We start from the raw sequence: 57,671 nt of genomic DNA, 5'->3' as shown, positions 1-57,671 counted from the left end.
GAGTTGACGACGCAGCCGTGCCCGGAGTCGTGCAGCAGGAACACCTTGCGGCCGTGGCTGACCCGGTCCAGTTCGGCGGCGGTCAGATGGCGGCCGAGGGCGCGCTGGTCGTAGCCGGCGATGCTCAGCCAGGAGCCGGGCGCCCCCTCGCGGGTGGCCGCCGCGTCCACGACGGCGAGCACGTCGTCGATCCGCGTGCGGCCCGCGATGCTCAGGGTGTTCTCTTTGAACCCGGTCCAGGCCAGGTGCACGTGGGCGTCGACGAACCCGGGCAGCACGGTGGCGCCCTCCATGTCGATGACCTCGCGCGCGGGCAGTGCGGTCACGGCCTCGTCGAGGCCGACGATCCGGCCCCGCCAGATGCCCAGGTCGTGGGCGACGGGGTGGTCCGGATCCATGGTGCGGAAGCGGGCGTTCGTCAGTCTGGTGCAGAGCATCGACGGTGTCCCTCCGCGGGGCGGACGCGTAGCGCGTAACGCGTACTGGGGGTGGGGGCAGTCAGCCTTCCACGGAGGTCACGAGGGACCGGGGGCGCAGGTCGGTCCAGTTGGTCTCGATGTACTCCAGGCAGGCGTCCCGCGTGTTCTCCTCGAAGGCGACGGTCCAGCCGCCGGGGACCTCGACGAAGGACGGCCAGAGCGAGTGCTGCCCCTCGTCGTTGACCAGGACCAGGAAGCGGCCTTCGGGGTCGTCGAAGGGGTTGGTGCTCATGTGTCGGTGCCTCCTTGGGCGGTACGGACGTGTGTTGGCGGTGGTCAGGGGTCTTGGGCGGTGCCGAAGAATTAGGTTAGGCTCCCCTAAATTAATGCGAGCTTAGCCTTTCTTCCTTCCCTCTCACAAGGAGACGTTCATGCGCCTGGCGGCCGACACGGGCAATGCCTTCGCCGAGTTCGGACTGCCCGGCGAACCCGGCACCGACGCGTTCTGGGCGGCTGCCCGTACGCCCCTTTCGGTGCCCGTCGGGGACGATGACGGTGACGGGGACGGTGGCTGGAGGACTCTGTTCCTGTGGCGCGGGTCGCCCGCCACCATCGAGTTCGAGAGCTGGTCGGAGCCGGTGCCTCTGCGCCGGTGGGGCGACACGGACTGCTGGTACGCCGAGGTCCGCATGCCCGCGCGGCTGCGGGTGACCTATCGGTTCCTCGTAGGTGACGAGACGGGCGGCGAAGCGGGCGGCGAGGCGTATGCCGACCCCTTCAACCCGGAGGGCGCGGGCGGGGACCGGTCCATCGCCGCGACCCCGGACGCCCCCGCCCAGCCCCACTGGCCCGCCGTCGGCGCCGACGACATCCTGCCGCTTCCCAGTACCCGGATCCGGTGGGCGAGCCGGCTGCTCGGCGGGCGGCGTACCGTGCGGGTGCACGCGGCCGGTGGGGGCGGGCCGTTGGTCCTGCTGCTCGACGGGGACGACTGGCTGTACCTGCATCCCGCCATGACCGCGTTCGACTCGGCGGTCGCCGCGGGCGACATGCCTCCCGTGACGCTCGTCTTCCTGCCGGCCAAGGACCGGGAGGCCGAGTTCGGGTGCAGGCCCGAGCTGTGGGAGGCCGTCCGGGACGAGCTTCTGCCGCTGGTGGCGGAGTGCGGTGTTCCCGCCGACCCGGAGCGGATGGTGGTCGTCGGGCAGAGTCTCGGCGGGCTGAGTGCGGTGTACGCGGCGCTGGAGTTTCCCGAGTTGGTGTCCCGGGTCGCCTGTCAGTCGGGGTCGTTCTGGTGGTCGCCGGGGGTTGTGGGGGCGGCGGATCCGCTGGGTGGGCCGGTGGGGGGCGCGATTGCTGAGCGGGTGGCGGAGCGGCTCGAGCGGGCGGGGGGCGTCGGTCATCCGGACCATGTCGACGGTGCGGGGCTCGCTGGCCTCGCCGAAGGTGCGGGGATCGCCGGGCGGGCGGGTCTCGCCGGGCGGGCTGGCGTTTCCGGGCGTGCTGGCCTTTCCGGGCGTGCTGGCCTTTCCGGGCTGCGGGTTGCCTTTGACGTCGGGGAGCACGAGACGCGGATGCTGCCCCACTGTGAGCTGACCGAGATGCTCGTTCGGCAGGCCGGGGCGTCTGTGCGGGTTTCGCGGTCCGCCTCCGGGCATGATCGGGCGGGGTGGCGGCAGGCGTTGCTTCGGGATGTTGCGTGGGTGCTTGGGTGAGGTTTGCGGGGTGGGGGGCTGGGGGGGTTGGTTGGCTGCGGGTGGTGGGGGCTGATCGCGCAGTTCCCCGCGCCCCTGGCAAACTCCCGCCTCGCCTACCCGCCCGGGCGCCCTCAACACGCGGCTGTCGCTCGCCTGCGGGCCCGTGGGGGCTGGTCGCGCAGTTCCCCGCGCCCCTGAAAAGCGCCCGCCTCGCCCACCCGGTCAGGCGCCCCCAACACGCGGTTGTCGCTCGCCTGCGGGCCGGTGGGGGTTGCTCGCGCAGTTCCCCGCGCCCCTGAAAAACGCCCGCCTCGCCCACACGCCCAGGCGCCCCTCAACACACGGCTGTCGCTCGCCTGCGGGCCGGTGAGGGCTGATCGCGCAGTTCCCCGCGCCCCTAAAAGAACGCCCGCCTCGCCCACCCGCTCTGGCGCCCTCAACACGCGGCTGTCGCTCGCCTGCGGGCCGGTGGGGGCCGGTCGCGCAGTTCCCCGCGCCCCTAAAAGGACACCCGCGCCTCGCCCACCCGGCCGACCCGAGCGCGCGCCCCGACACCCACCGGGCTCGCCTGCCCATCCCCGGGAAGCTTGCCCCTACCGCGCCACCGCCGCGCAATACGTCTCGTCCGTGGCGAGGAGGTTTCGGTGGGTGTCTTCCGCGGTGATCGTGCCGTCGGTGGACAGGACCAGGACTCGGTCGGCGGTGTCCAGGAGGGCTGGGCTGCTGGTGAGGACGATGGTGGTGCGGCCTCGGCGGAGTTTTGCCACGTTGCGGGCGATGAGTTGTTCGGTGACCGCGTCTACGGCTGTCGTCGGGTTGTGCAGGACGAGGACGTCCGTGTCGGCGGCCAGCGCGCGGGCCAGGGAGAGGCGTTGGCGCTGGCCTCCGGAGAGGTTGGCGCCGCGGTCGCGGACCGGGTAGTCGAGGCCTTCGCGGTGCAGGGCGACGACGTCGGTGAGCATGGACGCCTCGACCGCCTCGGGGACCGAGACACTCGTGCCGGACGGGTCGATGTTCGTGCGCAGGGTGCCGGCGAAGATCTCCCCGTCGTACGGGTTGACCAGCATGTGTTCGCGGACCGCCTCGACCGACAGGTCGGCGAGCTCCTGGCCGCTGACCCGGACCACACCCTCGTACGCGTCCGGCGGCACGTTCATGGCCAGGATCGACGCCAGGTCGGCGACCGCGCGCGGCTGGTAGCCGGCGATCGCCACGAACTCTCCGGCCGCCACCGTGAACTTCAGGTCACGGAGGGAGCCGTAGCGGACGCAGTCGATCTCCAGGCCGCCGCCCGCGGCCGGGCGCTCCGGTCCCGGGGCCGACACCGGCGGCGCGGAGAGGACCAGGGACATCCGCTCGGCCGAAGCCCGCGCGATCATCACGTACTTGGGCATCTCCGAGAACATCTTGAGGGGTTCCATGATGAACTGGGCCAGGCCCACGGCCATGACGAGTTCGCCGATGGTGATGCGGCCCTCGAAGGCCAGCCAGCCCGCCGTCAGGGTCACCGCGGCCGCGAGGACCGCGTTGAGGGCCTGGGCGGTGCCCGCGTACACGCCGTTCACCTTGGCGACGGTGACCGCCTGGTGCTTCGCCTCCGTGCTGACCGTCCGGTAGGAGCGGAACGCCGCGTGGTTGCCGCCGAAGCCGTGCAGCGGGCGCAGACCGCTGATCAGGTCGGCGACCTTCGCGCCCGCCCGTGCCACCCGGGACTGCTGTTCACGCGTGCTGGAGCCGATCCGCTTGGACATCACGCTGAGGATGGAGAGGATCGCGACGGTTCCGACGATCACGAGCAGGCCGAGCCGGTAGTCGGCCATGCCCAGCGCGACCGCCGCGACGAGCACCGCGACCAGCGAGCTGATGAGCAGCGGCACCACCTCGATGATGTCGGCGGTCTGGTCGGCGTCCTCGGTGGCGATGGTGAGGATTTCGCCGGACTTGAGGTCGACGTCCCTGGCCACCGGCTGGAGGCCGCAGGCCGCGACCTTCACCCGCCAGCGGTGCGCCTCCGTCGTGTTGGCCTTCTGCAGGATGCGCATGCCGAACCGCCACGACAGCGACACCGTCGTGATGATGACGGCCAGCGCGCCGATGGACAGGGCGAGCGCGCCGAGCGTGCGGTCGTCCCGCATCGTGTGCTCGACGATCATGCCGAGCGCGATGGGGAAGGCCGTCTCGCCCGCCTGGTACAGGCCCATGAGGACCGTGCCCCAGACCATGGCGCCGATGTTGCGGCGCAGGGCGGTCCGCAGGATGGCGGCCCCAGGGTGGGGCCGTGGCCGCTTCGTGTCAGGAGTTGTCGGGGTCACGGTTCTCATCGAGGTGGCGGGCTATCGCTTCCGGGGTTCGCAGGGTGAACAGGTCTCGGATCGTGATGACGGGACCGTATTCGCGGCGGAGCAGGCCGATCAGCCGCACCGCCAGCATGGAGTGTCCGCCGAGGGACACGAAATCGCTCACCGCGCTCACCTCGTCGTCGTCGAGGTCCAGGGCTTCGGCGAAGAACTCGCAGACCACGGTCTCGGTCTCGGTCTCCGGGCCGCGCTCCCCCGCCGTGGTCAGCGAGCCGAGGGGCTTGGCCTCGGGCAGCGCCTTGGTGTCAGCCTTCCCGTTCACGGTGAGGGGGATGCTGTCGACTTCGGCGTAGTGCGTCGGGCGCAGGAAGTCCGGCAGGCCCGTGCCGACCTCGGCGGCGACGGCGGCCAGGTCGGAGCCGTCGAGCACGAGGTAGGCGGCGAGGCGGTAGGACCCGTCGACCTGCGGGTCGGGCTGGGCGACCGCGGCGGCGAACGTCACCGCGGGGTGCGCGGCGAACGCGGCCTCGACCTCGCCCAGTTCCACCCGGTGGCCCCGGATCTTGACCTGCTGGTCGGTGCGGCCCAGATAGGTGAGGTTCCCGTCGGGGCGGCGGGTCACCAGGTCACCGGTGCGGTACATGCGCTCGCCCGGCGCGCCGAACGGGCAGGCGACGAAGCGGTGCGCGGTCTGCGCGGTCTGGCCGAGGTAGCCGCGGGCGATGCCGATGCCCGACACGTACAGCTCGCCGGGGACGCCGTCCGGCAGCGGCCGCAGCCACGGGTCGAGGACGTACACGTCGGTGTTGTCGATGGCGACGCCCACCACCGGGTCCTGGCACTCGAAGGTGCCGACGCCGAGGGTGTTGATCGTGTACTCGGTGGGGCCGTACAGGTTGTAGCCGACGGTCCCCTCGGTCTCCGCCAGCTTCCGCCACAGGGTCGGGGTGACGGCCTCGCCGCCGAGGAGGACCAGCGCCGGGCGCCGTGCCGGGTCGTCGAGCAGGCCCTCGGCCACCAGCTGCTGGGCGTACGTCGGCGTCACGTTGATGACGTCGATCGTGTGCTCCAGGCAGTACTCGACGAGGCCGGGCGCGTCGCGGCGCAGCTCCTCGTCGCAGATGTGCACCTCGTGGCCGTCGGCGAGCCACAGCAGCTCCTCCCACGACATGTCGAAGGCGAACGACACGGTGTGCGCGATCCGGAAGGTGCGGTGCCCGTGCTCCGCGAGGACCGGTTCGAAGATCCGGCGCTGGTGGTTGACGAGCATGTTGGTGAGTCCGGCGTACTCGGTCACCACGCCCTTGGGCTTGCCGGTCGAGCCGGAGGTGTAGATCGTGTACGCGGGGTGGCGCAGCCGGTCCGGGTCGTCCGGCGCGAACGTCACGAACGGCTCGGCCGCGGGCAGCGGCCGGTCCAGCTCGATCAGTTCACCGGCTCCGGCCACGGCTCCGGTGAGCCGGGGCGACACCGCGCTCACCGTGAGGATCACGTCCGGGCGGGCGTCCGCGACGATGGCGGCGATCCGCTCGTCCGGGTGGTCCAGTTCGAGGGGCACGTACGCGGCGCCGACGCGCAGCACCGCGAACAGCGCCACGATCGAGTCGAGGGAGCGCGGGATCGCGAGCCCCACGGTCGTCTCGGGGCCGAGTCCCCGCCCGGCGAGCACACCCGCCACCGCGCGGCTGCGGTCCCGGAGTTCGGCGAACGTCATCGTCGCGCCGTGGGCGACGAGGGCGGTCCGCCCGGGGTCGCGGTCGGCGGCCCGGTCGAAGCGGTCGACGACCGTGTCCGTGCCGACGTCGGTGCGTTCGGCGGGCACGGGTGCCTCGCCGAGGCCGGGCAGCGCGCCGACAGGACCGGTCGAGCGGGCCAGGTCCTCCAGTACGCGCACGTAGTCCGCGAGGAGGCGGCGGGCGGCGTCGCTGTCGCCGTGGCGGTGCTCCAGCTTGACCGTGAGCCGGTCGCCGGGGGTGACGACCCAGGTGAACGGGTAGTGGGTGGAGTCGTCGGCCTTGACGGACGTGATGCCGTGCCGGGAGTTCATCTCGGCGAAGGCGTCCATGTCCAGGAAGTTCTGGAGCACGAACAGGTTGTCGAAGAGGGTGTCGTGCCCGCTGGCCCGCTGGATCTCGCCGAGCCCGAGGTGCTCGTGCTCCATCGCCTCGACGCGGGCCGCCTGTACGGCCGCCAGGTACGCGCCGACGGTGTCGTCCGGCCGGGCCTTCGTCCACTGCGGCACGGTGTTGAGGAGTACGCCGACGATGTCGGACAGGCCCTCGCCGTCACGGCCGGAGACGGTCACGCCGAACACCGCGTCGCTCCGGCCCGTGTGCGCGCCCAGCAGCAGGCCGAACGCGCCGGTCAGCACCGAGTTCAGCGTGACGCCGTGCGCCTTGGCCGCGTCCCGCAGCAGCTCCGACTGTTCGGCGGAGAGCGTGTGGACGAGCGCGGGCGGCAGCTCGGCCGACAGGGCCGGTGCCGGACCGGCGAGCAGGGTCGGGCCGGGGAGCCCGGCCAGGTGCTCGGCCCAGAAGCGTTCCGATACGGCGGGGTCCTTGGCGGCGAGCTCCCGGGCGTGGTCCTCGAAGCTCGGCGTGGCGGGGGCGGAGTCGAGCGGCTCGCCCGCGACCACGGCTTCGTAGGCGTCGAACAGGTCCCGCAGCACGATCTCGCGGGACCAGCCGTCCCACAGCAGCAGGTGGTAGCTGAGCAGCAGGCCGTCGCGGCCGTCCGGCAGGCGGACCACGGTGAGGCGGATCAGCGGCGGTTCGGCCGGGTCGAATCCGGCGTCCCGGTCGCGGGTGCGGAAGGCCTCGACCTCCGCGTCGTCCGCGAGCTCGACCGTGCGGACGTCGACCCTGCGGCCGGCCTTGAGGACCTGGACCGGGTTGCCGTCGTCGTCGGTGGTGAAGCCGGCGCCGACGACCGGGTGCCGCGCGATCACGTGCGCCATCGCCTCGGCCAGCGCGTCGCTGTCCAGGCGCCGGTCGAAGGTGAACCAGCTCTGCGCGACGTAGTGCCCGGCCGCACCCGCCATCTGGGCCTGGAAGAACAGGCCCCGCTGGAGGGGGGTGACGGGCGCGGTGCGCTCGGCGGTCGCGGCGGCGTCCGCGACCTGCTCCAGGGCGCGTCGCCAGTGCTCGGTGATCGCGTCGGGGATGCCGTCGGCGAGGGTGAAGGCCGCGTGCAGGCTGCCGGTGGCGTCGTCGATCCAGGCGTTGACCTCGACGGCGTACGGGCTGCCCGGGTCGCCGCCGGTGATGTGCACGGCCTGGGACTCGCTGCCCCGGCCGAGGTAGTTGAAGAGGACCTGCGGGCGGCCGGTCAGCAGCGGGGCCGTCTGCGGGTTCAGGTACTTCAGCTGGCCGTACGCGACGTGACCGCGCTCGTCCGGCTGGCGCTCGGCGACCTCGCGCGCGGCGGCGACGGGGTCGGTGTGCGCGGTGAGGCGCACGGGCGCGATGGAGGTGAACCAGCCGACGGTACGGCTGTAGTCGTGCTGTTCGAGGGCCGGGACCCGGCCGTGCCGCTCCAGCTCGACCGCGAGGTCGGTGGGCGTCGCCTGGACGTGGGTCAGCGCGGTGCGCAGCGCGCCGCACAGCAGCTCGGTGAGGCCGACGCCGAGCGCTGCGGGAGCGGTGCGGGTCACGCGGTCGCTGGTGCCGGGGGCGAGGACGGCGGTGGTCTCGCGCGGGTTCCGGACCGCCGACAGGAGTCCCGGTGCCTGGAGCGTGTCGACCCAGTGCCCGAGCTCGTCGATCGCGTCGGCGGAGCCGAGCGTCAGCGCCTCGGCGTACTCGGCGTAGGACGTGGTCGGCGGCGCCAGTTCCGCACCGCTCATGGCGGTGGCGAGGTCGTCGAGGAGGATCAGCCAGGACACCGCGTCGACGGCGAGGTGGTGCACGGCGACGACCAGGGTGCGGCTCGCCTCCAGCCAGGAGAACGCGATGACTTCCCCGGCCTCGGGGTCGAGCCGGTCGGCGGCCTCGTTCGCCGCGGTCGTCGCGGCGGCCGTCACGTCGGTCGTCGCGTCGGTCGCGTCGCCGCGTACGACGGTGACCTCACGTGCGGGCTCGGTGCGCAGGGCCCACACGCCGTGCTCGACGCGCAGCCGCAGCCGGAGGGCCGGGTGCGCGGCCACGACGGCGTTCGCGGCGCGCTCGGCGTCGGCGAACCCGGCGCCCTCGGGCGCGACCAGCGTCCTGGCCTGGGCGAACCGGTCGAGCGAGCCGCCCAGTTCACGCTGGCGCAGGATGATCGGGGTCGGTGTCAGCGGACCGTCCTCGCGGCGAGCGGGGGCGGAGGCGAGGGCGGGCGCCGCGGCCTCCGCCGCGCTCGACCCCAGGTGCTCGGCGAGCGCACGCGGCGTCCTGAACAGGAACACGTCCCGCGGTGCGATCCGCAGGCCGAGCGCCCTGGCCCGGTTGATCACGGTGATGGCGACGATGCTGTCGCCGCCGGCGGCGAAGAAGTCGGTGTCGGCGTCCGCGGTGGTGCCGCCGGGCAGCGCCTCCGAGAAGATGCCCACCAACTGGCCGAGCACAGGCGCCTTTTCGCCCGCGGGCGTGTCGTGGCCGGTCGCGCGGTTCCCCGTGCCCCTGAGAGACTCCGCTGCCCGCTCGGCCAGCGCCTTGCGGTCCAGCTTGCCGTTGACCGTCAGCGGCAGCGCGTCGAGCGGGAGGACCCGGCCCGGCACCATGTGCACGGGCAGCTTGGCGCCGAGCAGTGTCACGAGGTCGCCGGGCACGCTGCCCACGACGTGCGCGATCAGGTGGTCGCCGCTGTCCGCGACGGTGACGGCCACGTCGACCACGCCGTCGAGTTCCCGTACCGCGGACTCGACCTCGCCGAGCTCGATGCGGAAGCCCTTGAGCTGCACCTGGTCGTCGGCGCGGCCCGCGAACTCCAGCTCGCCGTCGAGCGTACGGCGGGCCAGGTCGCCCGTGTGGTACATGCGGGAGCCGTCGTCCGCGAACGGGTTCGCCACGAACCGGCCCGCGGTCAGGCCCGGCCTGCCCAGGTAGCCGAGGGAGACCTGGTCCCCGGCGACGTAGATGGCGCCGACCCGGCCCGGCGGCACCGGCCGCAGCCGGTCGTCGAGCAGGTAGGTGATCAGGCCCGGGATCGGGCCGCCGATGGGGCTGACGTCCTCGCCGCGGGCGAAGTCGTCGTCGGTCAGCACCCGGTGGGTGACGTGGACCGTGGTCTCCGTGATGCCGTACATGTTGACGAGCTCGGGCGACGCGGTGCCGTGCCGCTCGACCCAGCCGCGCAGCCGTCCGAGGTCGAGGGCCTCGCCGCCGAAGATGATCCGGCGCAGCGCGGGCACCGGCTCGCCGGCGTGCCGGTCGGCCTCGATGAACTGGTAGAACGCCGACGGCGTCTGGTTGAGCACGGTCACGCCGCGCTCGCGGACGAGGCGGTGGAAGTCGACCGGGGAGCGGGTCAGCCCGTACTCGGGCACCAGCAGCTCACCGCCGTGCGTGAGCGCGCCCCACAGCTCCCAGACCGCGAAGTCGAAGGAGAAGGAGTGGAACTGGACCCACACGTCGTGCGGTCCGAAGCCCATGTCGGGCTGCGTGTTCGCGAGCAGGGTCACGACGCTGGAGTGCGGGACGACGACGCCCTTGGGGCGGCCGGTCGAGCCGGAGGTGTAGATGACGTACGCGGGGTCGTGCCAGGTCGCCTCGGGGGCGGGACCGTCGGCGGTGTCGAGCGGCGGCTCGTCGCCCTGGACGATCACCCGGGCCGGTACGCCCGCCCGGTCGAGGAGTTCGGTGAAGCGGTCCCGCTGCTCGCGCTCGACGAGTACGACCTGCGGTGCGGCGTCGGCGAGGATGTACTCCAGGCGCTCGTCCGGGTATGCCAGGTCCAGCGGTACGTAGGCGCCGCCGGCGGTGACGATCGCGACCAGCGCGACGACCTGCTCGACGGAGCGCGGCACGGCGACGGCGACGCGCTTGCCCGGGGCGACCCCGGCCGCGCGCAGCGCCGACGCCAACTCGTCCTTCGCTTCCGCCAGTTCGCCGTACGTCAGGGACCGCGTCGTGCCGTCGAGAGCGCACTGGGTGACGGCGGTGGCCGCCGGGTCGCGCTGCGCGGCGGCGTCGAACAGGCCGGCCAGGGTGGTGCGTTCGACGCGCGCGGGGCGGCGGGCGTCCGCGGGTGCCAGGTCGGCGACCGGGGCATCGGGCCGCGTGAGCAGTCCGGTGAGGGTGGTGGTGAACGTGCGCAGGAGCTCCTGGGCGGTGGTCTCGCCGAGGAGTTCACCGTCGTAGATCAGGTTGAAGCGCGGGCGGCCGTCGAGCGCGCGCTCCACGACGAGCGTCAACGGGTAGTGCGGGGCGCCCTCGTTGACGATGTCGCCGATGACGAGTTCGGCGTCGGGGGTGCGCAGGCTGTCCACGTCGGTCGCGACGTCGAAGACCACGAGGGTGTCGAAGAGCGAGCCGACGCCCGCCTGGCGGCCGATCCGCGCGAGCGAGACGTGCTGCTGCGGCAGGACGGCGCTCTGGTGCTCCCGCACCGAGGCGAGGAGTTCGCGGGCCGTGGTCGTGGCGGACCAGCGGGCGCGCACCGGGATCGTGTTGATGAACAGACCGACCATGTCGCCGATGCCCGGCACGTCCGCGTCGCGTCCGGACACGGTGGAGCCGAAGACGACGTCGTCGCCGTGCGGGTCGCCGCCGTGCAGGATCCCGCCGAGCGTCACCGCCCAGGCGCTGTGCACGGCCACGCTCAGGGGCACGCCGGCCGTCCGGACGGCCGCGTCGATGTCGGCCTCCGCCTCGGCGGCGGTGTCGGCGAACCGGTCGGACGGGGTGTGCCCCTCGGCGACGAGCGAGGGCCCGGGCAGCTCGGCGAGCTCCTCGCGCCACACCCGGTCGCTCTCGTCGTCGTCGCGTCCGGCGAGCCAGCTCACGTAGTCGGAGAAGCCGCCGATCGGGTACACGGTCCCCGGCGCGTGGTACTCGGCGAGCAGCGCGCGCAGCATCGGCGGGACCGACCAGCCGTCGGCGATGATGTGGTGCACGGTCTGCACCAGGACGTTCCGGCCGCCGCCGGCGCGGACGAGCGTGTACCGCATCAGCGGTCCGGTGGCCAGGTCGAACCCGGCGCGGCGGTCCCGCTCGGCGAGTTCGCGTATCTCGGCGTCGGTGATGCCGGGGCGGTCCACGGTGGTGAACGGCGCCTGGACGCCGCTCTCCAGGACGGAGACGACGCGGCCGTCGGCGAGGGCGGTGAAGCGCGCGGCCAGGTTCGGGTAGAGGGTCAGCAGCCGGGTCGCGGCGGCCGCGAGGCGGTCGGCGTCCACTTCGCCGCCCGAAGCGCCCTCCGGCGTCTCCGGCGTTTCCAGCGTGAGGAGTTGCTGCTCGACGTACGCGCCCGCCGAGTCGTCGTCGAAGACCGAGTGGAAGTACAGGCCTTCCTGCAGCGGCGTCAGCGGCAGGATGTCCCGCAGCTCCGGGCTGTCCAGGGCGTCCACGTCGGCCTGGGTGAGCGGCACCAGGGGGAAGTCGCTGGGCGTGTGACCGCCCTCGTCGAGCGCGGCGAGGCCGGCCAGGGCGACCCGGAAGTACCCGCCGAGCGTCGCGATGTCCTCGTCGGTGAACATGCCGTCGGGCCAGGAGACGGTGGTGACCAGCTCGTATTCGCCGCCGGTGGCGGACGGTTCGGCGATCGCGTTGAACTCCAGGGCGCGCGGCAGACGCATGTCCGGGTCGCGCTTCTCGCCCAACTGGCCGGTGGCGCCCGCCAGTTGCCAGTCGCCCGGGGCGCCCGCGTCGAAGCGGCCCAGGTAGTTGAAGAGCACCTGCGGCGCGGGCGCGTCGAGCTCGGTGTCGCCGAGGTAGCGCAGGGCGCCGTACGAAATGCCGTTGCCCGGCACCCTCGCGAGGTCCTCCTTGACCGCCTTGAGGGCGGCGGCGAGGTACTCGGGGGCGGTGAGGTCGGGCGCGGTGCCGGGGTCCACGGTCACCGGGAAGAGGGTGGTGAACCAGCCGACGGTGCGGGAGAGTTCGGGCTCGAAGCCGGCGGTGTCCGCCACGAAGCGTCCCTCGCGGCCGTGGCCCTCCAGCTCGATGTGCGCGAACGTCTGGTCCTGCCCGAGGTCGCGGCGCCAGCGGGCGAGGGCGACGGCGAGCCCGGTCAGGAGCACGTCGTTGACGCCCGCGTGGAACTTCGCGGGGATCTCGCCGAGGAGCGCGGCGGTGACCTCGGGGCCGACGGAGACGGTCTGGAGCCGCTCGCGCGCGACGGTGTCGGCGGCGGTCAGCGCGCGGCGGCCCACGGGCTGGTCCGGGCCCGGCAGAGGACGCCGGAAGTACGCCAGGTCGGCCTCGAAGCCCGCTTGTTCGAGGAGCTGCGTCCAGCGGCGGAACGAGGTGCCCACCGGGGGCAGTTCGACGCTCGCGCCCGCGGTGAACTGGCGCCACGCCGTGGCCAGGTCCTCCATCAGGACCCGCCAGGAAACGCCGTCGACGACGACGTGGTGGACGACCACGACCAGCTGGCGCGCCGCGGGGCGCCAGACGGCGCGCAGCATCACGCCGCCGTCCGGGTCGAGCGCGTCGGTGGCGAGCGCGACGCAGTCGTCGAGCGGCAGGTCGCTCTCCTGCCACGCCGGCTGCCGGCCCGCTCCCGCCGCGTCCGCGGCCGGGATGTCGAAGCTCCAGCGGTCGCCGCGCACCAGCTTGGCGCGCAGCATGTCGTGCCGTGCGAGGACGGCGCCGAGTATCTCGTCGAGCGCTTCGGCGGTGAGCTCCGCCGGGGTGTTCAGGACGACGGACTGCACGAAGCCGTCGATCGCGTCCGTGGTCTCGCCGAGCCACTGCACGATGGGCGATCCCACGACGGGACCGGTGGCGACGTCGCCCTGGTCCACCGTGGAGACGTCCTCGCGGCTCGCGACCGCGGCGAGCGCGCCGATGACGCTGTTGGTGAAGATCTGCCGCGCCGTGACGTAGAGACCGGCGTCGCGCAACGCGCTGAGCAGCGAGATCGTCAGGATGCTGTCGCCGCCGAGCTGGAAGAAGTCCTGGTCGACACCAACCTCGTCGAGCTGCAGCACCGCCGCGACCGCCGCGCAGACCACGCGTTCGTTCTCGGTGCTCGGCGGGGTGAGGGCGCCCTTAGGAGCGGTGGGCTCCGGCAGTGCGTTCCGGTCGAGCTTGCCGTTGGCGGTGAGCGGGAACTCGTCGAGGACGACGATGTGGGTGGGCACCATGTACTCGACCATGTGGTCGGCGGCCCACGCCTTGACGTCGTCGGCCCGCAGCTCCTCGTGGCCGGCCGACGGGATGACGTAGCCCACGAGGTAGGTGCCGCCCGCCGAGTTCTTCTTGGCGACGACGCAGGTGTGGCGGACGCGGGGGTGCTCGGCGAGGCCGACCTCGACGTCCTCGATCTCCAGGCGCATGCCGCGGATCTTGATCTGGTTGTCGGCCCGGCCGAGGAAGTCGAGGGAGCCGTCGGGGGCGAACCGCGCGAGGTCACCGGTGCGGTAGAGCCGGGACCCGTCCGAGGCGAAGGGGTTGGCGACGAACCGGGAGGCCGTCAGGCCGGGCGCGTTGACATAGCCGCGCCCCAGGAGGAAACCGCCGACGTAGAGCTCGCCGCCGACGCCGAACGGGACGGGGCGCAGTTCGTCGTCGAGGACGTACAGCTGGGTGTTCGGGTTGGCCTTGCCGATCGAGGTCGACAGGCGTTCGGCCTCGCCGCGGTAGATGACGTGCGAGACGCCGATCGTCGTCTCGGCCGGGCCGTAGCCGTGGTACAGGGGGATGTCGAGCCGGGTGCGGAACCGCTCGTACAGCTCGGGTGTCAGCACCTCGCCGCCGCACCAGACGTGGCGCAGGCTGTCGAGGCGGCCGGAGTCGCCCGCCATCTCCAGGAGTACGTCCAGCATGGACGACACCAGGTACGTGAAGGTGACGCGCTGCTCGGCGATGACGCCGAGCAGATGGTGCGGGTCGCGTTCGCCGCCGGGCCGCAGGACCACCACGCGGCCGCCGGAGACCAGCGGCAGGAAGATCTCGTTGATGGAGATGTCGAAGGACAGCGGGGCCTTGAACAGCGACGCGTCGTCGGGACCGAAGCCGAGGATCTCGTCGACCTGCCAGAGCAGGCGCTCGCTGATCGCCTCGTGACGGATCATCGCGCCCTTGGGGCGGCCGGTCGAACCGGAGGTGAAGATCACGTACGCGAGCGCGTCGCCCGGGACGGCGATCCCGGTCGCCTCGGTGGGGCAGGAGTCGTACTGCCAGTCGCCGAGGTCGACGGCGACGGCTTCGGGCTCGCTGGGGTCGTGCTCGCCCGTGGCGTTGAGCTGCACCACGGCGCGGGCGTCCTCGATGACGACGGACCGGCGCGCGGCGGGCCACTGCGGGTCGAGCGGCACGAAGGCGCAGCCCGCCTGGAGCACGGCGAGCAGCCCGACCACCATGTCGGCGGAGCGGCTGAGCGAGATGCCGACGACCTGTTCGGCGGTGAGGCCGCGCCCGATGAGGTGGTGGGCCAACTGGGCGGAGCGCTCGGCGGCCTGACGGTAGGTCAGGGTGTGGTGCTCGTCGACGATGGCGACGGCGTCCGGCCTGAGCCGCGCCTGCTCGCGGAACATCTCGACGATGGTGGGGCGGACGCGGTCGGCGTGGGTGTCGTTCCACTCGGCGAGGGCCTCGAGCCTGGCCGCCGGGCCGGACGGGCCGATGGTGCCGAGGGGCCGGTCGGGGAAGTCGGCGAGGTCGTCGAGCGCGAGCTGCGCGTCGGCAGGGTCGACGCCGTCGGGGACCGGTATGAGCCGGCCGTCCGCGCCGGCGTCCCGGCTGCCGGGCCCGGCACCGCCGCTCTCGACCCAGCCGAGGACGTCGGCGAAGAGGGTGGCGGGGGTGAGTTCGATGCCTTCGGGGCTCCGGCCCGTCGCCCAGTACGAGAGACCGATGGCGCACGCCTCGGCGACGGTCCGGTCGGAGTAGTCGCCGGTGCGCCGACGCACGTCGGCCAGGCGGGCGGGGGAAAGCAGCACGAGGCCGGCGCTCGGTTCCATCATCGAAGACTCAGCGTCCCTTCCAGGTAATCGCAGTAAGGCTAACCTAAATTAGGCTTGCCTAACTACCCTCTCGCCAGGCGCGCCACAGTCGCGCGTACCGGCCGCCGAGAGCCACCAACTCGTCGTGGGTGCCCAGCTCCACCACGCGTCCCGCGTCGAGCACGGCGATCCGGTCGGCGGCCATCGCCTGCGTCAGCCGGTGCGCCACGAACAGCGTGGTCCGGCCCGCGCACGCGGCGAGGACGGCACGCTCCAGCTCGGCGGCGCCCTCACTGCCCGCCTCCGCCGTCGACTCGTCGAGCACCACCACCGGCGTACGGCTCAGCACAAGGCGGGCCAGGGCGATCTGGGCGATCTTGGTGACGTCCAGGCGCTCACCGCCCTCGCCGACCATGGTGTCCAGGCCTTCGGGAAGGTGCTCCACCCACCCGTCGGCGCCCACCGTCCGCAGGGCGTCCATCAGTTCGGCGTCGGTCGCCTGCGGCGCGGCGAGCCGCAGGTCCTCGGCGAGCGGGCCGGAGAACACGTGCGTCTCCTGCGTCAGGATGCTCACCAACGCCCGCGCCCCGGCTTCGTCAAGACCGCCCAGGTCATGCTCGCCTACGCGCACCGAACCCGCGTCCGGGGTCCCGATGCCCGCGATCAGCGCGGCCAGCGTCGACTTGCCCGCGCCCGTCGCCCCCACCAGGGCGAGCGAACCGCCCGCCGGAATCGACAGGTCGACATCCCGCAGAACCGGTTCGTCCGTGCCGGGGTAACGGAACGTCAGCCCCTCCACGGTCACCTGGTGCGGCACGGCCTTCGCCACCTCGACGGACGCGTCGCCGACCAGCCGCTCGTCGCCGGACTCGTCGAGGACACCGACGAGACGGGTCAGGCTCGCGCCCGACTTCTGCGCCTCGTCGAAGGTGAACATGATGGCGCCCAGCGGGGTGAAGAGCCGGTGGAACATCAGCGGAGCCGCCGACACCTCGCCGAGGCTGGCCGCGTCGGCCTCCAACAGGGCGTATCCCACCACGAGGATGAGGACGAGCCCGATGAACTCGGCGCGGTTCTCCCGGCCCACGAACCGGCCGAAGAACCGGAACACGTCGATACCGAGATTGCGCACCCGCCACGACTCCTGGGTGACCTTCTCCCGGACGGAGTCCTCCAGGCGGTACGCCCGGACCGTGTCGATCCCGTTCAGACCGCTGATCAGCGCCTGCGCGCGGTCGGCCTGCGCCACCCGCTGCTTGCGGTAGAGCGGGGCGGACCGGGGGAGGTACCAGCGCAGGGCCAGCGCGTACGCGGGCAGCGCGCCGGCGCCCGCGAGGCCGAGCCGCCAGTCGAGGCCGAACATGCCGACCGTGGCGATGAAGACCAGCACGCCCGCCGAGAACACGGTGGGGATGGCGGTCCTGATCCCCTTGGACAGCACGGCCACGTCGTCGCCGACCCGGGAGAGCACGTCCCCCCGGCCGACCTGCTCGATCCGCGCGCTCGGCATCCCGAGCACCGCGCGGACGGCGCCCTCCCGCAGCCGCGCGAGGAGGTCCGCGCCGAGCCGCCCGATCAGATAGGTCGAGGCCGCGGTGGCCGCCGCGCCGAGCAGCGCGGCGACCCCCATCAGCACCCCGATCGTCACCAGGACGGACCGCGAATCGCCCTGGACCACCCCGTCGACCACCCGGCCGAGCAGCAGCACCGGGAGGATCTGGAGCGCCGCCCCGGCCACCGTCGTGGCGACGGTGGCCGTGGTCAGCCAGGGCACTTCGCGGCAGTGCGTCGAGACCCACCTGGTGGCCTCACGTCCGGTCGCGGTGCGCAGGGTTGCCGGGGCGACGCCGATGTCGGGGGTGGATGTCTCGGTGGTGCTCACACGTTGGCCAAGTCGGGACGGGGACGGCGGGACGGGTTGGACGTCATTGCTATTCGACCGACTTGACGAGCTCGTCGATCGCGTACGGGAGGGACAGCGCGGTGCCCTGCGACATCGCGGCGCCCACTGCCGGGCCCTCGCTGTCCAGCAGGTAGGACACGTTGCCCTTCTTCACGGCGTCCAGGTTGGCGAAGAGCTTGAACTTCTTCAACGACTCCGTGTCCGCCTTGTCGTTGATGACGACGATGCGGTCCACGTCGACCAGGTCCGTGCGCTCGGGAGAGAGCTCGGTGGAGAACTTGCCGCCCGCGATCTTGTCGATCTTGGTCTGGTACTTGAAGCCCATGCCCGTCAGGAGCCGTCCACGCACATCGGTGGAGGTGAAGGGGTTGATGGCGTCCTTGTACCAGGACAGCGCCACGGAGGTCTGCTTGGCGAACTTCGGGTGCGCCTTCTTGGCCTCGGTCAGCTTGTCCTCGACGCCCTGGACGATCTTCTTGCCCTCGTCCTCCTTGCCCAGCGCCTTGGAGATGTGCACGACGTTGTCCTGCCAGGGAGCGCTGAACAGCTCCTTCTCACCCTTGGTGCGACCCACCGTCGGGGCGAGCTTGGAGAGCTTGTCGTAGGCGGCCTTGTCGATCTCCGAGTAGACCGCGATGATCAGGTCCGGGCGCAGCGAGGCGATCTTCTCGTAGTTGGGGCCGCTGTCGCCGTTCTTCATGACGACCTCGGGCTTGGTGTCGCCCCACTTGTCCTTCACCCAGGGCCACTGGGTGTTGATGTCGGGGGACTTGCCCTCCGGGTTCGGGTACTGGTCGACCATGCCGACCGGCTTGGTGCCGAGCGCGAGGACGGTCTGGTCGTCGGTGTAGCCGACGGTGACGACCCGCTTGGGCGCCTTGGTGATCTTCGTCGAGCCGAACGCGTGGTCCACGGTGACCGGGAACGTGCCGCCGCCGGCGGCGGCCGGGGTGTCCTCGCCCGCCTTGTCTTCCGAGTCGGAACCGCATCCCGCGAGGAGGCCTACGCCGAGCGTCGCGGCGGTCAGTACCGCCGCCAGCCGCCGCCGTGGCGTCGTGAGCTGCGTTCGGTTCGTTCGGCTCGTTCGGTGGAGGAGCATCCGGGTTCCCTTGCTTTCGCGCTGACCGCTGCGCCCCATGTCTAAGGGCAGCCAAACCTTACCCTGCGGAGATGAGGTTAGCCTAGCCTTACCCGTGCATTCTTGAGGCAGACCCTTGCATTTCGCGGGCGGATCAGTCCAGTTGCACGTGCGTACGGCCGATCGGCACGATGAGCGGCCGGTCCCCCACCGGATCGTCGACCACCTTGGCGCGCAGCCCGAACGCCTCGTGCAGCAGCTCCGCGGTGATCACATCACGCGGGTGCCCCTGCGCCAGGATCGAACCGTCCTTCATCACCACGAGGTTGTCGCTGTAGCGCGTGGCCAGGTTGAGGTCGTGCAGCACCATCACCACCGTGCGCCCCGACTCGTGCAGGTCGTCCACCAGGTCGAGCACGTCGATGGCGTGCGCCAGGTCCAGGTAGGTGGTCGGTTCGTCGAGGAGCAGCAGGTCGGTGCCCTGGGCCAGGGTCATCGAGATCCAGACGCGCTGGCGCTGTCCGCCGGAGAGCGAGTCGACCGGGCGGTCGGCCAGGTCGGAGACGCCGGTCATGGCCAGTGCGCGTTCCACGACGCCCGCGTCGTCCGACGACCACTGGCGCAGCCAGCTCTGGTGCGGGTGGCGGCCCCTGGCGACCAGGTCGGCCACCGTCAGACTCTCCGGCGCGACGGGCGTCTGCGGCAGCAGGCCGAGCTTCTTCGCCACGTCCCGGGTCTTGAGCTTGTCGATGTCCTCGCCGTCGAGCACGACCGACCCCTTGGTCGGCTTGAGCAGCCGCGTCAGGGTGCGCAACAGGGTTGACTTGCCGCAGCCGTTGGGACCGATGATCGTGGTGATCACCCCGGGCGGGATGGCCACGTCCAGGTCGTCGATGACGGTCCGGCTGCCGTAACCGACCGAGACGCCCCTGGCGGCGAGCCGCGCCGCGGAGTCCTCGGCGCCTGACTCCTCCACCCCTGACTCCCCGACCTCTGACCCGATCTCGGTGATGTACTGAGCGACCACAAGCCCCCCTAATATTAGGTTTGCCTCACCTTTGTACCAGCTATTTGAGGTTCGCCCGTACCAACAGGTAGACGAGGAAAGGGCCGCCGATCGCGGCGGTGACCACGCCGACGGGGAGACTGTCCGGCAGCACCACGCGTGTCGTGAGGTCGGCGCCGATCAACAGCAGCGCTCCGACCAGCCCTGACGCCACCATCGGGGGCGTCGGACGCCGCGTCAGACGCATCGCCACCTGCGGCGCCACCAGCGCGACGAACGGCACCGGGCCCGCCGCGCTCACCGCCACCGCGGCCAGCAGCACCGCGCACAGCAGCAGCACCGCCCGCACGCGCGTGTACCGGACGCCGAGCCCCGCGGCGACGTCGTCGCCGAGGTGCATCGGCTTGAACTGGAAGGCGGCGCAGGCCACCACGGCCAGCAGCGCGAGCGAGCTCCAGAGCGCGATCCAGACCTCGTCCCACGACCGGTTGTCCAGCGAACCGACGAGCCACGCCTGTGCGCGGGCCACATCCCTGATGTCGGCCGAGACGAGCAGCCAGGTCGTGATCGCCTCCATCACCGCGCTCACCGAGATGCCGATGAGGATGAGCCGGAAGCCGTCGACGCCGCGGCGCCACGCGAGGAAGTACACCAGCAGGCCCGTGCCGAGGCCGCCGGCGAGCGCCGCCGCGGACAGGCCCAGGGAGTCGACGACCGCCGCGGCGGTCCCGCCCGACACCGTCACCGAGAACACCGCGACCGCGCTGGCGCCCCCGGTGATGCCCAGGATGTCCGGGCTGGCCAGCGGGTTGCGCGCGACGGACTGCGTGATCGCGCCGGAGACGCCGAGCGCGATGCCCACGACGAGCCCGGCCAGGGCGCGCGGCATCCGCAGATCCATGATCACGAATTCGTCGACCTGCTCGCCCCGGCCGACGAGCGTGGCCATCACCCGCGACAGGCCGATGGAGAAGTCCCCGACGCTGATGGACAGACAGAACACCAGGAAGGTCGCTGTCATCAGCAGCAGCGTGACGAGGACGAGCCAGGGTCGCCATACGAACGACATGGGGCCGAGCCGCACGCCCGGCGTCACCGAAGGCTTCGCTGCTGTCCCGTCCATGCGCTCTCGCGTCTCACTCATGCGTTCTTGAACTTTCCTCGCCACACCAGGACCGCGAAGAACGGCGCCCCGAGCAGAGCCACGACGACCCCCGCCTCCAACTCGCCGGGCCGCACCACCAGTCGGCCCACGATGTCGCAGACCAGCAGGATGACGGCGCCGAGCAGTCCCGCGTACGGCACCAGCCAGCGGTAGTCGGGGCCGGTCCAGTACCGGGCCACGTGGGCCACCATCAGGCCGAGGAACGCGATGGGACCGCAGGCCGCCGTCGCCGCGCCCGCCAGCAGCGTGATGGCGAGGATGCCGACGGTCCGGCTGAACGCGATGTTCACACCGAGCCCGCGCGCCACGTCCTCGCCCAGGTTGAGCAGGTTCAAGGCGGGCAGCGTGGTGAGGGCCAGCACGAGGCCGACCGCGATGAACGCGGTCACCGGCCAGATGACGTCGAATCCGACGCCGGCCACGGAGCCCGCGTTCCAGAACCGCAGCGCGTTCAGCGACTTCTGGTCCGAGAGCGCGACCGCCGTCGTCATCGCCGCGAGGAACACGGTGATCCCCTGCCCGGCCAGCGCGAGCGTCAGGGGGTTGCCCGCCCCCCGGCCGATGCTCGCGAGGCCGAACACGACGACACCCGCGACGGCCGCCCCCAGGAAGGCGAACCATACGTACTGGAACGGGTTGGAGAGCCCGAACAGGGCGATCACCGACACCACCGCGAACGACGCGCCGGCGTTCACCCCCAGCAGCCCGGTGTCCGCGATCGGGTTGCGCGTGTAGCCCTGGATGAGCGCCCCGCCGACGCCGAGGGCGACGCCCGCGACCACCGCGAGCACCGTCCGTGGCACCCGTACGGTCTGCACGATGAGTCTGATCTCGGTGAGCCGCTGGTCGGATTCCGGCGCCGCGAAGAGCCCGTGCCACACATCGGCCGGGCTCAGTGCGCGGGCGCCGACGGCCAGCGACACCGCCGCCGCGATCACCAGGATCACGGCGAGCAGGCCCAGGCCGAGAACCCGTCGGCGACGGGCCTCCGTTGCGCCCTTCGGCACGGGGCGCTCCACTGCAGTCGTGCTCATGACGACGTACGTTATCCCTTTGATCGGCCCGCGCCGCACGGCCGGGTGGGGCACTCCCGGGGTGCCGGGAGCCGGCCCGTGGGCGCGGTGGCGGCCGGACTAGCGGGCGGCGCTGCCGGTTTCGCCGGCGACCGGCCGGGCTTCGGCGGACTCGGTGCCCCGGGCGCGCACCGAGTCGAGGATCTCGCCGACACGGATCGCGATGTTGGAGAGCAGCGACGAGGTGATGCCGTGCGTGTGCTCGGTGCCGCCCTGGAGGTAGATGCCGCAGCGCAGTTCCGGGTCGGTCGTGATGCGGTAGTCGCGCTCGACGCGGACGCGGCCCTCGTCGTCGCGGAGGCAGCGGTCCGCGACCTCGCCGAGGAGGCCGACGGGGTCGGCGGGGCTGTAGCCGGTGGCGAACACCACGACGTCGGCGTCGATGAGGTTCTCCTCACCCGTGACGAGCGACTTCACCGCGGCCTGTACACCCTCGGAGGTCTCCTTGACGCCGGTGAGGCGGGACACGTTGAGGAAGCGCAGCCGCTCGGTGCCGAGGACCTTCTCCCGGTACATCTGCCGGTACAGGTCGTCGATCAGGTCGATGTCCACCACGGAGTAGTTGGTGTTGCCGTGGTAGCCCATCAGCCGCTGCTTGACCTCCTCGGGCGCCTCGAAGTACTCGTCGACGGCGTCCGGGTCGAAGATCCGGTTGGCGAAGCTGCTGTCGTCGGCGGGGCTGTAGCCGTAGCGGGAGAAGACCGCGCAGATCTCGGCGTCGGGGAAGCGGCGGTGCAGGTAGGCGACGTTCTCGGCGGCGCTCTGGCCGGCGCCCACGACGACGAAGCGGGAGGGCGAGGCATCCTCCAACTGGTCGACCTTGGTGAGCAGTTCGGAGTTGTGCCAGACGCGGTCGCCGCGCTCCACGCCCTCCGGCATGAGGGGGCGCAGGCCGGTGCCTATGACGAGGTTGCGGGCGCGGTGGACGGCGAGCCCCTCGGCCGACCGGACCGTCACGTCCAGGTACTCCACGGCCCCGTCACGGACGAACGGCGTGACGCCGACAACCTCGTGCCCGTAGGAGACCATGTCGTCGACCTTGGCCGCGGACCACTCGAGGTAGTCGTGGAACTCCACCCTCAGCGGGAAGAGGTTCTTGTGGTTGATGAAGTCGGTCAGCCTTCCCTTGCTCTTCAGGTAGCAGAGGAAGCTGAACTCGCTGGTGGGGTTCCGCTGTGTCACCAGGTCCTTGAGGAAGGACACCTGCATGGTCGCGTCGTCGATCAGCATGCCGCGGTGCCAGCCGAAGCTCGGCTGCTGCTCGAAGAAGTGAGCGGTGACCGTCTCCTCCCTGCCGACGCTTGCGTTGTGCTCGCTGAGCGCGATCGCCATCGCCACATTGGACGGGCCGAAGCCGATGCCAATGAGGTCGTGGACCAGTGGTGCGTCGCCAGGAAGAACCTGTGACATGTCACTCCCATCGTGCGGGGAAGCCGCCTGTCAGGCGTGGGGGAAGGTACAGAGGGTGGGCACATCGACAGAGCGACCCACTTGAACTTAGGTGAGCCTAAGCTAATACAACGGAGCTGTCGACCGGGCAAAGCGGACAACCAGCCCTTCGGTGCGGGTATCCGGTCCGGTCAACTGGGACGCAAAGTAGGCTCGTTGCATACTAAGGTAAGCCTTGCTTTACTTATCGTCAGTCGTTCCCTGCTCTGAGGAGGAACCCCATGCGGGTCGTCATGTTCGGTTACCAGACCTGGGGGCACCGCACCCTGCAAGCCCTCCTGGACTCCGAACACGACGTGGTGCTTGTCGTGACGCACCCCAAGAGCGAGCACGCGTACGAAAAGATCTGGAGCGACTCCGTCGCCGACCTCGCCGAGGAGCACGGCGTACCGGTGCTGATCCGCAACCGCCCTGACGACGAGGAGCTGTTCGAGCGCCTCAAGGAGGCGGACGCGGACATCATCGTGGCCAACAACTGGCGTACGTGGATCCCGCCGCGCATCTTCGGTCTCCCCCGCCACGGCACGCTGAACGTCCACGACTCGCTGCTGCCGAAGTACGCCGGTTTCTCCCCGATCATCTGGGCGATGATCAACGGCGAGTCCGAAGTCGGCGTGACCGCGCACATGATGGACGACGAGCTCGACGCCGGCGACATCGTCCGTCAGGAGGCCGTCCCGGTCGGCCCGACGGACACCGCGACCGACCTCTTCCACAAGACGGTCGACCTGATCGCCCCGGTCACCATCGGCGCGCTCGACCTCATCGCGAGCGGCCAGACCGAGTTCACCAAGCAGGACCGCTCGCAGGCGAGCTTCTTCCACAAGCGGTCCGTCGAGGACATCCGCATCGACTGGGGCTGGCCGGCCGAGGACCTGGAGCGCCTGGTCCGCGCCCAGTCGGCGCCATACCCCAGCGCCTTCGCCTACCACAAGGGCAAGCGACTGGAGATCGTCTCCGCGGTCGTCTCCGAAGGCCGCTACGGCGGTACGCCGGGACGCATCTTCTACCGCGAGGGCGAAGGCGTGGTCATCGTCGCCGGAGCCGACGCACGGCACGGCCGCAACCACGGCCTGGCCATCACGCGCGTCCGGACCGAGGACGGCCGGGAGCTGCCCGCGACGGAGTACTTCACCGCCATGGGCGGCTACCTGACCAGCCGCCCCTGATCCCTCGATCCCTCCCCGAACCGGGATCCCGTCCCTGGTCCTCAGCCCGCCGCGGCGAGGACCAGGGGCAGCACCTGCTCGGCGCCCGCCCGGCGCAGGAGCCGGGCGGCGACCGCGAGGGTCCAGCCGGAGTCGGTGCAGTCGTCCACCAGCAGGACCGGCCCCGGTGTGCCTGCCAATGCGGCGGCCAGCTCGCCGTCGACGGTGAAGGCGCCGGACAACGCCCGGAGCCGCTGCGCGGAGTTGCTGCGGCGCGCCGCGTGCGCGCCGTCCGGGCTCGTGTACGTCAGGGTGCCCAGGAAGGGCATGCGGCCGACGGACGCGATCCCTTGCGCGAGGGAGCCGACGAGCTGCGGCCGGGTCAGGGACGGGATGGCGACGACGCCCACCGGCCGGGCGGCGGCATCCGCGGCGTCCGAAGCCCACCCTCCGGGAGAGCGCGCCCAGTCGGCGAGGACCGCCACCGCGGCGCGCAGGACGTCGTCGGGGACGGGACCGTCGGGCGTGTTCTCGGCAAGGAGCGGGCGCAGCCGGTTGCCCCAGCCGATGTCCGAGAGCCGGCCGAGGGCCCGCCCGGTGGAGCACTGCTCATTGGCCGGAATGCGGCCCTTGAGGTCGACGCCGAGCGCGGGCATGCCCGTCGGCCACATTCTGCGCGGCTCGATCTCGACCCCCGGGCGGTCCAGTTCCTTGGCCGCGCCCGTCAGGGCCTCCGTCGAGACGGACGAATCGGTCCAGGGGCCCGCGCAGTTGTCGCAGCGGCCGCACGGGACCGCCCCCTCGTCGTCCAGCTGCCGGCGCAGGAACTCCATGCGGCACCGGGCCGTGCTCACGTAGTCGCGCATGGCCTGCTGCTCGGACTGGCGCTGCCTGGCGACCCAGGCGTACCGCTCGGAGTCGTAGGCCCACGGCTCGCCGGTGGAGATCCAGCCGCCCTTCACGCGCTTGACCGCGCCGTCCACGTCGAGCACCTTCAGCATGGTCTCCAGCCGGGTGCGGCGCAGCTCCACGAGGGCTTCGAGGGCCGGCACGGACAGCGGCCGCCCCGCGTCGGCGAGGGCCGCGATGGTCTGCCGGACCTGCGCCTCGGGCGGGAACGCCGTATCGGCGAAGTAGCGCCAGATGGCCTCGTCCTCCTTGCCGGGCAGCAGCAGCACATCGGCGTGCTCCACACCGCGGCCCGCACGGCCGACCTGCTGGTAGTACGCGATCGGGGAGGACGGCGAGCCGAGGTGGACCACGAATCCGAGGTCCGGTTTGTCGAAGCCCATGCCGAGAGCGGAGGTGGCGACGAGCGCCTTGACCCGGTTCTCCTGCAGGTCGGTCTCGGCCTGCAGCCGGTCGGCGTTCTCCGTACGGCCCGTGTACGAGGCCACCTTGAAGCCGCGCTGCCGCAGGAAGGCGGTGGCCTCCTCGGCCGCGGCGACCGTCAGTGCGTAGATGATGCCGGAGCCCTGGAGCTCGTCCAGGTGCTCGGCGAGCCAGGCCAGCCGGTGTGCGGCGTCCGGGAGTTGCACCACACCGAGGCGCAGGCTCTCGCGGTCCAGCGGGCCGCGCAGCACCAGGGCCTCGCCGGCGCCGGTGCCCAGCTGCTCGGCGACGTCCGCGGTGACGCGGGCGTTCGCCGTCGCGGTGGTGGCGAGGACCGGCACGCCCTCCGGGAGCTCGGTCAGCATCGACCGCAGCCGGCGGTAGTCCGGCCGGAAGTCGTGTCCCCAGTCGGAGATGCAGTGCGCCTCGTCGACCACGAGGAGGCCGGTGGTGGACGCGAGCTTGGGCAGCACCTGGTCGCGGAAGTCCACCGAGTTCAGCCGCTCCGGGCTGACGAGGAGGACGTCGGTCTCGCCGCGCTCCACCTCCCCGTAGATGGTGTCCCACTCCTCCGGGTTGGCCGAGTTGATGGTGCGCGCCTGGATGCCGGCGCGGGCCGCCGACTCCACCTGGTTGCGCATCAGCGCCAGGAGCGGCGAGATGATCACCGTCGGGCCCGCGCCGCGCCGCCGCAGCAGAGCGGTGGCCACGAAGTACACCGCCGACTTGCCCCAGCCGGTGCGCTGCACCACCAGGGCGCGCCGCCGCTCCCGCACCAGCGCCGCCACCGCCTGCCACTGGTCCTCGCGCAGCCGCGCCGACCCTCCGGGGTCGCCGACGAGCTCGGCGAGGATGGCGTCGGCTTCGGTGCGCAGCTCCAGGTTGTCCATGACCCCATGCAACCCGATGCCACTGACAATCGCCGAATCTGCCACGTCCCGCTCCGCGCCATGGGGCTTGTTACCGCTGGTCCTGGCCGTACGTGCAGGGCGCAAGCGTCGGAAGACCATGAACTGGGCAGGGATATAAGCAGCGCATCATCCGATACCGGCATGCGGTGCCGATTGCTCGTTGCCGCCGACGACTGCGACGGGAAGAATTGGGGTCGCTCCCCCGTGCGGCTCTCCGTGGTCCGGTAGGGCTGTGCCGCGCTGCGCTCCCCCAGTCCGACCCCGCCCGCACCACGGGCGCGTAGCCGAAGGGAGGACCGTGACCTTCGGATTCGCTTCGTCCCCTGCCGTACCGCTGCCGGAGCCACCGGCATCGGCCGAGTTGTACGCCGATTCCGCGCACCGACTGGCCCGGATGCTGGAGCCCGCCGAGTGGTCCGCCGCGGGAATCCCGCTGCTGCGCAACCCCCGGGACGTCGTCAGTGGTCTGCACGCACGCCATCGGCCGGCCCCGGGCACGGCCGTCGTGGCCGTCCTCGATCCGGACGAACGGCTGCGGGCGAGCGCCTCGTTCAGCCGGCGCGCGACCGTGACGGACGGCTGGGTGTTCCGCAACGCCCTGCTCGCGCAGTTGCGCCGGATCATCCCGCACGACCTGCGCCGCCGCACTCCGGTACGCACCGCCGTACTGCTCTACTGCCGGGACGGGGACGCCCGTTGGACCCAGGAGGACGGGGCCTGGATGTGGGGGCTGCGGGACGCCTGCACGCTGCACGGGCTGCGTTGCGGCGCGTACGTCACGCTGACGCGCGACGGCTGGCAGGTGCTCGGCGAGGGGCGGGGCGGCCGCCGGCCGAGCGCCGGTTCGCAGCCCGAGGACTTAGCCGCGGTCGATCCGCCGACGACGCGTACCGGAGGCGCTGCCTCCGATGTACTGCGCCGCGCGGCGGCACGCTGACCACCGGCTCCGTCCACCCAGCGCTCACGGCACACGTCGGCCATCGCACTGTGCTGACGACCGCGCTGCTGCGCGATCGTGACCTCGACGCGTCACCGCGCGGACGGCCACCCGTCGGGCGGCCACCGCACGGACATCGCTGTCAGACGCCCGCGCCCAGCATCGCGTTGATCCGCTGCGGGTCGCCGCAGACGATCAGCAGGGTGCTCGCGCGCGTGAGCGCCGTCGGCAGCGCCGCGACCGCGGTCTCCTCGCTGCCGCCGTTGACGGCGACGACGACCACGGGCCGGGGCGCGGCACGAGTCAGCGCGGCGGCGTCGGCGTAGAAGACGTCGTCGCGCGCGTCGTGCTGAGCCCAGTAGGCGGCCTCGCCGAAGGACAGCTCGTGCGTGGCCCACGGGTGCGGGTCGCCGGTGCTGATCACCAGGACGTCGCCGGGGGCACGCCCGGAGTCGAGCAGGAGGTCGACCGCTTCCTCGGCCGCGTCCAGCGCGCCCTCGGCCGAGGCCGGGATCAGCTGGACCTGCGGAACCGAGGCCGAGGCGTCGGGGACAGCCGGGGCGGGCGCCCCGGGCTTGGCGGCCGTGTCGCGCGGCGCGCGCTGCGCGGGCGGCATCGGCCGGGCAGGACCCGGACGGCCGGGGCGCGGCGGAGCCGCGGGACGCGGGCCGGGTACGGGGCGGGGGGTCGGCGCGGTGCGGCCGCTGGCCTGCGTGGCGCGGGGACCCTGGGCACTCTCGTGAATCTGAGGCTCCTCGGGAATGAGAGGCATGAAGTGTTGTCTATCAAACGCCGACACGACTCGCGTCGGCGGGTGGCACATGAGTGCGACCGGAAGCGCCGGAAAAGCGTCAGAACTCAAAGCCGAGCTGACCCTCGATTTCCGGAACTTTTCCGTCCGCCCAGCTGCGGGCCTTCTTGAGGTGCCGCCACTGGGGCAACGCATCAAGATACGCCCACGAAAGCCGGTGGTACGGGGTGGGCCCCCGCTCCGCCAGCGCGGCCTTGTGCACCGGCGACGGATAGCCGGCGTTGGCCGCAAAACCGAAGTCTGCATGTTCGATGCCCAGTTCGGCCATCATTTTGTCGCGCTGAACCTTGGCGATCACCGAAGCCGCGGCGACAGCCACACAGGACTGATCACCCTTGATCACCGTACGAACCCGCCAGGGAGTCCCGAGGTAGTCGTGCTTCCCGTCGAGGATGACCGCGTCCGGGCGGAGCGGCAGCCCCTCCAGAGCACGCACCGCGGCGAGCCGCAGGGCGGCCGTCATCCCCAGTTCGTCGATCTCCTCGTGCGAGGCGTGACCGAGGGCGTGCGCCGTGACCCAGCTCTCCAGCTCCTCGGCGAGCGCGGTGCGCCGCTTGGGAGTGATCAGCTTGGAGTCGGTGAGCCCTTCGGGCGGGCGGCGCAGTCCTGTGACCGCCGCACAGACGGTGACCGGTCCGGCCCACGCACCGCGCCCGACCTCGTCGACACCGGCGACGATCTTCGCTCCGGTGGTGGCGCGCAAGGAGCGCTCGACGGTGTGGGTGGGTGCTTCGTACGGCATGGCGCCAATAGCCTACGCCGCCCGATACCGGCCGCGACACCCAGGCTTGCCGAATCGCTCCGGGACCGGTCCGGGCCCCGGTCGAGGCCCCGGTCGAGGCCTCCTCAAGGACGGAGCAGCGGGACCATCACCTGGTCGATCAAGGCCTCGAATTCATCGTCCCGCCATTCGCTTCCGCACACCTTCGAGCGGTACATGAGCATCGCCGGAATGACGTCGCACACATACGCGTCCAGCCCACCGGAACGCACCTCTCCGCGCTCGATTCCGCGCCTCACGACCTCCTTGATCAACTTCACGCTCGGCTCGACGACCCCTTCGAAGATCACGTCGTGGAAGCGCTCGGCCGTTGCCGTGTCGCACTCGTGAAGCACGGCACGCAGGGCGTTTCCGGGGCGCGAGAACATCGACACCCGCATCTGCTTGCACAGCTGCAACAGATCCTCCCGGACGCCGCCGAGGTCCGGGACGCTGTCGAGCCGCGGCAGTCCGGCCCGCAGCGCGTCCACGACCAGATCCTCCTTGGACGGCCAGCGGCGGTAGACGGCGGCCTTGCCGGTCTGCGCGCCCGCGGCCACCCCTTCCATCGTCAGCCCGCTCCAGCCGACCGTACTGAGCTGCTCAAGGGCGGCGTCGAGAATCGCCCGCTCCAGGACGGCCCCCCGACGGCGCGGGGAGACCGTTCGAGCGGGAACGGCCGCCCAACGGGAAGTAGCCATCATTTTCTCTCCATCGAGCACACGCGGAAGGCGGGTTGAGCGGTCGGACACGGGAAGGGTGAGCGAACGCTTGCGTTCACTCAAGTGGAGTCACTACCGTCGCAGTTGACAGTGAACGGGACCGTTCACTAAGGAACTTGTGGGGGATCATGACGACCACCTCTCAGCTGACAAAGAATCAAAAACCGGGGGCCGCACGCCGAGAGGGTCACCCCGGCCTCGCTCTCACCGTCATCGCGGCCTGCCAGCTCATGGTGGTCCTGGACGCGACCATTGTGAACATCGCGCTCCCCCACATCCAGGGAGCGCTCAACTTCTCGACGACCGACCTCACTTGGGTCGTCAGTGCGTACACCCTCACCTTCGGCGGACTGCTGCTGCTCGGCGGCCGCGCCGGTGACATCCTGGGACGCCGCCGCGTCTTCATGGCAGGCATCCTTCTCTTCACGGCCGCCTCGCTTCTCGGTGGGTTCGCCCAGGAGCCCTGGCAGTTGCTGGCCGCGCGGGCCCTGCAGGGCGTCGGCGGCGCCATCGCGTCGCCCACCTCGCTGGCACTCATCACGACGACGTTCCCCGAAGGCCCCGAGCGGAACCGCGCGTTCGGCGTCTTCGCCGCCGTCTCCGCGGGTGGCGGCGCCATCGGCCTGCTGGCGGGCGGCATGCTCACCGAGTGGCTCGACTGGCGCTGGGTGCTGTTCGTCAACGTACCCATCGGCATACTGATCGCCGTCCTCACCCCGCTCTACATCAACGAGTCCGAGCGTCACCCCGGCCGTTTCGACATCCTCGGCGCCACGACGTCGACACTCGGCATGGCCTCCCTGGTCTACGGATTCATCCGCGCCTCCGAGGAAGGCTGGCGCGACAGCCTCACCGTGGGTTCGTTCGCCGCGGCGGTGGTCCTCCTCCTCGCCTTCGTGTTCGTCGAGAAACGCGCCAAGGAACCGATCACACCCCTCCGGATGTTCGCCGACCGCAACCGCTCCGGCACCTACGTGATCATGCTCAGCCTCGCCGCCGCGATGTTCGGCATGTTCTTCTTCATCGTCCTCTTCGTGCAGAACATCCTGAACTACACGCCGATCGAGGCCGGCCTCGCCTTCCTGCCCGTCACGGTGGTCATCGCACTCGGTGCGGGCCTGTCCCAGAAGTTCCTTCCCGTGCTCGGCCCCAAGCCGTTCATGGTGACGGGGTCGATCATCGTCGCGCTCGGACTCGGCTGGCAGACACTGATCGGCCCGGACAGTTCGTACGTCGGTGGCGTGCTCGGCCCGATGCTCCTGTTCGGCTTCGGCATGGGCCTGAACTTCGTCACCCTGACCTTGACCGCGGTCTCCGGAGTGGCCCTCCACGAAGCGGGCGCGGCATCCGGCCTGCTCAACGCCACCCAGCAGGTCGGCGGCTCGCTCGGCCTCTCCATCCTCACCACGGTCTTCGGCACGGCGAGCCGCGACGAGGCCAAGGACCAGATGGCCGACTTCATGGCACACGCGACACCGGAGCAGAAGGCCGAGTTCGCCAAGACCCACGAACTCCCCGCGCCCTGGGCCCACGAAGTGCTGTCACAGGGCATCTCGACCGCCTTCATACCCGCCGTCGCCATGGCCGTGCTCGCCCTGATCACCGCCGCGTTGGTGATCCGCGTGCGCAAGAGCGACCTAGACGCCCTCGCCGGCACGGCGACCGCCGCGGGCCCCGCAGGCGGCTGACCGAACGAACCGCGGGCGCCGGCACACGGACGACGACGTGCCGCCGGCGCCCGCAAGCATGGCTGTGCCAGTGGCCCGCCTCAGAGCAGCCCGGGCCACACGCGCGGCGACCCCTTGCCCATCGGGTCTGTGACGCCACCTGGCCTGTGGCACCACCAAGCCTGTGGCACCACCGCGCCTGTGACACCACCCGGCCTGCGGCACAACCGTGCGAGCAAGCTCCCCACGCCCCCGGCGCGTCCCAGCCGCCCCGCCCCGCCCCGCCCCGCCCCGCCCCGCCCCGCCAGGGATGGTCAGACCACGTCGCCGGAAACCCAGCCGGGCAGCGCCTCCGTGCGCTCCAGCCACTCCGCAGGCGGTGCTCCACCCTCACCGCACGCGACCACGCCACCCACGATGGCGCACGTCGTGTCCATGTCGCCGCCCACCTGAGCGGTCTCCCATATGGCCCGCTCGTACGATCCGAGCCCCCGAGCGGCCGACCACAACGCGAACGGCACCGTGTCGTGGGCCGTCGTACGCCGACCACAGCCAAGCACCGCCGCGACCGTCCCGGCATCGCCGTAGTCGAGCATGTCCCGCGCCCGTCGCAGCCCCGCTCCCACGGCGCTGCGGGGCACCAGGGCGATGACGCCGTCGAGGAGCTCCTTCGGTGTCGGCGTCCCGGCGGGGTTGGCCGTCAGCGCCGCGGCCGCGGCCACCGCCATCGCCCCGACGACAGCCTCACGGTGCTGATGCGTGGGGTACGCCGAGATCTCCGCCTGGTGCGTCGCCTGCTCGGGGTCGTCGGCGTACCAGGCGCCGAGCGGGGCGATCCGCATCGCCGCGCCGTTCCCCCAGGATCCCTGCCCCTTGAAGAGCGCGGAGGCCAGCTCCCGCCAGTCCCCACCTTCCCGCACCTGCCTCAGCAGCCGGTTCACGGCGGGGCCATATCCGCGGTCGAAGTCGTGGTGCTCGGCGAACGACTGGGCGAGTGCGTCCTGGTCGATCCGGCGGTGCTTTTTGAGGACCGCCAGTACGGAGCAGGCCATCTCCGTGTCGTCGGTCCATTGCCAAGGAGCATCGGGCAACTGTCGGCCCTTGAGCAGTGGGTAATGCGCGGGCACGAAGAACTGTGAGCCCAGCGCGTCCCCCACCGCCAGTCCGCGCAGGCTGGCCATGGCGCGCTCGAGGCGCTGGTCGGGAGAGGAGTCAGCGATCATCGCCCCGCCACCTTATCCTGTGACGCCGTACGGCTCGGGCTCGCGCCAGCGTTCGAACGGTCGGTCCAGCGTGTACTTGCCGTCGTCACCGAGCACCAGCACCCTCATCTCTCCGTTGCCCGGATTGGACAGCGACTCGAACTCCGCCACCGACCAGTGGAACCAGCGCATACAGAACAGCCGCATGGTCAGCCCGTGCGTAACCAGCAGGACGTTCGGCGGGTGGTCCGGTGCCTCGAAGCTCCGGTAGAGACTCTCCAGGAAGGCTCCCACCCTGTCGTAGACGTCGGCCCCGGATTCTCCTTGTGCGAAGCGGTAGAAGAAGTGCCCGTACGCGTCGCGGTACGCCTTCTGCAGCCGGACGTCGTCCCGGTCCTGCCAGTTGCCCCAGTCCTGTTCCCGCAGCCTCGGCTCCTCCCGCACACGCACCAGCTCGGGGTCGAGCCGGAACGCCTGGAGGGTCTCGTGGGTACGGCGGTACGGCGAGACGTACACGCTCACCCGCTCACGGCCGAGCAGCTCCCGCAGGCGTTTCCCCGTGTCCGCCGCTTGGGACCACCCCGACTCGGTGAGTGCGAGAGCGTGATCGGGCTCGCGCTCGTACACGGTGTCGTCGGCGTTTCCGGCCGACTCGCCGTGCCGGACCAGGATGATGCGCCGCGGGCGTGCCATAGGGAAACCCTAGATCGGGTCCCTGACGGGCTGCTCAGTCGGGTAGCCGGCCGGCCTCCATCCGGCGTATTCGGCCCCTGAACCGTCGGCGGAGCAGCCGGTCGTGCGAGACGACGACCAGGGCTCCTGTCCACTGGTCGAGTGCCGCCTCCAGTTCCTCGACCAGGCCGAGCGCCAAGTGGTTGGCGGGCTCGTCGAGGAGGAGCAGGTCGGCGGGTCTGGCGAGCAACCGGGCGAGGGCCAGCCTCCGGCGCTGCCCGGCGGACAGCTGCCCCACCGGGACGTGGAGGTCACGGGGCCGGAACAGCCCGTACGACAGGAGCAGTTCCCGCTGCTCCTCCGCTGTCAGTCCCAGGCCTTTGCCGAACACTTCGAGGACCGGCTCGGCAGGACGTCGTACCGGTATTTCCTGGGCGAGGTAGCCGATGCGGCCTCTGCGGACGACAGAGCCCTTGTCCGGTTCGAGTACCCCCGCCATGGTGCGCAGCAGAGTGGACTTCCCTGCGCCGTTAGCCCCGTGGATCAGCAGTCGCTCTCCGGCCGAGACGGTGAGCGACTCCACGGCGAGCCGCTCGCCCACCCGCACGTCCCACAGGGTGACCAGGGCACCTTCGGTCGCGCCTGTCGCGGGGCGTGCCGTGAAGGTCAGTGGTTCCGGAGGCTTGGGCACCGGCTGTTCTCGCAGTCTGCGCAGGCGCTCTTGCGCGTTCCGCACACGTCCGGCGACCGAGGCCTGCACCCGTCCTCCGGCGCGGTCGTACGCCATTTTGTTGTTGTCCTTCATGCCGCGACCACCGGCCACCGCGTGAGCTGTGGTCGCCATGAACTCCTGGAGCCGGCTCACCTCCTCGCCCCACTGCGCGTACTGCTGCTCCCAGCGTTGCCGGGCGGCCGCCCGTTCCGCCACGAGTCCCTGATAGCCGCCGCCGTGCCGCACCACCGACCGGCGGTCGGCGTCCACCTCCAGGATCGCGGTGGCCACGCGCTCCAGGAACGTGCGGTCGTGGGAGACCGCGACCACGGTCCCGCGGTGCGCCGTCAGGGCGCTCTCCAGCCAGTCCAGAGCACCCTCGTCCAGGTGGTTGGTCGGTTCGTCCAAGAGCATGACCTCGGGTGCTGCCGCGATGAGGCAGGCGAGGCCGAGCCGCGCCTGCTCACCACCGGACAGGCTGCCCAGGGTTCTGTCCCGACTGATGTGACCGAGCCCCAGTCCGTGCATCGCCTTGTCCACGCGGGCGTCCGCCTCATAGCCGCCGCGCAGTTCGAAGGCGGTGAGCAGGTCGCCGTACTCACTCAGCCCCTTCTCCGTCGCGGAAGCCAGCTCCGCTTCCAGGGCCCGCAACCGGCCCTCCATCTCCCGTAGTTCGGCCAACGCCGCGTCGATCGCGTCACCGACACGACGGTCGGCCGGGAGTTGGGGAGTCTGAGCGAGCAGCCCGGCTCCCCGCTCGGCGACGGTCACGACCTCGCCCTCGTCGGGCCGTTCGTCCCCGGACATCAGGCGCAGCAGGGTGGACTTGCCCGCGCCGTTCTCCCCCACGACGCCTATGCGCTCCCCCGGCCGCACCGCGAGGGACACCCCGTCGAGGAGCAGTCGATCACCACGAGCCTTGGTCACGCCATGCAGAGAGATCTGAGTAGGCAAGAGCACCCCCGGTTCGCATCCACCTTGGACAAACGCAACGCCTGTCGCATTACGACGAGTGTGGCACACTGACCCGTGCTAATGCAACGCGAGTTGTGATTAAGTTTCGAGCGAGTCGACGGAGAAGGGCCGAATCCATGGCGGACAAGCCTGTCGCGGCTGGTCAGAGCGTTGACGCACCCAGCACCGAGCAGCGAGGCTCAGGCGGATCAGGCAGGGCAAGTCGCGGCGGATCCCAACAGCGCGGCTCGGCGCAGCCCGCGAAAGCTGAAGCGACGCGGTCGGCAAAAGCTGAAGCGGCACAGCCGGCGAAAGCGGCAGCAGCGCCGTCGACGAAGGCAGCAGCGCCCCAGTCGGCAAACCCAGCGGCACCGCAGTCAGCGACGACAGCAGGCACGCCGGGGGAAACGGAAGCGACGCCTCCGTCGCCCGCTCCCGGCACCCGCCGCCCCGGCGGCCGCACGGCCCGCACCCGCGCCGCCGTCCGGGACGCCGTGCTGAGCGGTCTGAGCAACCACGGCTATCCCGGGCTCACCGTCGAATACATCGCCGACCACTCGGGCGTGCACAAGACCACGCTGTACCGCCGTTGGGGCGGCCTCGAAGGCATGGTCGCCGACGCACTGGCCATGGCAGGAGAGGACACCTGGACTCCGCCAGACACGGGAAGTCTTGAGGGCGACCTGCGTGAGCTCGCCCGCGAAGTGGCCGACTCCTTCTCCGACGACGCGGCAGCCGCGGCGCCCACCGCCTTCGTCGCGGCGGCCTTCCAGTCGGCCCGGGCCGCCGACGCGCTGCACGCCTTCTACGCCGAGCGGTTCGGCCGCTGTGAGGCGGTCGTCGCACGCGCCGTGGCACGCGGCGAAGCACCCCCGGACACCGACGCGGCCGCACTCGTCCGCGCCGTCTCGGCCCCGCTGCTGCTCCGCGTGTTCATCACGCGCGAGCCGATCGACACGGCGCTCGCGGACCAGTCGGCGGCGGCGGCCCTCGCCGCAACCCGCGCGGGCGCGTTCGCCCGGAAATCACCGTAGCCACAGCCGAAACGCCGGGAAGAGAGGCAGAGCCAGGCAAAGCACAGGAACGCAGGGGAAGCCAGCAAGGAGTCAGCGAGGAGGGGTACACCGGCCAAGGCTCAGACCGTCCACGCCGGCTCCAACTCCACGATGTCGCCCGCGAGCGCGGAGATATCGGCATCCGTCTGTGCGCGCAGTGAGAGACGCTCCACCCGCTCGGCGCGGTACTTGCCGTGCTCGGCCGCCGACAGCCACATGGAAAGCACCAAGAACTCGTGTCCGGGCGCCTCACCGAAAAGGCCGCGCACCATTCCTGGGGAGCCGGCCATCGCGGGATTCCAGACCTTCTCCTGCATCAGTGCGAAGTGCTCCACCCGCGCTTCCCGGACCCGGCAGTGCGCGACACGCACCACGTCCACGTCGGTGAAACGGGGTTCGAACCCGGTCTTCACGTCGAAGCGGTAGTCGAAGAGTTTGGCCTGGAGGTCTTTGTAGGTGCCTGACTGCGCAGCCGCCAGACGGTCGTGCGAGCGGGCCATGAAGGAGTCGTAGAAAGCTCGGCTCTCCCAGAAGGCGAAGACGTGAGCGACACCCTGACGACCCCGGCTCCACCCCCCGCCCTGCCCCCGGAACCCCGGCTCGCCCAAAAGCCCCGCCCACTTTCGCTGCCCTCGTTCGAATCCCCGACGGTCCACCACGGTGCAGCGAATCCACTTGACCAGCACCGCGCCATCGTACGGCGCGGAGCGCGGCCCGGGTCACGCTCCGGCGTAGTGCACCCGGATCAGCTCGGCCGAGTCAGCAGCATCCAGTTCAATACCGAACTCGCGGTCGAGAACGTGCGTCAATTCGCCCACAGGAACGCTTCGTTGATCCACAGAACCGTCCGGCTGCTCCACCGTCAGCTGATCGCCAACCAGTTTGCGTCGCACCTGTGGACCTGCCTTCTGCACCACCGGACGCCTGATGAAGGATGACCTGGGATGGGTTGAGGTGTAGTGGTTCATCACTACGTAGTCGACGGGAAGTCGCCGCTCCTGCGTGTACGCGTAGAGGTCGTGCCATCCGTCCGAGTGCCACGTCCGCAGCGCCAGAACGCCCTCGGCCTCCTGCTGGAGACCAAAACGCCACTCTCCTTGCCGCACGTCCGCGCCGCCGCGCAGCGGAATCGGTTCGAGCAGCCCATCGGCGCCGAACCCGACGTCGCAGTGCCACGCTTCGCCGTCCACCTCCACCTTCAGGACCATGTGCGTGACCGCGCGCGTGGCGGACGCCCCGGCCCTGACCCGGGCCGCGAGCCCGGTGACGTCGAAGCCGATGCGTTCCAGAGCGGCCGCGAAGAGCAGGTTCTGTTCGTAGCAGTAGCCGCCCCGCCGACTGTGCAGCAGCTTGTCCTGCACTGCCGGCAGGTCCAGCGGCACCGGACGGCCGAGCATCATCTCCAGGTTCTCGAAGGGGAGCGCCGCCACGTGCTCTCTGTGGAGCACACGCAAAGTGGCGAGGTCCGGCTTCGTCCCGCCGGTGTGTCCGAGCCTCGCCAAGTAGGCGTCGATATCGAGTTCTGCCCCGCTCCATGTCATGCGTCCATGATCTCCGCGGCCGGATCGCACGCCAACCGGGATCATCCCGGAGCAAGTGGACCGCTCCTGACCAGCGACGCTACGAGGTTGTCAGTCGCACGCCGTAGCGTGTGCGTTGGACATGCCTGGTGGATCCGTAGCGGCCAGGTCACGAGGAGGGGGAAGTCCAGTGAGCAGCGTCAGCAAGGGAATCAAGAAGGTCGAAGTCGGACTCAAGTGGGACCCGAGCCCGGCAGGGACGCCGTCCAACGACCTCGACATCATCGCCGCGACGTACGCCGCGGACGCTCCGTACGGCGACCCCGTGTACCTCGTGCACTTCGACAGCCGCTCCCCCGACGGCACCATCACCCTGAACCGGGACAGCAGGACGGGCCAGGGTTTCGGCTTCGACGAGGTCATGGTCCTTGAGCTGGACCGGCTCGCCCCCACCTTCGCCCGGGTCGTCGTGGGGGTGGCCATACAGCAGGAGGCGGCGCAGAAGGTGTTCGGCGACATCGGGAACACCGCGGTCCGCATCCGCGAGGGGTACACGGACCTGGCGCAGAGCGATCTGTCCAGCGTCTCCGGCTGTACGGCCGCGACCATCGCCGAGTTCACCCGGGACGAGACCGGGGCGTGGTCGTTCCGCGAGACCATCCGAGGCTTCGACACCGACCCGACGGTGTTCGCCTCGCTCATGGGCGGCCGGCTCTGAAGGGACGGCCTTGGGCGACACCAACCATTCCGCTGCGGTGACGCCACCCAGTTCGCTGCAGCACCCCCGCCCTCTGAGCCGCTGGGCCGACCGACCGAGTAGAGCCACCTGAAAGCCCCCTGCCGCACAGTGAGCCACTACAGGGCCCTGGGACCACGCCAAAGGGCGGTGGCGCCGAGAATCCGGCTCCACCGCCCTTGGCGGTCACTTCACTTCCGGGACGAGCCCGGAGTCACAGCCTGCTGGTGTCAGCTGCAGCCACTGGTCGAGCCGCAGCCCTCGCAGATGTAGCAGGAACCGGCGCGCTGCATCTTCGTACCGCAGGAGAAGCACAGCGGCGCGTCGGCCTGAATGCCCAGCTGCATCTCGACGAGCTCCGCGCTGGTGTGCGCCTGCTGCGGTGCGGCCTTGATGCCCTCAGCCTCCGCCTTCGGCGTGGCGACGGCCTTCAGGGACTCGGTCTGCAGCGGGGCGGACTGGGCCAGGCCTTCGACGTCCACCTCGTCCTCGGTCGGCTCGTACGACCCGGTCTCCAGGTGCCGCTGACGCTCCTCGGCGGAGTGGATGCCGAGCGCGGACCGCGTCTCGAAGGGCAGGAAGTCCAACGCCAGGCGGCGGAAGATGTAGTCGACGATCGACTGCGCCATCCGCACGTCCGGGTCGTCCGTCATACCGGCCGGCTCGAACCGCATGTTCGTGAACTTGGAAACGTACGTCTCCAGGGGCACGCCGTACTGCAGGCCGACCGAGACCGCGATGGAGAAGGCGTCCATCATGCCCGCGAGGGTCGAGCCCTGCTTGGACATCTTGAGGAAGACCTCGCCGAGACCGTCGTCCGGGTAGGAGTTGGCGGTCATGTAGCCCTCGGCGCCGCCCACCGTGAAGGAGGTGGTGATGCCGGGACGGCCCTTCGGGAGACGCTTGCGGACCGGGCGGTACTCGACCACCTTCTCGACCGCGGCACGGATCGTGTCCTCGGTCTTCTCGGTGATCTCGGCCTTCTCCTCCTCCTTCTTCTTGGCGGAGAGCGGCTGACCGACCTTGCAGTTGTCGCGGTAGATGGCGAGCGCCTTGACGCCCATCTTCCACGCCTCGAAGTAGACCTCTTCGACATCCTCGACGGTGGCGGTCTCCGGGAGGTTGACCGTCTTGGAGAGGGCACCCGAGATCCACGGCTGGATCGCGGCCATCATGCGGACGTGGCCCATCGCGGAGATGGAGCGCTCGCCCATGGCGCAGTCGAAGACCTCGTAGTGCTCGGTCTTCAGGCCCGGGGCGTCGATCACATTGCCGTTCTCGGCGATGTGGGCGACGATCGCCTCGATCTGCTCCTCCTGGTAGCCCAGGCGACGCAGGGCCTGCGGCACGGTGCCGTTGACGATCTGCATCGAGCCGCCGCCGACGAGCTTCTTGAACTTCACCAGGGCGAGGTCGGGCTCCAGGCCCGTGGTGTCGCAGGACATCGCGAGACCGATGGTGCCGGTCGGGGCGATGACGGACGCCTGAGAGTTACGGAAACCGTTCTTCTCACCGAGGCGGATCACGTCCTGCCAGGCCTCCGTGGCGGCGGCCCAGATCGGCGAGTCCAGGTCGTCCATGCGGACGGCCGCGGCGTTGGCGTCGGCGTGCTGCTTCATGACGCGCTTGTGCGGCGTGGCGTTCTTGGCGTAGCCGTCGTAGGGGCCGACGACCGCGGCGAGCTCGGCGGAACGCTTGTACGAGGTACCCGTCATCAGCGACGTGATGGCGCCGGCGAGGGCACGGCCGCCGTCGGAGTCGTACGCGTGACCGGTGGCCATCAGGAGGGCGCCGAGGTTGGCGTAGCCGATGCCCAGCTGGCGGAAGGCGCGGGTGTTCTCGCCGATCTTCTGCGTCGGGAAGTCCGCGAAGCAGATGGAGATGTCCATCGCGGTGATGACCAGCTCGACGACCTTGGCGAAGCGCTCGGAGTCGAAGGACTGGTTGCCCTTGCCGTCGTCCTTCAGGAACTTCATCAGGTTCAGCGAGGCGAGGTTGCAGGACGTGTTGTCCAGGTGCATGTACTCGCTGCACGGGTTCGAGCCGTTGATGCGGCCGGACTCCGGGCAGGTGTGCCAGGCGTTGATGGTGTCGTCGTACTGGATGCCGGGGTCGGCGCAGGCCCAGGCGGCCTCGGCCATCTTGCGGAAGAGCGACTTGGCGTCGACCTCCTCGATGACCTCGCCCGTCATGCGGGAGGTGAGGCCGAACTTGCCGCCCTCCTCGACCGCCTTCATGAACGTGTCGTTCACGCGGACCGAGTTGTTGGCGTTCTGGTACTGGACGGACGTGATGTCGTCGCCGCCCAGGTCCATGTCGAAGCCCGCGTCGCGCAGGGCGCGGATCTTCTCCTCTTCCTTCACCTTGGTCTCGATGAAGCCCTCGATGTCGGGGTGGTCGACGTCGAGGATGACCATCTTGGCCGCGCGGCGCGTGGCGCCACCGGACTTGATGGTTCCGGCGGAGGCGTCGGCACCGCGCATGAAGGAGACGGGGCCCGAGGCGTTGCCTCCGGAGGACAACAGTTCCTTGGAGGAACGGATACGGGAGAGGTTCAGGCCGGCGCCGGAGCCGCCCTTGAAGATCATGCCCTCTTCCTTGTACCAGTCGAGGATCGACTCCATGGAGTCGTCGACGGCCAGGATGAAGCAGGCGGACACCTGCTGCGGCTGGGGCGTTCCGACGTTGAACCAGACCGGCGAGTTGAAGCTGAAGATCTGGTGCAGGAGGGCGTATGCCAGCTCGTGCTCGAAGATCTCCGCGTCGGCGGGCGAGGCGAAGTAGCTGTAGTCCTCGCCGGCCTTGCGGTACGTCTTCACGATGCGGTCGATCAGCTGCTTGAGGCCGGTCTCGCGCTGCGGGGTACCGACGGCCCCGCGGAAGTACTTGCTGGTGACGATGTTGACCGCGTTCACCGACCAGAAGTCGGGGAACTCGACGCCACGCTGCTCGAAGTTGATCGAGCCGTCGCGCCAATTGGTCATGACGACGTCACGGCGCTCCCAGGCCACCTCGTCGTACGGATGCACGCCGGGCGTCGTGTGGATGCGCTCGATACGCAGACCCTTGGCCTTGGAACCCTTTGCGCGGGAACCTCGTGCCGGGCCGCTCGTCGTCTCGGTCATGCCGCCTCCCTGTATCAGGCTAAAACGCCCTGAAGTACCACGTTCTTCCCGTGGCACGGATGTGTGTCTGATGTTGCGGGCATCGCAGAGGACGCCCTCAACAGGTCTGGTTCGCCGCCGGCCGGTCGGTCAGCCGGTCAGTCGGCGGCAGTGGCGGGCACCGGGACTTCGACAGTCCCTCCGGGCCCGCAGTCATTCACGACGCGCTCTCCGCCCGCGTCGCACGGCTCCGCCCGGAGCCGCTGTTCCCTCAGCTCCCCGATGGCAGCCTCGAAGTCCTCGAGCGAGTCGAAAGCCCGGTACACGGACGCGAAACGCAGGTAGGCGACCAGGTCGAGCTCCTGCAACGGGCCGAGTATGGCAAGGCCCACGTCGTGAGTGGTCAGCTCGGCGCTTCCGGTGGCCCGCACCGCCTCTTCGACCCGCTGGCCGAGCAGAGCGAGGGCGTCCTCGGTCACCGGCCGCCCCTGGCACGCCTTGCGGACGCCATTGATGACCTTGGTGCGACTGAAGGGCTCCGTCACGCCGCTGCGCTTGACCACCATCAGTGAGCACGTCTCCACGGTCGTGAAACGACGGGAACAGTCGGGGCACTGACGGCGCCTGCGGATCGACGTGCCGTCGTCGGTGGTCCGGCTGTCGACTACGCGGCTGTCGGGGTGCCTGCAGAAGGGGCAGTGCATGGAACTCCCAACCCTCCTTCACGGCACGACTCATAAGCCTCAACGGGCCCTCGGGGCCCTCGAAGCAGCCCCAAGCATAGGCGATCCCGGAGGCCCTGAAAGACCAGGGACCACAACTTCTGGGCTGCTGCGGCAATCCAACCACTAGATCTGGGGTTAGGTCGCTTTTTCAGCACTGCGCGTGTCGTACCGCCCCGGAAGGCATCCCGGATCACATCAAAGCCGCGGGGCCGTCACTCACGCCGCTCGGGGCGGGGGCCGGTGCCGGGTTGACGGGGTGCCGAGTGGCAGTATGGGAGCCCCGCCGAGGGGCTCACCGTCCCGGCGGTGAAGCGTACCGTAATGAACCGAAATGCCGTTCGGCCCGAGCGTCAGCCATACACCCAAACACATGATCACGGCGGGTAATCTACGTTTTTTCACTCGAACGTGTGTTTGGCGCAACCTTTCGAAAGCAATTACCGTTGGCTAGCTAGGGAGAGAACATCTCGAGAGGGGCCGACCGACGTGACCACCACCGCAGACAGCGCCACCATCACTGCCCAGGACCGCTCCCAGAGCCGACTCGAGCCGGTGCATGCCATGACTGAAGCAGCCACGAACCAGGAGGGGCCCAAGCCCACTCGCTCCCTGCCGGGCCGACCTCCAGGCATCCGGGCCGACAGCTCGGGGCTGACCGACCGGCAACGCCGCGTGATCGAGGTCATCAGGGACTCCGTGCAGCGGCGCGGCTACCCACCGTCGATGCGGGAGATCGGGCAGGCCGTCGGCCTCTCCAGCACCTCCTCCGTCGCCCACCAGCTGATGGCTCTGGAGCGCAAGGGCTTCCTGCGCCGCGACCCGCACCGCCCTCGCGCGTACGAGGTGCGGGGCTCGGACCAGCCCAGCAGCCAGCCCACCGACACCACCGGCAAGCCGGCGGCGTCGTACGTCCCGCTCGTCGGCCGTATCGCGGCCGGTGGGCCGATCCTCGCCGAGGAGTCGGTGGAGGACGTCTTCCCCCTCCCCCGACAGCTCGTGGGAGACGGCGAGCTCTTCGTACTCAAGGTCGTCGGTGACTCGATGATCGAAGCCGCGATCTGTGACGGTGACTGGGTCACGGTGCGCCGCCAGCCCGTCGCGGAGAACGGTGACATCGTGGCCGCCATGCTGGACGGCGAAGCGACGGTCAAGCGATTCAAGCGCGAGGACGGACACGTCTGGCTGCTGCCGCACAACTCCGCGTACCAGCCGATCCCCGGCGACGAGGCAACCATCCTCGGCAAGGTCGTGGCGGTGCTGCGGCGGGTGTGAGACCCCGCCCCTGACCGGGCCCCGGAACCAACTGCGCCGGTTCCGGGGCCCTGCTGCGTCCGGGGCCGGACCGCCACGAGCCTGCGTCGGGGCCGCACGGCCACGACGGACGAGCCCCGTGGCCGAAGCCGAGAGCCGCCCCCTATGCCTCGTCCGCCTTCGCCGCGGCGTCGATCGCCGCCAACGAGCGGCGTACCTGACTGCGGTCCGTCGTGTACCAGAAGTCGGGCAGCGAAGCCCGCAGATAGCTGCCGTAGCGCGCGGTGGCCAGCCGGGGGTCCAGGACGGCTACCACTCCGCGGTCCCCTGACGCCCGTACGAGACGTCCCGCGCCCTGCGCCATCAGCAGAGCCGCATGGGTCGCCGCGATCGCCATGAAGCCATTGCCACCGGCCTCGTCGACCGCCTTCTGGCGAGCACTCATCAGCGGATCGTCGGGGCGCGGGAACGGGATCTTGTCCATGATCACCAACTGGCAGCTGGGGCCCGGCACGTCGACGCCCTGCCAGAGCGAGAGCGTCCCGAAGAGGCAGGTCTCCGAGTCAGCCGCGAAGCCCTTGATCAGCTCGCCCAAGGTCTCCTCCCCCTGCAGGAGAATCGGCACGTCCAAGCGCTCCCGCAGCTCCTCCGCCGCGCTCTGAGCGGCACGCATGGAGGAGAACAGGCCGAGCGTGCGGCCACCGGCCGCCTGGATCAGCTCGGCCAGCTCGTCGAGCATGTCGCTCCGGGTGCCCTCACGGCCCGGCCGGGCCAGATGCTTGGCCACGTACAGAATGCCCTGCTTGCCGTAGTCGAAGGGGGAGCCCACGTCGAGGCCCTTCCACACAGGGGCGTCCTCGGACTCGGTGCCCTCCGGGGCCAGGCCGAGCGAAGCCCCCACCCCGTTGAAATCGCCGCCCAGCTTGAGCGTGGCAGAGGTGAGGACCACCGAACGGTCGGCGAAGAGCTTCTCCCGCAGCAGCCCCGACACGGACATGGGGGCCACCCGCAGGGAGGCGCCGAAGCGTTCATGACGCTCGTACCAGACGACGTCGTACTCGGAGCCGTTCGTGATGCGCTCCGCCACGTCGTGGATCGACTCCACGGACGCGAGCGCCTGCTTACGGACGGCGTCCTCGTCCTGGACCGACTTGTCCCGGGTCGAACCGAGAGCCGTGATGACTCCCCGGGCGGCGTCACGCAACGCCATCAGCGCATACCCGAGGTCCTCCGGGATCTCCTCCAGACGGCCTGGCAGGGCCAGCTCCATCAGGCGCTCAAAACCTTCCGACGCGGTCTGGAGCTGGTCGGCCACCTTTTCGTTGACGAGCTTCGCCGCGCGGCGCACGGCGCGGTTGACCTGCCCCGGGGTGAGCTCGCCCGTGGCCACGCCGGTGACACGGGAGACCAGCTCGTGGGCCTCATCGACGATCAGCACCTCGTGCTGGGGCAGGACGGGCGCGCCCTCGATGGCGTCGATGGCGAGCAGCGCGTGGTTCGTGACGACGACGTCGGAGAGCTTGGCGCGCTCACGGGCCGCCTCCGCGAAGCACTCCGCCCCATAGGCACACTTCGAAGCGCCCAGGCACTCCCTGGAGGAGACGGAGACCTGGGACCACGCGCGGTCGGACACCCCGGGGGTCAGGTCGTCACGGTCGCCGGTCTCGGTCTCGTCGGCCCAGTCCCGCATGCGCAGGAGGTCCTGGCCCAGCTTGCTGGTGGGAGCGGCCGCCTCGAACTGATCGAAAAGGCCCTCCTCCTCGTCCTGCGGCATGCCTTCGTGGAGACGGTGCAGACACAGATAGTTCGAGCGGCCCTTGAGCATCGCGAACTGGGGGCGGCGGCGGAGCAGCGGATGCAGCGCGTCCACCGTGCGCGGCAGGTCCCGCTCCACGAGCTGGCGCTGCAGGGCGAGGGTGGCCGTCGCGATCACCACGCGCTCGCCGTGGGCCAGGGCCGGCACCAGGTAGCCGAGGGACTTGCCCGTGCCGGTGCCGGCCTGGACCAGCAGGTGTGAGCCGTCGTCGATCGCCTCGGCGACGGTCTCGGCCATGGACACCTGGCCAGGGCGTTCCGTGCCGCCGACAGCGGTGACGGCGGCGTGCAGGAGCTCGGGGAGGGAGGGCTTCGTCATAGCGCGACCACCCTACGGTGCCCCACTGACAATCCGGCGATCAAGGCTGGTGGAGAGGGTTGGCCACGGTCCCGTGCACGGCGGCGTGCGGGCGCTGGGGGCGGTCGCGGTATCCGTCGAGGTGGAGGCGGTTCCGGTTCAGGCAGAGTCGCTCGATACGGGGTGTGAGCAGATCGAACATCTCGTACCGTTCCTTCAGCTCCGGAGCGCGCGCCTGGTGCCGGAGGATCTCCGCGCGCACCAGGGACCAGAAGTGACTTTCGTGGACACCGAGTTGGTCCTCGCAGAGGGGCGCGAGGTACCGGAAGACTCCTACGAAGAGACCCGAGTGGATGAACTGGGTGAGGAAGCCGGGGGGCTCGGTGAGCAGTACGTCGCGGACGTCGTCCGGCATCGAGTCCTGCTCCGGCAGCGGCACAGCGCTCACGTTGACGTCGTCCACGAAGTCCTTCACCGCCAGCCGGACGGGTACGTCCTTGTCGTCGAAGACGACGATGGTGTTCTCCCCGTGAGGGGAGAACACGGTGCCGTAGCGGTACAGGAAGTGCAGCAGTGGCGGCAGCAGGGCGCCGAAGAGCCGCCGCAGCCACACTGAGGGAGCCAGCCCCGAGCGTTCCACGAGCTCCGCGACGAACGCCCGGCCGTCGGGGTCGGTGTGCGTGAGCGAGGCAAGGGTTCGAGCACGCTCACCGGGGGCGAGGTACCGGTTCACCGGCTCGCGCCAGATGGCGCCCAGCAACTCTCGGTACTGGTAGGGAACTTCGGGCAGCCCGTCGTACAGGGGGTGCTCGACGGCCACCGATGCCACTTCACCCAGAAGGATCACTCGGCATTCGTCGCGCAGGAAGGGGTCTGCCTCACGCAGCGCGTGCATCCATGCCGTGACGGCGGGCGCGGCGACCGTGCGCCCTGTCGGGAGGCCTCGCCACACGAGCGTATTGAGGACCGAAAGCGGAAGCTTCACGGTGTGCCGCTCGGGGCGCGAGGCGTTGAGGAACGTACGGATCGACTGCTGAGGAAGGCGCAGGTCACCGTCGCTGCAGAGGGGAACGATGGCGCCTGCGGCGATGGACGGCGCGAAGAGCGGCAGCACGGTCTCGTCCCACTGCCAGGGGTGTACGGGGAGGTAGAGGTACTCCTGCGGATCGAGTCCGCGTGCGCGGAGTAAGTCGGCGAACACTTTTCGGGTGTCGGCGGAGAGCTCGCGGGCGTAAAGACGCTGAGCGGTGTCCAGTCCCATGACCCCTCTGTACACAGCGAGACGGGTGTGGACGGCGATCCATGGAAGCGTCGTGGAGCGGCGGCCTTCGGGCGCCCATCGGTCGGTGTCGCCCGCGGAGAACCCGATGCGTCCCTTGTTGAGGACGAGCCAAGGGTGGCCGGTCTGGTGTCCTTCGAGTTCCGCGTATCCGAGGTCGGCGAGTTGCGCGGCGCTGAGCGCCGTGTGATCTATGCGGGCGTCGGCACTCAGCGTGACGGTGAGCTCGCGGATGAGGTGCCCGAGCGTGGCACCGTCCAGGCCCAGGGTCCGGCGGGCCATCACCAGGAACCGCAGGGGGTCGCTGAAAGGGAGAGCCGGCCCGTTTCCCTCCGTGAGGGTCAGGCCGGCCCGGTCCACATACCAACTGCCGTACGCGCCTCGACGCGCGCGAAATGTGATGCAGGCGCCCCGCGGCTGGGGCGGGGCGTCGGTCTCGCTCCGCTCCCCCGCCGACGCGGCGATCTCGTCAGGCTCGGTCGGTTCGAGGTGGAGCCGGTAGGTGCCCGCCTTCTCGTCGTCAGCGGGTTCTGGCCGGATGATCTCCTCGTACGCGAACTCTCCGAGCATCTTCGCCAGCAGGCGGCACCCGGCCTCGCGCCATCTGTCCTGGGTCAGCTCGGGTGGGTCGTACAGCTCGGCGGAAGGGCTGGGAATCGGGCTGACGGACGGATTCGGCACGGGGACTCCTCAGTGAGGGAACCGGATCGAGGCGAGCGGTGTACTAAGAGTGACCGGGTCAGAGCACGGCGCGCAGGGCCCGATCACGGACCATGAGAGCCGCGCGTTTGTCGGGCAGATCGACTTCCGCGACGTAGCGGAAGCCGGCGCTCAGGAACGCGGAGACGGAGGGGGTGTTGCGCAGGTCGGGTTCAGCTACGACGCGGGTGCATGCGGGGCGTCGGTCGAGTGTCAGATCAGCGACGGCTCTCAGCAGCGAAGTGCCGAGGCCGCGGCCACGGTTGGCGACTCTGCCGATGAGGAGGTGGATTCCTGTGTCATGCGGACGTGAGGGGTAGTGACGGGCCAGGGGGTCGAGGTCTGCCCGATAGATCTCCCAATAGCTCATCGGCATGCCGTCCAGCACGCCCAGGCAGGGGACGCTCCGCCCGTCTCCACCGAGCTGTCGGCGCAGGTGGGCGTCGGTAACGGATTCGGGTCCCGCGAGTTCCCAGAAGGCGGCCACGGCGGGGTCGTTCATCCATCGACTGATCAGCGGGAGGTCGCGTTCGGGACGTGCGGGTACGAGTTGGAAGACGCCGGCGGCGGTGGTGACGGGCCCCCACCCCCCGACGCCATCCAGGAGATCGTCCTCCACCGCGGCGGCACGTCCGTGTCCCTCGGCCGGCAGAGCGACGAGCTCCTCGGGCAGGCGCAGGTCGAGGGTGTCCGTGCAGTCGGCGCCCGCAGCACCGGACTGGCCTCCGGCGTCGGCGCTCGGATCGATGGGAGGCACGTCGTCGCTCCTGTCAGCAGAGGTGGGGCATGTTCCTCAGGAATGAAGGGGGTTGGGGATGGTGACGTAGACGGACTGGGTGTCGACGGGCCCGACAAGCTCGTCGAGACCGTGCAGCCTGGTCAGCAGGTTGGCCTTGCAGCGCAGGACGGGTGAGTCGAGCAGAGTCGCGGGCAGAGAGGTGCGCAGCCTGTCGGGCCCTGACGCGACATCGCCGAGGAAGCGGCGGAATGCGGCGAGCAACAGCCGTTCGTCCGCGAGCCGTTCGGCACCGAGGGCGCCGATGAGTCCGAGGACGTTGTTGATGCCGAGGTAGTAGGCGAACCGCTCGTCCGTCACCTCGTCGGACACGAAGGTGTCGCTGTCCTGGCCGATGCCGGGAAGACGTCGTTCGAGATCGGCGCGGCGGGACTCGCGGAAGTAGTAGCCCTGGTTGTCCCGGTAGCGGCCGCCCGTCGGCCATCCGTCGGGGTCGAGGATGAGGAGGGTGTTCTGCTGGTGCGCCTCCAGGGCGACGCCCGCTTCGCCGTCCAGCCACAGCACGGGCCGCACGACGGTTTCGAGGTAGCGCAGGAACCACTCGGCGGCAACGGCGCCACGGGGGCGTCCCGTTCGCCCGGCGAGGCGGGTGATGGTCTCGGCGAGCCGGGAGCGCATCGAGGGACGCTCCTGGCAGCCGGGCAGCGCCGACGGCTTCGGCGAGACGAGTCCGGCGATGCAGGTGGCGTCGTCGCCGGGGCGGAAGGGATTGTGCCGGATCATGACGTCGAGTCCGGGGACCGGGGCTCCGTCGGGGTCGGTGACGGCGAGCCACGCCGGGTCACGGACCACGTCGAAGGAGGGGTGGGCCGACTGCCACTCTTCGCCCAGGCCGCTACGGAGCAGCCGGTGCACCTCGACGCCGCGGTGGAGCTCCTTGAGCAGGTTCTCACGGCGGGAGTTGGTGATGCGCAGGCCGAGCGAGAGCTTCAGCATGGCGGCCGCGCCGGAGCGGTAGAGAGTGCGTACGGAGGAGGTGGGGTGCCAAGGGGCGCCATGAGGGCCGAGGTCCTGGAGAAGTCCGGCGTCGAGGAGCCCAGCGGTCGCGGGGCGGTGTCGGAGCTCGCGCATTTGCCAGGGGTGCACGGGCAGAGCGACGCGACCGTCCGGGAGCGGTAGATCCGGGCCTGCGAGGCGGGCGGTGAGCTGGTCGGCGGGGACAGCACGGCCACGTTCGGTCCAGGCCGAGTCGGAAGCGAGTACAGAGCGGTCGACGGCCAGCCAGTGCAGTGCGAAGGCGCCGCGCAACTCCGGTGAGTACAGGCGGGATTCAGTGTCGGACAGGCCCTCGCGGCTCTTGGGGGTCGGATGCAGGGGGTGCCCGAGGAGCAGGGACTGTTCGGCGGCGAGAAAGAGGTCGGGCTCGTCGTCGGGCCTGTTGCGGCGGTCGGCGATGAACGCGGCCGTGCGCCGGACGCTGTCGGCGACCCGGCCGACCAGGTCGGCCCCGTCACCCGGCTCCGCCGCCGCAGCCGCCCGGGCCGGCGCGGCGGTACTCGGGCTGGCCGATCCGCTGGTCTCGGCCGGCTCGCCTGCACCGGCGGGGTCGTCCGAGGTGAGCGTCCTGTCCTGGGCCGTCTCCGCTGCCTCGGTCGGTTCAGTCGGTTCAGTCGGCTCGGTCTGTCCAGTCGGCTGAGGCGGTTCGGTCTGCTCGACTTGCTCGGTCGATCCAGTTGTTTCCGTCGATGCGGTCGTTTCGGTTGAGCTGTCCGCCGGTGGCTCCGTGGCGCGGCGGGCCGTCTCGCGGCCGAGGAGGGCGGCGACGGTGACGGCGTCGACGGGCGGGGCGGTCGCCGGGCCGTCTTCGAGGTAAGGGAGGCTGAAGCGGTGCCAGCCGGTGGCTGACCAGTAGTGCACGGGGACGAGCAGGGCCGTTGCGCTGGCTTCGAGAGGGATGCGCAGGACGCCGCGGTCCGGAGCGGGGATGTTGTTCTCCCTGACCCAGCACCGCAGGAGGTTCTCGACGGCTGCCGCCTGTGCGGCGACGTGCGGGTCGGGGTGCTCCAGGAGGTCGGTCGACGTGCCGCACAGGCGCTCGGCCTCTTGGCCGCCACCCTTCTGCCGGGGGACCGTACCGGACTCCGCCACCAGTGAGGTGTGCGCGCCGCACGCGCCTGGGGCGGGAGGTTGGGGGCGGTCTTCGGATGCGGGGGTGGCGTTCAAGAGGGCTTCCTTGTGAGGTTGTCAGGGGCTCCGTGTGGTGACGGGGTCGGTACACGCTCGGCGGCCTGTGTCAGCCGGAACGGCCCGGGGCCGTCTTGGCTATGCGTGGTGGGCGCGCGCCGCGGTGGCCAGCGCGTCGGCGAGACGGTCGAGGACCGCGGCCGCCTGTTCGTCGGTGAGGGTGAGGGGAGGCAGGAGTCGTACGACGCTGGAGTGGCGGCCACCCAGTTCGACGATGAGTCCACGGTGCAGGCACTCGCGCTGCACGGCCGCGGCGAGTTCGGGGGCCGGGGGGCGGGGCTGTGAGGCGACGAAGGGATCATCCGAGGGCGGCGGGCCGGGCTGGGCGGTGCCTGGTGAGACGGGCGCGACACCGACACCGTCACCAGTCCCGTCCCCGACACCGCCCCCGGTCCCAGCCCCGCTCCCGCCCCGGGTGGCTGCCGACGCAGCCTCTCGGTGCGCTCCCGGGGCCGGGGCGGGGACAGAGGCAGGGATGGTCGGTGCCGGGATCGCTCCCGGCACCGGCTCCGGCCCACGCATCGAGGTTCCGCCTGCCGTTGCCCCCTGCGTCGGCTCCGACCCGGACCCCGGCTCCGACCCCGGCTCCGACCGCGACCTCGATCCCAGCCCCGGGCCCGGATCCGAAGCCGGATCCACCAGTTCCACGCCGATCATCAATCCCCGACCGCGAACCTCGCCGATGCAGGGGTGTTCCGCGGCGAGGGAACGTAGCTGGGCGAGCATGCGGGCGCCGAGGGTGGCGGCGCGTTCGGCGAGGCCGTTCTCGCGGACGTAGGCGAGGGTCGCCGCGCCCGCGGCCATGGCGAGCTGGTTGCCGCGGAAGGTGCCCGCGTGTGCGCCGGGCGGCCAGACGTCGAGGTCGTCTCGGTAGACGACGACGGCCAGCGGAAGGCTGCCGCCGATCGCCTTGGAGAGCACCATCACGTCCGGGACGACGCCGCTGTGCTCGACGGCCCAGAAGGCTCCGGTGCGGCCGACGCCGGTCTGTACCTCGTCCGCGATGAGGGGGATGTCGCGCGCGGCGGTGATCTCGCGCATCCGGCGGAGCCAGGCGTCGGGAGCCGGGAGCACTCCGCCCTCGCCCTGGACCGGTTCGAGGATCATGCCGGCGGGCGCGGTCACACCCGACTTGGGGTCGTCGAGGAGGCTTTCGGTCCACCGGGCGGAGAGTTCGGCGCCGCGCTCGCCGCCGACGCCGAACGGGCAGCGGTAGTCCTGCGGATAGGGCAGGCGCGCGACGCGTACGTCCGATGCGCCGCCGGACGCTTCGAGCGCCCCGGCCGTCATGCCGTGGTAGGCGCCGGTGAAGGCGAGCAGGTTGTCGCGGCCGGTGGCGGCGCGGACCAGTTTCAGCGCCGCCTCCACCGCGTCCGTCCCCGCGGGGCCGCAGAACTGGATGCGCGCGTGGTCGGCGAGGCCGCGTGGCAGCGTGTGGAACAGCTCGGTGGTGAAGGCGTCCTTGACCGGTGTGGCCAGGTCGAGTACGTGCAGTGGTGCCCCGGAGTCGAGGACCTTTCTGATCGCTTCGAGTACCACGGGGTGGTTGTGACCGAGGGCCAGGGTTCCGGCGCCCGAGAGGCAGTCGAGGTAGCGGCGGCCGTCCGCGCCCTCGATCGTCAGGCCGCGTGCCCGTACCGGCACGATCGGGAGGGCGCGCGCGTAGGTGCGCGCCGCCGACTCGCGCGCCGACTGGCGGCGCAAGATCCCTTCCTGCGACACGGAGTGCGTCGCGGACGGTGTCACGGACTGCGTTACGGAATTTCCTGCGGATACTGCCGCGGGCGCAGGCTCGGTCACGGCCACGACTGTTGGTCCTCCCGCTGCGGACGAGCGCGTCCGTCCGGGGCGGCTCCGGGGAGCCCATCTGGGCGGATGCGCGGGCGAGTTGGCAGGGGGATGAACGCAGGCCGCGACTCCCCCGTACGTACCAACGACGGAATCCCCGGAGAATCACGGGCAGTCGGAAGATCCTTGCCGTGACGGAACCGTTGCCCTTCCGTCGGCCGTCCCCAACGGCACCGGCATAGTGTGGGGGCCGTTCATCAGCGACAGGTGCACCGCTCCCCCGAGCAAATCAGAGCAAACCAAAGCAACACAGCCAAGGGGCGCCGCACCGGTGGCGACGGGTGTTCCACACCCGGATGTCCAGCACTTTGAACCAATTTCGAGGCCCAGGGGGATTCTCACGATGCGACCCATACGTCCGCTCTTCACCGTTCGCAACAGGAGGAGCGTGCGCACCAGAACCGCCCCCGTGGCGGCTGTGGCGCTCGGCGCGGCGCTCGTACTGACCGCCACGGCCTGTGGCCCCACCGAGGACAACGCCGGCGGTGACTCGTCCTCGGCACAGCCCGGTGACAGCAACGGTGACGACAAGATCCAGATCCCGGATGCCTGGAAGGAGAAGCTCAAGGACAACGGGATCGATCTGGACGAGTGGAAGAACGGCGCCTGGAAGAACTGGAACAAGGACGACTGGCTGCGCGAGGCCGGCGACTTCGTCAACCCGATCATCGAGGACCTCTGGGACCCGGACCGGATGCGGGACGCCGACAAGAACCCCGACCGGGGCGTCGACGAGAACGACATCTCCGGTGACCAGGGCATCACCGACCCGACGCCCAAGCCCGTGGAGGCGGCCGCCGTGAAGGCGCCCTACCACGACCAGGTCGCCGAGTCCGGCAAGCTCTTCTTCGACGGCCCCAAGGGTTCGATGGTCTGCTCCGCGACCGTCGTCAAGGACCCGGCCAACCCGGGCAAGTCCAACATGGTGTGGACCGCGGGCCACTGCGTGCACGCGGGCGCCGAGGGCGGCTGGTACCGCAACATGGTCTTCGTCCCCTCGTACAACAACAGCGGAAAGTCGGCCGAGGAGCTGCAGAACGCTCCCAAGGAAGAGGTCGCTCCGTACGGCGTCTGGTGGGGCGACTGGGCGCAGACCTCCGACCAGTGGATCGAGCAGGGCGGTCCGACGGGCGGCAAGGGCGCGCCGTACGACTTCGCGGTCATTCACGTGAAGCCGGAGAAGGGCAGCGACGGCAAGTCGCTTGAGGAGACGGTCGGTTCCGCGCTTCCCGTGGACTTCAACGCTCCGGCCGTGCCGCAGATCGACACCATGACGGCGACCGGGTACCCGGCGGCGCCGCCGTTCGACGGCCAGAAGCTGTTCCAGTGCGCCGACAAGCCGGGACGGCTCTCGCTGACCAAGCCCGACCCGACGATGTACCGCGTCGGCTGCACCATGACCGGCGGTTCGTCCGGTGGCGGCTGGGTCGCCAAGGGCCAGGACGGCAAGCCCGCGCTGGTGTCGAACACGTCCATCGGCCCGGTGACGGCCGGCTGGCTGGCCGGTCCGCGCCTCGGCAAGGAAGCCAAGGGCATCTACAACGCGGTCAGCAAGAAGTTCGCCGGCCGGTAGCGGTTCAGAGCGGCGGGGCGTCGGAAACCTTCACGACCCCGCCGCTGTTCGTCCCCAACCTCACAGGCATAGTGAGGTGTTGCGTCGCAGCGGATCTCGCGGATCCCTGCTCAGACGCATGACAAGTACATGGCAATCACACGTTCCAACGGGGGTAACAGCACCATGCGTTCCACTCGTGCGCCGTTCGCGCGCAGCCGCGGCCGGCGGGCGGCGCTCGCCGCCACCGGGCTCGCAGCGGCCTTGGCGCTCACCGCCACGGCCTGTGGCCCGAGCGACGACAAGGCGAGCGACAAGCCGGACACCACGACGTCCCAGGGAGCCGACGGCTCCGACTCCGGTTCCGACACCGAGCTTCCCGACGGCCTCGCCGACAAGCTCAAGGACAACGGGATCGACCTGGACGACTGGAAGAACGGCGCCTGGAAGAACTGGGACAAGAGCGACTGGGTGCGCGAGGCCAAGGACTTCGCCAACCCGGTCATCGAAGGGCTCTGGAAGCCCGAGCGGATGAAGAAGGCCAAGGACCCGAACAAGACGATCGCCGCGAAGGACGCGTCGGCCGACCAGGGCGCGACCGACCCCGAGCCGGCCCCGGTCCGGGCCAAGCACGAGAAGACGCCGTACCACGAGAACGCCGCCCCGGTCGGGAAGATCTTCTTCGACTCCCCCGAGGGATCGATGGTCTGCTCCGGCACGGTCGTGAAGGACCCGCGCAACCCCGGCAAGTCCAACCTCGTGTGGACCGCGGGCCACTGCGTGCACGCCGGTCAGAACGGCGGCTGGTACCGCAACATCGCCTTCGTGCCGTCCTACAACGACCTGGGCAAGTCCGAGGCCGCGCTGCGCAACGCGGCCCCGCAGGAGATCGCCCCCTACGGCCAGTACTGGGCGGACTGGGTCTCGACCTCCAACGAGTGGATCAACGAAGGCGGTCCGACGGGCGGCGCGGGTGCGACGTACGACTACGCCGTGATGCACGTGAAGCCGGAGCAGGGCGGCAAGTCCCTGGAGGAGACCGTCGGCAACGCGCTCGACGTCGACTTCTCCACCCCGGCCGCGCGGAGCGTCAGCTCGATGGGTGCCTGGGGCTACCCCGCCGCCCCGCCGTACAACGGCCTGATCATGCACAAGTGTGCCGACAAGCCGGGCCGACTCTCGATGTCGCCCTCCTTGCCGACGATGTACCGCATCGGCTGCACCATGACCGGCGGTTCGTCCGGCGGCGGCTGGTTCCGGATGGTGGGCGGCAAGACGAAGCTCGTGTCGAACACCTCGATCGGCCCGGCCGAGAACACCTGGCTGGCCGGCCCTCAGCTCGGCCGGGGCGCCGAGCAGGTCTACGACATGATGAGCAAGAAGTACGGCGCGCAGTAGCCGCACGGCACCGCTGACACGGCGAAGGCCCGCCCCCTGCGAGAGGGGGCGGGCCTTCGCCGTGTGTACTACCGGGCCGTGTGTACTACCGGATGGCGCTCGGTTCAGTGCGCGGCGAGCACATACGGAGCGAGCTCCGCGGCGAGCTCCTCGTGCACCTGCGCCTTGAGCAGGGTGCCCTCACCGGTGTGCTCCTCGGAGAGCACCTCGCCCTCGGCGTGCGCCCGGGAGACGAGCTGACCGTGCGTGTACGGAACGAGGGCCTCGATGTCGACCTCGGGCCGCGGCAGCTCGGTGTCGATGAGCCCGAGCAGCTCCTCGATGCCGACACCGGACCGCGCGGAAACCGCGATCGCGTGCTTCTCGTTGCGCAGCAGGCGCTGCAGTACCAGCGGGTCCGCCGCGTCCGCCTTGTTGATCACGACGATCTCGGGCACGTCGGTGGCGCCCACGTCGCGGATCACCTCGCGCACGGCGGCGAGCTGCTCCTCCGGCACCGGATGCGAACCGTCCACCACGTGCAGGATCAGGTCGGAGTCACCGACCTCCTCCATCGTGGAGCGGAAGGCCTCCACGAGGTGGTGCGGCAGATGCCGCACAAAACCGACGGTGTCCGCCAGTGTGTAAACCCGGCCGCTCGGCGTCTCGGCCCGGCGCACGGTGGGGTCGAGGGTGGCGAACAGCGCGTTCTCCACCAGCACGCCCGCGCCCGTGAGGCGGTTGAGGAGCGAGGACTTGCCCGCGTTCGTATACCCGGCGATCGCGACCGAAGGCACCTTGTTGCGCCGGCGCTCCTGCCGCTTGATGTCGCGGCCCGTCTTCATCTCCGCGATCTCCCGGCGCATCTTCGCCATCTTCTCGCGGATCCGTCGCCGGTCCGTCTCGATCTTCGTCTCACCGGGTCCACGGGTGGCCATGCCGCCACCGCCGCCGCCACCCATCTGACGGGAGAGCGACTGACCCCAGCCACGGAGCCTCGGCAGCATGTACTGCATCTGCGCGAGCGCGACCTGCGCCTTGCCCTCTCGGGACTTGGCGTGCTGGGCGAAGATGTCGAGGATCAGGGCGGTCCTGTCGACCACCTTGACCTTGACGACGTCCTCGAGGTGGATCAGCTGGCCGGGGCTCAGCTCACCGTCGCAGACGACGGTGTCGGCTCCGGTCTCGAGCACGATGTCGCGCAGCTCCAGGGCCTTGCCGGAGCCGATGTACGTCGCCGGGTCGGGCTTGTCGCGGCGCTGGACGACACCGTCGAGCACGAGTGCGCCCGCCGTCTCGGCGAGAGCTGCCAGCTCGGCGAGGGAGTTCTCCGCATCCTGGACCGTTCCCGAAGTCCACACGCCGACGAGCACCACTCGCTCCAGGCGGAGCTGTCGGTACTCGACTTCGGTGACGTCCTCGAGCTCGGTGGAGAGGCCGGCGACGCGGCGCAGAGCCGCGCGCTCGGAGCGGTCGAGCTGCTCGCCGTCCCGCTCTCCGTCGATCTCGTGGCTCCAGGCGACGTCCTCTTCCATCAGGGCATCGGCCCGAAGACCTTCGGGGTAGTTCTGCGCGAAGCTCTGTGCGTCCTGGGAAGGGGAAGAAGAGGAGGTCATTTGGTCCTTACGTCGATTCGTCGATGGGAAGGGCGACGGATGCGGGATCCGTCACAGTCGTCAACGCCCGGCGGGGTCCGGAGATTCCCGGAACCGGCCGATCGTGCCCTGAGATGTCCCCGAGGGGATGTCCCTGACGGGCGTGCCGTCGACCTGATGATGGTTGCACGGCACGGCCCGTCTCGTCATCCAGGTTATTTCCCGGAACTCCAGTCCGGGTGCCCCGGCATCGGCGGCGTCTTCTCCGCGTACAGCCAGCTGTCGAAGAATCCGCCCAGATCACGTCCGCTCACCTGGGAGGCGAGCCGCACGAAGTCAGCGGTCTCGGCGTTGCCGTCGCGGTACATGCGGACCCACCTCCGCTCCAGGCGATCGAAGGCGGCATGCCCGATCTCCTGGCGCAGGGCGTAGAGCACCAGCGCGCTGCCGTCGTAGACGACGGGACGGAAGAGGCTGATCTTCTGTCCGGGCGCGGGCGCCTTCGGCCTGGCCGGGGGCCCGCCGGCCGCGCGCCAGCGGTCCGACTGGCGGTAGGCGTTCCGCATCCTGTCGACCAGCGGCCGATCCGACTTCTCCTCGGCGAAAAGGGCCTCGTACCAGGTGGCGTGGCCTTCGTTGAGCCAGAGATCCGACCAGGACCGCGGGCTGACGCTGTCGCCGAACCACTGGTGTGCGAGCTCGTGCACCATGACCGCATCGACGTACCACTCGGGGTACTCGGGGCGGGTGAAGATCTCTCTCTCGAAGAGAGAGAGCGTCTGCGTCTCGAGTTCGAAGCCGGTCTTCGCCTGGGCGACCAGGATCCCGTAGACCTCGAAGGGGTACTGGCCGACCTTCTGCTCCATCCAGCCGATCTGGCCGGGCGTCTTCTT

General features: G+C 70.5%; 36 protein-coding genes and 1 pseudogene (2 of these 37 cut by a window edge). 9 read left to right on the top strand and 28 right to left on the bottom strand.

Features of this window, described 5'->3' with window-relative positions; translation table 11 throughout:
• Together ACI2L3_RS35085 and ACI2L3_RS35080 are read right to left on the bottom strand one after the other, a co-directional pair.
• Positions 1 to 437, bottom strand: a pseudogene (locus ACI2L3_RS35085) (amidohydrolase) (it extends 1,178 nt beyond the left edge of the window).
• Positions 438 to 498: 61 nt separating this feature from the next.
• Complete coding sequence (locus tag ACI2L3_RS35080; RefSeq protein WP_404756471.1) at positions 499 to 711, bottom strand: MbtH family protein; 213 nt, start codon at positions 709 to 711, stop codon at positions 499 to 501.
• A 139-nt stretch (positions 712 to 850) separates the two neighbouring features.
• On the opposite strand from ACI2L3_RS35080, the gene ACI2L3_RS35075 reads away from it, so the two are divergent.
• On the top strand, positions 851 to 2,134 hold the full coding sequence (locus ACI2L3_RS35075; protein ID WP_404756470.1) for an alpha/beta hydrolase-fold protein: 1,284 nt from the start codon (positions 851 to 853) through the stop codon (positions 2,132 to 2,134).
• 575 nt (positions 2,135 to 2,709) lie between these two features.
• Here ACI2L3_RS35075 and ACI2L3_RS35070 read toward each other — a convergent pair.
• The 8 genes from ACI2L3_RS35070 to ACI2L3_RS35035 form a co-directional block, all read right to left on the bottom strand.
• Positions 2,710 to 4,437: an ABC transporter ATP-binding protein gene (locus ACI2L3_RS35070; protein ID WP_404756469.1), complete on the bottom strand. Its 1,728-nt coding sequence runs from the start codon at positions 4,435 to 4,437 to the stop codon at positions 2,710 to 2,712.
• Entirely contained in the window at positions 4,409 to 15,463 is an 11,055-nt protein-coding gene (locus ACI2L3_RS35065) for an amino acid adenylation domain-containing protein (protein ID WP_404756468.1), read from the bottom strand. The genes ACI2L3_RS35070 and ACI2L3_RS35065 overlap by 29 nt, the downstream gene beginning before the upstream one ends.
• A 58-nt stretch (positions 15,464 to 15,521) precedes the next feature.
• Positions 15,522 to 17,324 (bottom strand): ABC transporter ATP-binding protein, encoded by a 1,803-nt coding sequence (locus ACI2L3_RS35060; protein WP_404756467.1) that lies wholly within the window; start codon positions 17,322 to 17,324, stop codon positions 15,522 to 15,524.
• A gap of 49 nt (positions 17,325 to 17,373) precedes the next feature.
• On the bottom strand, positions 17,374 to 18,444 hold the full coding sequence (locus tag ACI2L3_RS35055; protein WP_404756466.1) for an ABC transporter substrate-binding protein: 1,071 nt from the start codon (positions 18,442 to 18,444) through the stop codon (positions 17,374 to 17,376).
• A gap of 133 nt (positions 18,445 to 18,577) precedes the next feature.
• On the bottom strand, positions 18,578 to 19,450 hold the full coding sequence (locus ACI2L3_RS35050) for an ABC transporter ATP-binding protein (protein WP_404756465.1): 873 nt from the start codon (positions 19,448 to 19,450) through the stop codon (positions 18,578 to 18,580).
• 40 nt (positions 19,451 to 19,490) lie between these two features.
• The gene (locus ACI2L3_RS35045; protein ID WP_404756488.1) at positions 19,491 to 20,552 is read right to left on the bottom strand and encodes a FecCD family ABC transporter permease; all 1,062 of its coding nucleotides are present in this window, start codon (positions 20,550 to 20,552) and stop codon (positions 19,491 to 19,493) included.
• Between the two features lie 17 nt (positions 20,553 to 20,569).
• Positions 20,570 to 21,628 (bottom strand): FecCD family ABC transporter permease, encoded by a 1,059-nt coding sequence (locus ACI2L3_RS35040; RefSeq protein WP_404756464.1) that lies wholly within the window; start codon positions 21,626 to 21,628, stop codon positions 20,570 to 20,572.
• A gap of 99 nt (positions 21,629 to 21,727) precedes the next feature.
• On the bottom strand, positions 21,728 to 23,077 hold the full coding sequence (locus ACI2L3_RS35035; protein ID WP_404756463.1) for a lysine N(6)-hydroxylase/L-ornithine N(5)-oxygenase family protein: 1,350 nt from the start codon (positions 23,075 to 23,077) through the stop codon (positions 21,728 to 21,730).
• Positions 23,078 to 23,337: 260 nt separating this feature from the next.
• Between ACI2L3_RS35035 and ACI2L3_RS35030 the strand changes: the two genes are divergently transcribed.
• Complete coding sequence (locus ACI2L3_RS35030) at positions 23,338 to 24,285, top strand: methionyl-tRNA formyltransferase (protein ID WP_404756462.1); 948 nt, start codon at positions 23,338 to 23,340, stop codon at positions 24,283 to 24,285.
• A 41-nt stretch (positions 24,286 to 24,326) separates the two neighbouring features.
• On the opposite strand, the gene ACI2L3_RS35025 is transcribed toward ACI2L3_RS35030, so the two are convergent.
• Positions 24,327 to 26,486, bottom strand: a complete 2,160-nt coding sequence (locus tag ACI2L3_RS35025; protein WP_404756461.1) for a RecQ family ATP-dependent DNA helicase — start codon at positions 26,484 to 26,486, stop codon at positions 24,327 to 24,329.
• Between the two features lie 319 nt (positions 26,487 to 26,805).
• Between ACI2L3_RS35025 and ACI2L3_RS35020 the strand changes: the two genes are divergently transcribed.
• On the top strand, positions 26,806 to 27,444 hold the full coding sequence (locus tag ACI2L3_RS35020) for a hypothetical protein (protein ID WP_404756460.1): 639 nt from the start codon (positions 26,806 to 26,808) through the stop codon (positions 27,442 to 27,444).
• Positions 27,445 to 27,586: 142 nt separating this feature from the next.
• Here ACI2L3_RS35020 and ACI2L3_RS35015 read toward each other — a convergent pair whose 3' ends face one another.
• The 3 genes from ACI2L3_RS35015 to ACI2L3_RS35005 form a co-directional block, all read right to left on the bottom strand.
• Positions 27,587 to 28,216, bottom strand: a complete 630-nt coding sequence (locus ACI2L3_RS35015) for a hypothetical protein (RefSeq protein WP_404756459.1) — start codon at positions 28,214 to 28,216, stop codon at positions 27,587 to 27,589.
• A 79-nt stretch (positions 28,217 to 28,295) separates the two neighbouring features.
• Positions 28,296 to 28,997: a ribonuclease HII gene (locus ACI2L3_RS35010; RefSeq protein ID WP_404756458.1), complete on the bottom strand. Its 702-nt coding sequence runs from the start codon at positions 28,995 to 28,997 to the stop codon at positions 28,296 to 28,298.
• Between the two features lie 104 nt (positions 28,998 to 29,101).
• Complete coding sequence (locus tag ACI2L3_RS35005; protein WP_404756487.1) at positions 29,102 to 29,716, bottom strand: TetR/AcrR family transcriptional regulator; 615 nt, start codon at positions 29,714 to 29,716, stop codon at positions 29,102 to 29,104.
• A gap of 149 nt (positions 29,717 to 29,865) precedes the next feature.
• Between ACI2L3_RS35005 and ACI2L3_RS35000 the strand changes: the two genes are divergently transcribed.
• Positions 29,866 to 31,425 (top strand): MFS transporter, encoded by a 1,560-nt coding sequence (locus ACI2L3_RS35000; protein WP_404756457.1) that lies wholly within the window; start codon positions 29,866 to 29,868, stop codon positions 31,423 to 31,425.
• A gap of 293 nt (positions 31,426 to 31,718) precedes the next feature.
• Here ACI2L3_RS35000 and ACI2L3_RS34995 read toward each other — a convergent pair whose 3' ends face one another.
• From ACI2L3_RS34995 to abc-f, 3 genes are read right to left on the bottom strand one after another with little or no spacing between them, the layout of a single operon-like run.
• On the bottom strand, positions 31,719 to 32,627 hold the full coding sequence (locus ACI2L3_RS34995) for an ADP-ribosylglycohydrolase family protein (RefSeq protein ID WP_404756456.1): 909 nt from the start codon (positions 32,625 to 32,627) through the stop codon (positions 31,719 to 31,721).
• A 12-nt stretch (positions 32,628 to 32,639) separates the two neighbouring features.
• Positions 32,640 to 33,299, bottom strand: a complete 660-nt coding sequence (locus tag ACI2L3_RS34990) for a histidine phosphatase family protein (RefSeq protein WP_404756455.1) — start codon at positions 33,297 to 33,299, stop codon at positions 32,640 to 32,642.
• A 34-nt stretch (positions 33,300 to 33,333) separates the two neighbouring features.
• Positions 33,334 to 34,944, bottom strand: coding sequence for a ribosomal protection-like ABC-F family protein (gene abc-f / locus ACI2L3_RS34985; RefSeq protein ID WP_404756454.1), 1,611 nt, complete (start codon positions 34,942 to 34,944; stop codon positions 33,334 to 33,336).
• A gap of 494 nt (positions 34,945 to 35,438) precedes the next feature.
• Between abc-f and ACI2L3_RS34980 the strand changes: the two genes are divergently transcribed.
• A complete protein-coding gene (locus ACI2L3_RS34980) occupies positions 35,439 to 35,978 on the top strand; it encodes a TetR/AcrR family transcriptional regulator C-terminal ligand-binding domain-containing protein (protein ID WP_404756453.1) in 540 nt (179 codons plus the stop codon).
• Between the two features lie 101 nt (positions 35,979 to 36,079).
• Here the strand turns inward: ACI2L3_RS34980 and ACI2L3_RS34975 are convergent, their stop codons facing one another.
• Positions 36,080 to 36,685: a YdbC family protein gene (locus ACI2L3_RS34975; RefSeq protein WP_404756452.1), complete on the bottom strand. Its 606-nt coding sequence runs from the start codon at positions 36,683 to 36,685 to the stop codon at positions 36,080 to 36,082.
• A gap of 33 nt (positions 36,686 to 36,718) precedes the next feature.
• Positions 36,719 to 37,540: an arylamine N-acetyltransferase gene (locus tag ACI2L3_RS34970; RefSeq protein WP_404756451.1), complete on the bottom strand. Its 822-nt coding sequence runs from the start codon at positions 37,538 to 37,540 to the stop codon at positions 36,719 to 36,721.
• Between the two features lie 121 nt (positions 37,541 to 37,661).
• On the opposite strand from ACI2L3_RS34970, the gene ACI2L3_RS34965 reads away from it, so the two are divergent.
• Positions 37,662 to 38,237, top strand: a complete 576-nt coding sequence (locus ACI2L3_RS34965) for a TerD family protein (protein WP_404756450.1) — start codon at positions 37,662 to 37,664, stop codon at positions 38,235 to 38,237.
• Between the two features lie 248 nt (positions 38,238 to 38,485).
• Here the strand turns inward: ACI2L3_RS34965 and ACI2L3_RS34960 are convergent, their stop codons facing one another.
• Together ACI2L3_RS34960 and nrdR are read right to left on the bottom strand one after the other, a co-directional pair.
• Positions 38,486 to 41,380 (bottom strand): vitamin B12-dependent ribonucleotide reductase, encoded by a 2,895-nt coding sequence (locus ACI2L3_RS34960; protein ID WP_404756449.1) that lies wholly within the window; start codon positions 41,378 to 41,380, stop codon positions 38,486 to 38,488.
• A 137-nt stretch (positions 41,381 to 41,517) separates the two neighbouring features.
• Complete coding sequence (gene nrdR, locus ACI2L3_RS34955; protein WP_404756448.1) at positions 41,518 to 42,063, bottom strand: transcriptional regulator NrdR; 546 nt, start codon at positions 42,061 to 42,063, stop codon at positions 41,518 to 41,520.
• Between the two features lie 507 nt (positions 42,064 to 42,570).
• On the opposite strand from nrdR, the gene lexA reads away from it, so the two are divergent.
• Complete coding sequence (gene lexA, locus ACI2L3_RS34950; protein ID WP_404756447.1) at positions 42,571 to 43,356, top strand: transcriptional repressor LexA; 786 nt, start codon at positions 42,571 to 42,573, stop codon at positions 43,354 to 43,356.
• Between the two features lie 142 nt (positions 43,357 to 43,498).
• Here the strand turns inward: lexA and ACI2L3_RS34945 are convergent, their stop codons facing one another.
• From ACI2L3_RS34945 to ACI2L3_RS34925, 5 genes are all read right to left on the bottom strand, one after another.
• Complete coding sequence (locus tag ACI2L3_RS34945) at positions 43,499 to 45,469, bottom strand: ATP-dependent DNA helicase (protein ID WP_404756446.1); 1,971 nt, start codon at positions 45,467 to 45,469, stop codon at positions 43,499 to 43,501.
• A gap of 40 nt (positions 45,470 to 45,509) precedes the next feature.
• Positions 45,510 to 47,408 (bottom strand): IucA/IucC family protein, encoded by a 1,899-nt coding sequence (locus ACI2L3_RS34940; RefSeq protein ID WP_404756445.1) that lies wholly within the window; start codon positions 47,406 to 47,408, stop codon positions 45,510 to 45,512.
• A 58-nt stretch (positions 47,409 to 47,466) separates the two neighbouring features.
• On the bottom strand, positions 47,467 to 48,183 hold the full coding sequence (locus ACI2L3_RS34935) for a GNAT family N-acetyltransferase (protein ID WP_404756444.1): 717 nt from the start codon (positions 48,181 to 48,183) through the stop codon (positions 47,467 to 47,469).
• Positions 48,184 to 48,219: 36 nt separating this feature from the next.
• A complete protein-coding gene (locus tag ACI2L3_RS34930; RefSeq protein WP_404756443.1) occupies positions 48,220 to 50,385 on the bottom strand; it encodes an IucA/IucC family protein in 2,166 nt (721 codons plus the stop codon).
• Between the two features lie 99 nt (positions 50,386 to 50,484).
• Positions 50,485 to 52,110, bottom strand: a complete 1,626-nt coding sequence (locus ACI2L3_RS34925; protein WP_404756442.1) for a diaminobutyrate--2-oxoglutarate transaminase family protein — start codon at positions 52,108 to 52,110, stop codon at positions 50,485 to 50,487.
• 487 nt (positions 52,111 to 52,597) lie between these two features.
• Here ACI2L3_RS34925 and ACI2L3_RS34920 point away from each other — a divergent pair, with 487 nt between their 5' ends.
• Both ACI2L3_RS34920 and ACI2L3_RS34915 read left to right on the top strand, forming a co-directional pair.
• Entirely contained in the window at positions 52,598 to 53,827 is a 1,230-nt protein-coding gene (locus ACI2L3_RS34920; protein WP_404756441.1) for a trypsin-like serine peptidase, read from the top strand.
• A gap of 165 nt (positions 53,828 to 53,992) precedes the next feature.
• Positions 53,993 to 55,204: a trypsin-like serine peptidase gene (locus ACI2L3_RS34915; RefSeq protein ID WP_404756440.1), complete on the top strand. Its 1,212-nt coding sequence runs from the start codon at positions 53,993 to 53,995 to the stop codon at positions 55,202 to 55,204.
• Between the two features lie 104 nt (positions 55,205 to 55,308).
• Here ACI2L3_RS34915 and hflX read toward each other — a convergent pair whose 3' ends face one another.
• Together hflX and ACI2L3_RS34905 are read right to left on the bottom strand one after the other, a co-directional pair.
• On the bottom strand, positions 55,309 to 56,799 hold the full coding sequence (hflX, locus tag ACI2L3_RS34910; RefSeq protein WP_404756439.1) for a GTPase HflX: 1,491 nt from the start codon (positions 56,797 to 56,799) through the stop codon (positions 55,309 to 55,311).
• Positions 56,800 to 56,993: 194 nt separating this feature from the next.
• On the bottom strand, positions 56,994 to 57,671 hold the end of the coding sequence (locus ACI2L3_RS34905; RefSeq protein ID WP_404756438.1) for a M1 family metallopeptidase. The gene runs 807 nt beyond the window's last position; the window shows 678 of its 1,485 coding nt (coding positions 808–1,485); its start codon lies off the right edge, out of view — the gene reads right to left on this strand; its stop codon occupies positions 56,994 to 56,996.

This window comes from Streptomyces sp. NPDC029674 (assembly GCF_044903205.1).
Lineage (GTDB): Bacteria > Actinomycetota > Actinomycetes > Streptomycetales > Streptomycetaceae > Streptomyces.
This window is presented reverse-complemented; position numbering and strand designations above follow the sequence as displayed.

Bases quoted from the DNA above. Each gene is read 5' to 3' on its own strand.
- ACI2L3_RS35080 (WP_404756471.1), bottom strand. From the start codon at position 711: ATGAGCACCAACCCCTTCGACGACCCCGAAGGCCGCTTCCTGGTCCTG.
- ACI2L3_RS35075 (WP_404756470.1), top strand. From the start codon at position 851: ATGCGCCTGGCGGCCGACACGGGCAATGCCTTCGCCGAGTTCGGACTG.
- ACI2L3_RS35070 (WP_404756469.1), bottom strand. From the start codon at position 4,437: ATGAGAACCGTGACCCCGACAACTCCTGACACGAAGCGGCCACGGCCC.
- ACI2L3_RS35065 (WP_404756468.1), bottom strand. From the start codon at position 15,463: ATGATGGAACCGAGCGCCGGCCTCGTGCTGCTTTCCCCCGCCCGCCTG.
- ACI2L3_RS35055 (WP_404756466.1), bottom strand. From the start codon at position 18,444: ATGCTCCTCCACCGAACGAGCCGAACGAACCGAACGCAGCTCACGACG.
- ACI2L3_RS35045 (WP_404756488.1), bottom strand. From the start codon at position 20,552: ATGGACGGGACAGCAGCGAAGCCTTCGGTGACGCCGGGCGTGCGGCTC.
- ACI2L3_RS35040 (WP_404756464.1), bottom strand. From the start codon at position 21,628: ATGAGCACGACTGCAGTGGAGCGCCCCGTGCCGAAGGGCGCAACGGAG.
- ACI2L3_RS35035 (WP_404756463.1), bottom strand. From the start codon at position 23,077: ATGTCACAGGTTCTTCCTGGCGACGCACCACTGGTCCACGACCTCATT.
- ACI2L3_RS35030 (WP_404756462.1), top strand. From the start codon at position 23,338: ATGCGGGTCGTCATGTTCGGTTACCAGACCTGGGGGCACCGCACCCTG.
- ACI2L3_RS35025 (WP_404756461.1), bottom strand. From the start codon at position 26,486: ATGGACAACCTGGAGCTGCGCACCGAAGCCGACGCCATCCTCGCCGAG.
- ACI2L3_RS35015 (WP_404756459.1), bottom strand. From the start codon at position 28,216: ATGCCTCTCATTCCCGAGGAGCCTCAGATTCACGAGAGTGCCCAGGGT.
- ACI2L3_RS35010 (WP_404756458.1), bottom strand. From the start codon at position 28,997: ATGCCGTACGAAGCACCCACCCACACCGTCGAGCGCTCCTTGCGCGCC.
- ACI2L3_RS35005 (WP_404756487.1), bottom strand. From the start codon at position 29,716: ATGGCTACTTCCCGTTGGGCGGCCGTTCCCGCTCGAACGGTCTCCCCG.
- ACI2L3_RS35000 (WP_404756457.1), top strand. From the start codon at position 29,866: ATGACGACCACCTCTCAGCTGACAAAGAATCAAAAACCGGGGGCCGCA.
- ACI2L3_RS34995 (WP_404756456.1), bottom strand. From the start codon at position 32,627: ATGATCGCTGACTCCTCTCCCGACCAGCGCCTCGAGCGCGCCATGGCC.
- ACI2L3_RS34990 (WP_404756455.1), bottom strand. From the start codon at position 33,299: ATGGCACGCCCGCGGCGCATCATCCTGGTCCGGCACGGCGAGTCGGCC.
- ACI2L3_RS34970 (WP_404756451.1), bottom strand. From the start codon at position 37,540: ATGACATGGAGCGGGGCAGAACTCGATATCGACGCCTACTTGGCGAGG.
- ACI2L3_RS34965 (WP_404756450.1), top strand. From the start codon at position 37,662: ATGCCTGGTGGATCCGTAGCGGCCAGGTCACGAGGAGGGGGAAGTCCA.
- ACI2L3_RS34960 (WP_404756449.1), bottom strand. From the start codon at position 41,380: ATGACCGAGACGACGAGCGGCCCGGCACGAGGTTCCCGCGCAAAGGGT.
- nrdR (WP_404756448.1), bottom strand. From the start codon at position 42,063: ATGCACTGCCCCTTCTGCAGGCACCCCGACAGCCGCGTAGTCGACAGC.
- ACI2L3_RS34945 (WP_404756446.1), bottom strand. From the start codon at position 45,469: ATGACGAAGCCCTCCCTCCCCGAGCTCCTGCACGCCGCCGTCACCGCT.
- ACI2L3_RS34920 (WP_404756441.1), top strand. From the start codon at position 52,598: ATGCGACCCATACGTCCGCTCTTCACCGTTCGCAACAGGAGGAGCGTG.
- ACI2L3_RS34915 (WP_404756440.1), top strand. From the start codon at position 53,993: ATGCGTTCCACTCGTGCGCCGTTCGCGCGCAGCCGCGGCCGGCGGGCG.
- hflX (WP_404756439.1), bottom strand. From the start codon at position 56,799: ATGACCTCCTCTTCTTCCCCTTCCCAGGACGCACAGAGCTTCGCGCAG.